The 42,438-nt window shown below is 71.4% G+C and carries 37 protein-coding genes; 25 read left to right on the forward strand and 12 right to left on the reverse strand.

What is annotated here, in order from left to right:
* Both VH914_08205 and VH914_08210 read right to left on the reverse strand, forming a co-directional pair.
* Window positions 1–275, reverse strand: a 275-nt coding sequence (locus VH914_08205; GenBank protein HEX4491168.1) for an aminotransferase class IV, incomplete at its 3' end; no start/stop codon positions are given.
* 15 nt (window positions 276–290) lie between these two features.
* Window positions 291–1,538, reverse strand: coding sequence for an anthranilate synthase component I family protein (locus tag VH914_08210; GenBank protein ID HEX4491169.1), 1,248 nt, complete (start codon window positions 1,536–1,538; stop codon window positions 291–293).
* 74 nt (window positions 1,539–1,612) lie between these two features.
* On the opposite strand from VH914_08210, the gene VH914_08215 reads away from it, so the two are divergent.
* From VH914_08215 to VH914_08255, 9 genes are all read left to right on the forward strand, one after another.
* Entirely contained in the window at window positions 1,613–2,755 is a 1,143-nt protein-coding gene (locus VH914_08215; GenBank protein HEX4491170.1) for an acyl-CoA dehydrogenase family protein, read from the forward strand.
* 126 nt (window positions 2,756–2,881) lie between these two features.
* A complete protein-coding gene (locus VH914_08220; GenBank protein ID HEX4491171.1) occupies window positions 2,882–4,375 on the forward strand; it encodes an LCP family protein in 1,494 nt (497 codons plus the stop codon).
* Window positions 4,376–4,505: 130 nt separating this feature from the next.
* Window positions 4,506–5,798 carry a UDP-glucose/GDP-mannose dehydrogenase family protein gene (locus tag VH914_08225; GenBank protein ID HEX4491172.1) on the forward strand — a complete coding sequence of 431 codons (1,293 nt, stop codon included), beginning with the start codon at window positions 4,506–4,508 and terminating at the stop codon, window positions 5,796–5,798.
* On the forward strand, window positions 5,798–6,745 hold the full coding sequence (locus tag VH914_08230; GenBank protein HEX4491173.1) for a UDP-glucuronic acid decarboxylase family protein: 948 nt from the start codon (window positions 5,798–5,800) through the stop codon (window positions 6,743–6,745). Before VH914_08225 ends, VH914_08230 begins: the two co-directional genes overlap by 1 nt.
* A gap of 174 nt (window positions 6,746–6,919) precedes the next feature.
* Complete coding sequence (locus VH914_08235; GenBank protein ID HEX4491174.1) at window positions 6,920–7,624, forward strand: glycosyltransferase family 2 protein; 705 nt, start codon at window positions 6,920–6,922, stop codon at window positions 7,622–7,624.
* Window positions 7,611–8,516, forward strand: a complete 906-nt coding sequence (locus VH914_08240; protein ID HEX4491175.1) for a glycosyltransferase family 2 protein — start codon at window positions 7,611–7,613, stop codon at window positions 8,514–8,516. Before VH914_08235 ends, VH914_08240 begins: the two co-directional genes overlap by 14 nt.
* Window positions 8,517–8,529: 13 nt before the next feature.
* On the forward strand, window positions 8,530–9,324 hold the full coding sequence (locus VH914_08245; protein HEX4491176.1) for a hypothetical protein: 795 nt from the start codon (window positions 8,530–8,532) through the stop codon (window positions 9,322–9,324).
* Window positions 9,321–10,406 carry an NDP-sugar synthase gene (locus tag VH914_08250; GenBank protein ID HEX4491177.1) on the forward strand — a complete coding sequence of 362 codons (1,086 nt, stop codon included), beginning with the start codon at window positions 9,321–9,323 and terminating at the stop codon, window positions 10,404–10,406. The genes VH914_08245 and VH914_08250 overlap by 4 nt, the downstream gene beginning before the upstream one ends.
* Before the next feature lie 55 nt (window positions 10,407–10,461).
* On the forward strand, window positions 10,462–11,418 hold the full coding sequence (locus VH914_08255; GenBank protein ID HEX4491178.1) for an NAD-dependent epimerase/dehydratase family protein: 957 nt from the start codon (window positions 10,462–10,464) through the stop codon (window positions 11,416–11,418).
* A 28-nt stretch (window positions 11,419–11,446) separates the two neighbouring features.
* Here VH914_08255 and VH914_08260 read toward each other — a convergent pair whose 3' ends face one another.
* From VH914_08260 to VH914_08280, 5 genes are read right to left on the reverse strand one after another with little or no spacing between them, the layout of a single operon-like run.
* Window positions 11,447–12,400, reverse strand: coding sequence for an endonuclease/exonuclease/phosphatase family protein (locus tag VH914_08260; GenBank protein ID HEX4491179.1), 954 nt, complete (start codon window positions 12,398–12,400; stop codon window positions 11,447–11,449).
* Window positions 12,397–13,008 carry a nitroreductase family protein gene (locus tag VH914_08265; protein HEX4491180.1) on the reverse strand — a complete coding sequence of 204 codons (612 nt, stop codon included), beginning with the start codon at window positions 13,006–13,008 and terminating at the stop codon, window positions 12,397–12,399. The genes VH914_08260 and VH914_08265 overlap by 4 nt, the downstream gene beginning before the upstream one ends.
* On the reverse strand, window positions 13,005–13,718 hold the full coding sequence (gene cofE / locus VH914_08270) for a coenzyme F420-0:L-glutamate ligase (protein ID HEX4491181.1): 714 nt from the start codon (window positions 13,716–13,718) through the stop codon (window positions 13,005–13,007). Before cofE ends, VH914_08265 begins: the two co-directional genes overlap by 4 nt.
* Entirely contained in the window at window positions 13,703–14,668 is a 966-nt protein-coding gene (gene cofD / locus VH914_08275; GenBank protein HEX4491182.1) for a 2-phospho-L-lactate transferase, read from the reverse strand. The genes cofE and cofD overlap by 16 nt, the downstream gene beginning before the upstream one ends.
* Window positions 14,669–14,702: 34 nt before the next feature.
* On the reverse strand, window positions 14,703–14,987 hold the full coding sequence (locus tag VH914_08280) for a hypothetical protein (protein HEX4491183.1): 285 nt from the start codon (window positions 14,985–14,987) through the stop codon (window positions 14,703–14,705).
* A 152-nt stretch (window positions 14,988–15,139) separates the two neighbouring features.
* Here VH914_08280 and VH914_08285 point away from each other — a divergent pair, with 152 nt between their 5' ends.
* Genes VH914_08285 through VH914_08295 form a run of 3 tightly spaced genes read left to right on the forward strand, consistent with a single transcriptional unit; the run spans window position 15,140 to window position 20,536 of the window.
* Window positions 15,140–18,328, forward strand: coding sequence for a glycosyltransferase (locus VH914_08285; protein HEX4491184.1), 3,189 nt, complete (start codon window positions 15,140–15,142; stop codon window positions 18,326–18,328).
* Window positions 18,325–20,076, forward strand: a complete 1,752-nt coding sequence (locus VH914_08290) for a DUF5719 family protein (GenBank protein ID HEX4491185.1) — start codon at window positions 18,325–18,327, stop codon at window positions 20,074–20,076. Before VH914_08285 ends, VH914_08290 begins: the two co-directional genes overlap by 4 nt.
* 7 nt (window positions 20,077–20,083) lie before the next feature.
* Complete coding sequence (locus VH914_08295; GenBank protein HEX4491186.1) at window positions 20,084–20,536, forward strand: hypothetical protein; 453 nt, start codon at window positions 20,084–20,086, stop codon at window positions 20,534–20,536.
* Between the two features lie 39 nt (window positions 20,537–20,575).
* Here the strand turns inward: VH914_08295 and ftsH are convergent, their stop codons facing one another.
* Window positions 20,576–22,621 (reverse strand): ATP-dependent zinc metalloprotease FtsH, encoded by a 2,046-nt coding sequence (ftsH, locus tag VH914_08300; GenBank protein ID HEX4491187.1) that lies wholly within the window; start codon window positions 22,619–22,621, stop codon window positions 20,576–20,578.
* Between the two features lie 247 nt (window positions 22,622–22,868).
* Here ftsH and VH914_08305 point away from each other — a divergent pair, with 247 nt between their 5' ends.
* The 6 genes from VH914_08305 to VH914_08330 all read left to right on the forward strand — a co-directional run bounded on the left by VH914_08305 (window position 22,869) and on the right by VH914_08330 (window position 29,430).
* On the forward strand, window positions 22,869–23,597 hold the full coding sequence (locus tag VH914_08305) for a CPBP family intramembrane glutamic endopeptidase (protein HEX4491188.1): 729 nt from the start codon (window positions 22,869–22,871) through the stop codon (window positions 23,595–23,597).
* An 87-nt stretch (window positions 23,598–23,684) separates the two neighbouring features.
* Window positions 23,685–23,822, forward strand: coding sequence for a hypothetical protein (locus VH914_08310; GenBank protein HEX4491189.1), 138 nt, complete (start codon window positions 23,685–23,687; stop codon window positions 23,820–23,822).
* A gap of 37 nt (window positions 23,823–23,859) precedes the next feature.
* Complete coding sequence (locus VH914_08315; GenBank protein HEX4491190.1) at window positions 23,860–26,700, forward strand: hypothetical protein; 2,841 nt, start codon at window positions 23,860–23,862, stop codon at window positions 26,698–26,700.
* 52 nt (window positions 26,701–26,752) lie between these two features.
* On the forward strand, window positions 26,753–28,093 hold the full coding sequence (locus VH914_08320) for a phosphomannomutase/phosphoglucomutase (protein HEX4491191.1): 1,341 nt from the start codon (window positions 26,753–26,755) through the stop codon (window positions 28,091–28,093).
* A gap of 31 nt (window positions 28,094–28,124) precedes the next feature.
* On the forward strand, window positions 28,125–28,361 hold the full coding sequence (locus VH914_08325; protein HEX4491192.1) for a Trm112 family protein: 237 nt from the start codon (window positions 28,125–28,127) through the stop codon (window positions 28,359–28,361).
* Window positions 28,362–28,371: 10 nt separating this feature from the next.
* On the forward strand, window positions 28,372–29,430 hold the full coding sequence (locus VH914_08330; GenBank protein HEX4491193.1) for a bifunctional phosphoglucose/phosphomannose isomerase: 1,059 nt from the start codon (window positions 28,372–28,374) through the stop codon (window positions 29,428–29,430).
* Window positions 29,431–29,542: 112 nt separating this feature from the next.
* Here the strand turns inward: VH914_08330 and VH914_08335 are convergent, their stop codons facing one another.
* On the reverse strand, window positions 29,543–31,129 hold the full coding sequence (locus VH914_08335) for a hypothetical protein (protein HEX4491194.1): 1,587 nt from the start codon (window positions 31,127–31,129) through the stop codon (window positions 29,543–29,545).
* A gap of 199 nt (window positions 31,130–31,328) precedes the next feature.
* On the opposite strand from VH914_08335, the gene ahcY reads away from it, so the two are divergent.
* Window positions 31,329–32,807 carry an adenosylhomocysteinase gene (ahcY, locus tag VH914_08340; GenBank protein ID HEX4491195.1) on the forward strand — a complete coding sequence of 493 codons (1,479 nt, stop codon included), beginning with the start codon at window positions 31,329–31,331 and terminating at the stop codon, window positions 32,805–32,807.
* A gap of 5 nt (window positions 32,808–32,812) precedes the next feature.
* Window positions 32,813–33,652: an SDR family NAD(P)-dependent oxidoreductase gene (locus VH914_08345; protein ID HEX4491196.1), complete on the forward strand. Its 840-nt coding sequence runs from the start codon at window positions 32,813–32,815 to the stop codon at window positions 33,650–33,652.
* A gap of 94 nt (window positions 33,653–33,746) precedes the next feature.
* Here VH914_08345 and VH914_08350 read toward each other — a convergent pair whose 3' ends face one another.
* Genes VH914_08350 through VH914_08360 form a run of 3 tightly spaced genes read right to left on the reverse strand, consistent with a single transcriptional unit; the run spans window position 33,747 to window position 36,885 of the window.
* Window positions 33,747–34,865, reverse strand: coding sequence for a glycosyltransferase (locus tag VH914_08350; protein ID HEX4491197.1), 1,119 nt, complete (start codon window positions 34,863–34,865; stop codon window positions 33,747–33,749).
* On the reverse strand, window positions 34,862–35,500 hold the full coding sequence (locus tag VH914_08355) for a PIG-L family deacetylase (GenBank protein ID HEX4491198.1): 639 nt from the start codon (window positions 35,498–35,500) through the stop codon (window positions 34,862–34,864). The genes VH914_08350 and VH914_08355 overlap by 4 nt, the downstream gene beginning before the upstream one ends.
* A complete protein-coding gene (locus VH914_08360) occupies window positions 35,497–36,885 on the reverse strand; it encodes an FAD-dependent oxidoreductase (protein ID HEX4491199.1) in 1,389 nt (462 codons plus the stop codon). Before VH914_08360 ends, VH914_08355 begins: the two co-directional genes overlap by 4 nt.
* A gap of 184 nt (window positions 36,886–37,069) precedes the next feature.
* Here VH914_08360 and VH914_08365 point away from each other — a divergent pair, with 184 nt between their 5' ends.
* The 5 genes from VH914_08365 to VH914_08385 all read left to right on the forward strand — a co-directional run.
* Window positions 37,070–37,738, forward strand: a complete 669-nt coding sequence (locus VH914_08365; GenBank protein ID HEX4491200.1) for a phosphoribosyltransferase family protein — start codon at window positions 37,070–37,072, stop codon at window positions 37,736–37,738.
* 165 nt (window positions 37,739–37,903) lie between these two features.
* Window positions 37,904–38,290: a ribosome-associated translation inhibitor RaiA gene (gene raiA, locus VH914_08370; protein ID HEX4491201.1), complete on the forward strand. Its 387-nt coding sequence runs from the start codon at window positions 37,904–37,906 to the stop codon at window positions 38,288–38,290.
* Window positions 38,291–38,304: 14 nt separating this feature from the next.
* The gene (locus tag VH914_08375; GenBank protein ID HEX4491202.1) at window positions 38,305–38,970 is read left to right on the forward strand and encodes a response regulator transcription factor; all 666 of its coding nucleotides are present in this window, start codon (window positions 38,305–38,307) and stop codon (window positions 38,968–38,970) included.
* Window positions 38,971–39,036: 66 nt separating this feature from the next.
* Window positions 39,037–41,814, forward strand: coding sequence for a preprotein translocase subunit SecA (gene secA / locus VH914_08380; GenBank protein ID HEX4491203.1), 2,778 nt, complete (start codon window positions 39,037–39,039; stop codon window positions 41,812–41,814).
* 18 nt (window positions 41,815–41,832) lie between these two features.
* Window positions 41,833–42,438, forward strand: a 606-nt coding sequence (locus tag VH914_08385) for a PCRF domain-containing protein (GenBank protein HEX4491204.1), incomplete at its 3' end; no start/stop codon positions are given.

A 42,438-nucleotide genomic window follows, 5' to 3' on the forward strand; every position in this document is an offset into this window, starting at 1 on the left:
GCGGTGACCGTGAGCCGCAGGCGCGCCTCGCGCAGGTCGTTCGCGGTGAGCACCGCGTCGGCCGCGGCGCGCAGGTCGCCCGTCGACGGCAGCGAGATGCCGAGTCCGGCGGCCGAGTGCGCGAGCCGTTCGAGGTGACGGCGCCAGGCAAACGGCACGCCGCCGTACACGCGCAGCGTCTCGAAGACGCCGTCGCCGACGACGAGACCGCGGTCGAGCGGCGAGAGCCGCGCCGCGCCGGCCTCGACGAGCTCGCCGTCGACCCAGACGATCACGCGATCACGAATCGCTCAGGGTCGCGCCGACGTCGGTGCGACCGACGCGCCGTCGGGACCCGCGGCTGCGAGCAGTCGCGCCGCCTTCAGCTCGGTCTCCGCCCACTCGCTCCGGGCATCGGAGTCGGCCACGATCCCGCCGCCGACGCCGAGGTCGGTGTGGCCGCCGCTGATCGTGAACGTGCGGATCGCGACCGCGAGCTCCGCGGCGCGCTCGTCGACGTCGATCCATCCGATCGCGCCGCAGTACACGCCGCGCCGAACCGGCTCGAGGTCCTCGATCGCCTGCATCACGCGCGGCTTCGGCGCGCCGGTGATCGACGCGGGCGGGAAGGTCGCGTGGATCAGGTCGGCGAGCCCGACCGACTCGCGCCGGCGCCCCTCGATCGTGCTCACGAGGTGGAACAGGCCCGGGTGCTCCTCGAGCGCGGCGAGCTCGAGCGTGCGCACGGAGCCCGGCTCGCACACGCGCCCGAGGTCGTTGCGCGCGAGATCGACGATCATCACGTGCTCGGCGCGGTCCTTCGTGCTGCCGAGCAGCGCCGCGCGATCCGCGTGCGTGCCCTTGATCGGTCGCGTCGTCACGCGCGTGCCGCGCAGTGAGAGGAACAGCTCGGGTGACGCGCACACGACCGCCGGGCAGTACGGCGCTTCGCGACCGAACGTCATCAGCGCGAGGTGCGGCGCGGGGTTCTGCCGGTCGAGCGCGAGGTAGAGCGCGCGCGGATCCGCGGCGCGCGGTGTCGAGAGTCGGCGCGTGAGGTTCACCTGGTAGCACTCGCCCGCGTCGAGCAGACCGTGGATCGACTTCACGCCCTCGACGTACGCGACGCGGTCGAGGCTCGACGTCCAGTGCTCGAGGCCGACCGGTTGCGTTCGCAGCTCCGAGCGGCGCGCATTCCACAGTGCGCGCTCGAGGCACAGCCGCGCGAGCCCGGTGCCTTCGACGACCGGCTCCTCGCCGGGCGTGAAGCGCACGCACGCGTCGTAGCGCGCGAGCGCGAGGTCGGGGATGGCGCGATCGGCCGCGGCCCAGGGCACGACCCGCTCGACCGCCCGGCCGAGGTCGTAGGCGAGGAAGCCGGCCCACCAGCCGCCTTCGCGCTCGATGGCGTCGAGCGCACGGAAGCCGTCGACCCCGTGGGCGACCCGCACGTGGGCGGGCTCGGCGGCGACGATCGTGCTCGCGCCGTCCCGGACGACCGCAACACCCGCCTCGAGCGACAGCTGCTCGAGCAGGGCAGGTACCGACAGCGCCTGCACCCACGGAGTTTACCGGCCGCACTCGCGGGCGTTCGCCGCTCGCGCGCTCCCGCCGGAACGCCACAATGGCGACCATGAACTACGACCTCTCAGAGGAGCAGGAACAGTTCCGGAAGGTCGTGCGCGACTTCGCCGAGTCGGAGATCGCGCCGCACGCCGCGCAGTGGGACCGCGACGAGGTGTTTCCGGTCGACACCGTGCTCGCCATGGGGGAGCTCGGTCTCTTCGGACTGCCGTTCCCGGCCGAGTACGGCGGCTCCGACAGCGACTTCCTCACGTACTGCCTCGCGATCGAGGAGATCGCGCGCGTCGACTCGTCGATGGCGATCACGCTCGAAGCCGGCGTCAGCCTCGGCGCGACCCCGTTCTTCCTGTCGGGTACCGAAGCGCAGAAGCAGGAGTACCTCGTGCCGATGGTGGCGGGCCGTGTGCTCGGTGCCTTCGGTCTCACCGAGGCCGAAGCGGGCTCGGACGCCGGCGCGACGCGCACGAAGGCGACGCTCGACGGCGACGAGTGGGTCGTCGACGGCAGCAAGACGTTCATCACGAACTCGGGTACGGCGATCACGAAGTGCGTGACGATCACCGCGCGCACGGGCCCCGACGAGATCTCGAACATCGTGGTCGACGCGGGCGCGCCCGGCTTCGAGGTCGCGCCGCCGTACCGGAAGCTCGGCTGGCACGCGAGCGACACGCACGAGCTCAACTTCAGCGAGTGCCGCGTTCCCGCGGACCATCTGCTCGGTGCGCGCGGCCGCGGCTTCCAGACGTTCCTCGCGATCCTCGACGGCGGTCGCGTCGCGATCGCCGCGCTCGCGGTCGGCCTCGCGCAGGCATGTCTCGACGCGTCGCTCGCGTACGCGCGCGAGCGCCAGGCGTTCGGCGGACCGATCGGCCGCTTCCAGTCGATCGCGTTCAAGTGCAGCGACATGGCGCTCGCCGTCGAGAACGCGCGCAACCTCACGTACAAGGCCGCGTGGCTGCGCGATCAGGGTCGGCCGCACCGTCAGGCCGCGGCGATGGCGAAGCTCTACTCGAGCGAGGTCGCGGTGAGCGCGACGCGCGACGCGGTGCAGATCCACGGCGGCTACGGCTTCATGGAGGATTCGCCGGTGAGTCGCCTGTACCGCGACGCGAAGATCCTCGAGATCGGCGAAGGCACGAGTGAGATCCAGCGCCTGGTGCTGGCCCGGGGCCTCGACCTGCCCGTGGAGTAGTAGCGCTCGCGCCGGAACGGGCGGTTCGCGGACCGCCCGACTCGCTCCCATCGCGCGTCGCGGAGCGGCGAGCGCAGCGAGCGTGACCATGGAGATGGCGGCCTCGGCCACTACGCTCGACGCGCTGTGGCCCCCCTCCGAGCAGAGTCGCTGCGGTCGCAGTGGCATGCGTTCGCCGCCCGCTTCGTCACCGCCCTCCTCGTCGTGTCGGTCATCACCGCGGGCGGCATCGGCTACGCGTACTGGTTCGCGAACGACCAGATCGTGAACCACACGAAGTCGGTCGTGATCGACAAGAAGGTGCTGCCGGACGTCAAGCCCACGCAGCCCGCGAACTATCTCATCGTCGGTTCGGACAGCCGCGCGTTCGTGAACGACCCGATCGCGCAGGAGCACTTCGGCGACCCGAAGTACCAGACCGGCCAGCGGTCGGACACGATCATGGTCGCCCACATCGATCCGAAGGCGCCGAACAAAGGCTTCCTGCTCTCGATCCCACGCGACCTCTGGGTGAACATCCCGGGCCACGGTCAGCAGCGGATCAACGCGGCGTACAACTTCGGCCCGACGACGTTGATCCAGACGATCGAGCAGAACTTCGACGTCACGATCAACCACTATCTCGAGGTCGGCTTCGCGACCTTCGCGCAGATGGTGGACGCGATCGGCTCGGTGCACATCTTCTTCCCGACCCCCGCGTTCGACAAGTACACCGGTCTGTACATCAAGAACCCGGGGTGCGTCGCGCTGAACGGTCTCGAAGCGCTCGAGTACGTGCGCTCGCGCCACTACAAGTACCCCACCGCGTCGCACGGTGGTTCCGACCCGAACAACTGGTACGAGGAGCCCGACTCCGACTTCGGGCGCATCCGCCGCCAGCAGTACTTCATCCGCTCGCTCGCGCAGGAGGCGATCAGCAAGGGCGCGCGCAACCCGTTCACCGCCAAGGCGTTGCTCCAGAAGACGGTGCCGAACCTCGTGCGTGACAGCGGCATGGGTCTGAACGACTTCCTCTCGCTCGTGCGCGCGTTCCGCAGCGTGGACCCGACGGCGGTGGTGATGGACACGCTCCCGGTCACCGAGGGTCATGTCGACGGCAACGACGTGCTCTTCATCGATCAGGCGAAGGCGGCGCCGTACCTGCAGCAGCTGCGGACCTTCATCTCGCAGACGAAGCCGGCCAAGGTGCCCGACATCGCGCCGAACGACATCACGGTCCAGGTTCTGAACGGCTCGGGCGTGAAAGGCATCGCGGGGGCGACGAAGACGGCGCTCACCGGCTTCGGTTTCGCCGACGGTGGCGCCGCCGGTGACGCCGACCGGAGCGACTACGCGCAGACCGAGGTGCGCTACGTGCCCGGCGCGCTCGGCAAGGCCCAGGTCGTCGCGTCGTATCTGGGCGTCGGCAAGCTCGTGGCGCTCCCGAGCGCGAGCAGCGCGTCGGCCCAGGTGCTCGTGGTGCTCGGCCGGGACTTCAACATCCAGGCGGTGTCCAAGCCGGGCTCGCACCCGACCGTCGTCTCCTCGACGAGCAGCACGCTGCCCGCGAACCCCGGCTCGACGCCGGGCCTCACCACGCCGACCACCGTCGCCGGAAAGCCCCAGGTCGGCTGCGGCTGACGAGGCCCCGACAGGGATACGAAAGGGCCTCCTAGACTCAGCCCGCATCCCCGTGGCCGCACCGGGTTCGACTTGCGTCGGGGGGCGCGGGTGCCGATGAGTCCACCGTGAACTCTGCAAGGAGCCGGGCGTGAAGGTCGCCGTCATCGGAGCGGGTTATGTCGGCCTGACGACCGCCGCCTGCCTGGCCTCGCTGGGCCACGACGTCGCCTGTGCCGACATCGACGTGGACCGGGTGAAGCGGCTCAACGCCGGCGACATCCCGATCCGTGAGGAAGGTCTGCCGCAGCTCGTCGGCGCGGGGCTCGCGGCGCGCCGGCTCTCGTTCGTCGTCGGGGCCGCGAAGGCGGTCGGCGGCGCGGAGCTCGTCTTCCTCTGCGTGCCGACGCCCCAGGGCGATGACGGCGCGGCCGACCTCTCGTACGTCGAGACCGCGGCGCGCGAGATCGCGCCCGCGCTCGCGTCGGGCGCGTGCGTCGTGAACAAGTCGACGATGCCCGTCGGCTCGACGCGGCGCGTGCAGCAGATCCTCGGCGAGTCCGGTGCCGCGCTCGACCGCGTGACCGTCGCCTCGAACCCCGAGTTCCTGCGCGAGGGCGCGGCGGTCCGCGACTTCCTGAACCCCGACCGCATCGTGATCGGCTGCGACGACCCCGCGGCCGCGGTGCGCATCTCCGACCTCTACCGCGCGGTCCGCGCGCCGGTGCTCGTCACCGACCCCGCGTCCGCGGAGATGATCAAGTACGCGTCCAACGCGTTCCTCGCCACGAAGATCTCGTTCATCAACGCGATCGCGAACCTCTGCGAGTCGGTCGACGCCGACGTGCGCGAGGTCGCGCTCGGCATGGGCTACGACAAGCGCATCGGCTTCGAGTTCCTGCACCCCGGTCCGGGCTACGGCGGGTCGTGCTTCCCGAAGGACACCGCCGCGCTCATGTACACCGCGACGCAGGCGGGCTACGACTTCGGTCTGCTCGAAGGTGTGCAAGAGGTCAACCGCGCGCAGCACGAGCGCATGGTGTCGAAGATCGTGCACGCGGCCGGCGGCGACGTCGACGGGCTGCGCGTCGCGGTCTGGGGCCTCACGTTCAAGGCCGACACCGACGACATGCGCGACTCACCGGCACTCGTGATCGCGCGCCGGCTCGTCGAGCTCGGCGCGAAGGTGCGCGGCTACGACCCCGCCGTCGACACGGGCACCGATCGCATGCCCGCGGGCATCGAGGTCTGCGCGGACGCCTTCGAAGTGTGCGATGGTGCGCACGTGCTCGCCGTGCTGACCGAATGGGACGAGTTCCGCTGGCTCGATTTCGACCGCGTGCGCTCGACCATGGCGTCGCCCGCGATCGTCGACACCCGCAATCTGCTCGACCCCGCCGCGCTGCGACGCCGCGGATTCGTGTACACCGGGGTCGGGCGCTGATGGCGCGGATCGTCGTGACCGGCGGTGCGGGTTTCGTCGGATCGCACCTCTGCGACACGCTGATCGAACGGGGCGACGAGGTCGTCTGCCTCGACAACTTCATCACCGGCCGGCGCGAGAACGTCGCCCACCTGGAAGACGAGCGGCGCTTCGAGCTCGTCGAGTGCGACGTGTCGGTCGACATGCCCGTGTCCGGGCGCGTCGACGCGGTGATGCACTTCGCGAGCTGCGCGAGTCCCTTCGAGTACCTCGCGCATCCGTTCGAGACGCTCGACGCGGGATCGCTCGGCACGCGCCGCGCGCTCGAGCTCACGCGCGCGAACGACGCGCGCCTGCTGCTCGCGTCGACGAGCGAGGTCTACGGCGAGCCGCAGGTGCACCCGCAGGTCGAGTCGTACTGGGGCAACGTCAACCCGATCGGTCCCCGCTCGGTGTACGACGAGGCGAAGCGCTTCGCGGAGACGCTCACGATGGCGTATCACCGCGAGCTCGGGCTCGACATCGGCATCGTGCGCATCTTCAACACGTACGGGCCGCGGCTGCGCTCCGCCGACGGCCGCGTCGTGTCGAACTTCCTCGTGCAGGCGATGGAGGGCCGGCCGCTCACGATCTACGGCGACGGCAGCCAGACCCGTTCGTACTGCTTCGTCGAGGACGAAGTGCGCGGCATCCTCGCGCTGCTCGACTCGGACGTGGTCGGACCGGTGAACATCGGCAATCCCGACGAGTTCACGGTGTCGGAGCTCGCGCGACTCGTGCTCGAGCTGACCGGGTCGGCGTCCGAGATCGTGCACGAGCCGTTGCCGGTCGACGACCCAACGCGACGTCGTCCCGACATCACGCTCGCGCGCGAAGCGCTCGGTTGGGAGCCGGCGATCCCGCTGCGGATCGGGCTCGAGCGCACCTACGAGTGGTACCAGAAGGAACGCGCGCGGAAAGGCATATGAGCAGTTCGCGCCTGCATCGCGAGCTGACCACGACTACGCGCTAGACATCGTCCCGGTGAGCAGCCCGGGGCCGGCAACAGCAGAAGCGGTGCCGCCACGACGGGCGAGTCGCTTCGCGGCTCGTCCGTGCCGGCGACTGAGGCGCCAGGAGCGGCGAGCGCAGCGAGTGCGACCGTGAGCATCGCGTACAAGAAGCTCTCGGTCATCGTGCCGGTGCTGAACGAGCGAAACACGGTCGCCGAGATCGTGCGCCGCATGCGCGCCGTCGAGCTGCCCGCGGGACTCGACCGCGAGATCGTCATCGTCGACGACGGCAGCACCGACGGCAGCGTCGACGTGTTGCACCAGCTGAACGACAGCACGGTGCGCGTCGTCACGCACGGCACGAACCGCGGCAAGGGCGCGGCGGTGCGCACCGGCTTCGCGCACAGCAGCGGCGACCTCGTGCTCATCCAGGACGCCGACCTCGAGTACGACCCCGAGGACTGGCCGAAGCTGCTCGCGCCGGTGCTGCGCGGCAAGGCCGTCGTCGTGTACGGCTCGCGCTTCACGGGCGAGCGCCGCAACATGTTGTTCCTGCACTGGGTCGGGAACCGCTTCCTGTCGCTCGTGACGAACGTGCTCTACAACACGACGCTCTCCGACATGGAGACCTGTTACAAGCTCATCGACCGCTCGGTGCTCGAGGGTCTCGAGCTGAAGGCCGACCGCTTCGACATCGAGCCCGAGATCACCGCGAAGATTCTCAAGCGCCGCATCCGCATCTACGAGGTGCCGATCTCGTACGCGGGCCGCGAGTTCCACGAAGGCAAGAAGATCGCGTGGCACGACGGATTCGCGGCGCTCTGGATGCTCATCAAGTGTCGTGTCGTCGAGTGAGCCGGCGGCGCGGCTGACGCGCTGGGCCGCCGTCGTCCCCACCTACAACTACGGCGACGTGCTCGAGCCGAGTCTTCGCTCGATGGTCGCGGAGACGAGCGCGGGTCCGCCCGACCTCGTCGTCGTCGACAACGCGTCGACGGACGGATCGACCGACCGGCTGCGCGTCGCGATGCCCGAGGTGCGCCTGCTGCCGGCACCGGGCAACGTCGGCTACGCGCGCGCGGCGAACCTCGGCATCGCCGCCACCGACGCGCCGATCGTCGCGGTGCTGAACGGCGACCTCGAGCTGCATGCGGGAGTCGCCGCGGCGATGCTCGCGGCGTTCGCCGCCGACGCGCGTCTCGGCGCGGTCGGTCCGCGAATGCTGAACCTCGACGGCTCGGTCTATCCGTCGGCGCGCTCCGACCCGGGCCTGTTCGTCGCGCTCGGGCACGCCGCGCTCGGGCTCGTGTGGAAGACGAACCCGTGGACCCGTCGCTACCGCCAGCTCGACGTCGACCCGACGGAGTCGCGCGACGTCGACTGGATCTCGGGCGCGGCGATGTGGCTGCGCCGCGAGGCGCTCGACGACGTCGGCGGATGGGACGAGCGCTACTTCATGTACATGGAGGACTTCGACCTGTGCCTGCGCCTGCGCCGGGCCGGGTGGCACGTCCGCTACGAGCCGGCCGGCGAGGTGGTGCACGTCCAGGGCGCGAGCACCTCGAAGCGCCCGTACCGGATGATCGCCGAGCACCACCGCTCGGTCTGGCGGTTCGCGACGCGCCGCTACCGCGGCTGGCGGCGGATCCTGCTCGTGCCGCTCGCGCCCGTGCTGCTCGTTCGGTGCATCGCCGCGATGGCCCAACACGCCTGGGGCCGGCCGAGCATGCCGAAGGTCACCGGCTAGCCTGCCTCCGGTCATGGGGAAGTCGTCTCGCAACAAGCGCCGCACGTATCAGAGCCCGAAAAAGGCTCGGGCCGGCAACAACACCCTCTGGTACTCGCTGGCGTTCGTCATCGTGGTGGGCGGTGTGCTCGCCGTCGCGTTGAGCCGCTCGACCACCACGAGCAACGTCGGGCCGACATTGAACGACCACTGGCACGCCGCGCTCGGCGTCGACGACTGCGGCACGTGGGTGCCGAACTGGGCGTGGCCGCCCGGCAACGTCTCGTCGGCATCGGCGGTCGGCGCGGGCGCGCCGGCGCGCGCCGGCTCGGGCGGCCTGCTGTACGCCGGTCTCCACAGCCACGGTGACGGGCTCATCCACATGGAGCCTTCGGGCACCGAGGACGAGGGCAAGAACGCGACCCTCGGCCGCTACTTCAAGTACGGCGGCTGGAAGCTCGGTCAGACCTCGATCGACTTCGTGAACGTGAACGAGAAGAACGGCACCAAGTGCGACGGCAAGCCGGGCGTGCTGCGCTGGGCCGTCAACGGCAAGGAGAAGCAGGGCAACCCTGCCGACTACAAGCTCTTCGACGGGGACGCGGTGGAGCTCGTGTTCACGACCGCCGACGCCAAGATGCCGCCCAAGACCCAGATCCCGTCGTACGCCGCGCTCCAGGACATCCTCGGCCAGACGAATCCGACCGAGCCCGTGCCGAGCTCGCCCGGCGCGACGCAACCCGGCGTCACCTCGCCGGGCCAGACGTCGCCCACCACCAGCGCGTCCACGGCGACGACGACGGGGGCAACGACCACCTCGACGCCATGAAAGCGGTCGTCCTCGTGGGGGGCGAAGGCACGCGCCTGCGGCCGCTCACGTTCACGACGCCGAAGTCGCTGCTGCCGATCGCGAACCAGCCGTTCCTCGAACGGCAGCTCGCGTGGCTGGAGTCGCACGGTGTCGACGAGGTCGTGCTGTCGCTCGGCTACCTGCCCGACGCGTTCACCGTCCACTTCCCCGAGGGGCGCTGCGGGGGCATTCGTCTGACGTACGCGGTGGAGCCGAAGCCGCTCGGCACCGCGGGCGGGATCCGCTTCGCGGCCGACGGCATCGACGACGTCTTCATCGTCTGCAACGGCGACATCCTCACCGACTTCGATCTCTCCGCGATGCTGCGTTTCCACGAGACGAGCGCCGCGCAGGCGACGATCGCGCTGACGCAGGTCGACGATCCGTCGGCGTTCGGTGTCGTGCCGACGCGTGACGACGGCGAGGTCGTCGGCTTCATCGAGAAGCCACCGCGTGATCTCGCACCGACGAACTGGATCAACGCGGGCATCTACATCCTCGAGCCCGGGCTCATGGAACGCATCCCGAAGCGCGTGAACGTGTCGATCGAGCGCGAGACCTTCCCGCGCATGGTCGAGACCCGCAACTGCCTCTACGCGTGGAACGGCGCGGGCTACTGGCTCGACATGGGGACGCCCGCGAAGTACCTCCAGGCTCACGCCGACCTGCTCGCGGGCACGGTCGGCGCGCTGCCCGCCCCGGGCGCGGTCGAAGGGCCTGCGGGTGTCTGGACGCAGGGCATCGCCGACGTCGACCCCGAGGCCCGCCTCACCGGTCCGGTCCTCGTCGGTCCGGGTGCCCGCATCGAGGCCGGCGCGTCGGTCACGGCCTCGGCCGTCGGTGCCGGCGCCGTGGTCGGAGCCGGGGCCCGGGTGGAACGCTCCGTGGTCTTCGCCGGCGCCCAGGTCTCGGAGCGCGCGATCGTCACCGATTCGGTCCTCGGAGCCGACGCGATCCTCAAGCCCGAGGTCGTGCTGACCGACGTGACCTTGATCGGCGCGGGCGTGCACATCGCGGCCGGCACCCGGATCTCGGGTGGTCGCGTGCCGCCCGCCGAGTAGGCACGAGGACACAATTGCGGGCCCGCCGGACGCGGGCGGGAGTGAGAGGCACGACATGGCGAACAAGGCGCTCGTCACCGGGGGCGCGGGGTTCATCGGCTCGACGCTGGTGGACCGTCTGCTTGCGGAGGGCTGGTCGGTCGACGCGGTCGACGACCTCTCGACCGGGCGGCTCGGCAACCTCGCCGACGCGCGTGCGGTCGGCGATCGCCGGTTCTCGTTCCACCGCATGGACGTCCGCTCGACCGGCCTGCGCGACGTGATCACGCGCGCCGACCCCGACGTGATCTTCCACCTCGCGGCGCAGATCGACGTGCGCGTGTCGGTTGCGGATCCGATCCTCGATGCCGAGGTGAACATCCTCGGCTCGCTCAACGTGCTCGAGTCCGCGGTCGCGGCGAAGGTGAAGAAAGTCGTGTTCGCGTCGTCGGGCGGCACGATCTACGGCACGCCCGACCAGATCCCGACGCCCGAGACCGCGCCGCAGCTGCCCGAGTCTCCCTACGGCGTCGCGAAGAGGGTCGTCGGCGACTACCTCCGCTTCTACCGCGAGGCACGCGGTCTCGAGTTCACCGCGCTCGCACTCGCGAACGTGTACGGACCGCGCCAGGATCCCCACGGTGAGGCCGGCGTCGTCGCGATCTTCGCGGGGAAGCTGCTGCAGAGCGAGACGTCGATCATCTTCGGCGACGGGCTGCAGACGCGCGACTTCGTCTTCGTCGACGACGTCGTCGACGCGTTCGTGCGCGCGTCCGACAAGGGCGGCGGGCTGCTCCTGAACATCGGTACCGGTGTCGAGACGAACGTCGTCCAGCTCTACCAGGCGATGGCGCGCCTCGCGAAGGTGAAGCGCAAGCCGCGCCACGAGCCCGCGCGGCTCGGCGAGCTCGAACGGTCGGCGCTCGACCCCGGCCGCGCCGAGATCCACCTCGGCTGGAAGCCGTGGACGTCGCTCGACGGAGGCCTGGGCCGCACGCTCGAGCACTTCCGCGCGCTCGCCGCCACCGCCTGAGCCGCGTTTCCCGGCTGCGCCGGCCGACTCACGGGCACGGCCCGATCGTGGCCTGCACGGCGTTGTGATCCGAGCCGCGGGGATGGAAGCGCTGCGCGTGTGCCGCGCACCACGTGCGATCGACGATCACGTGGTCGATCCGGAGCGCGAGCAGGTCGAAGGGGAACGGCCGGAACGTCGATCCGGCCCAGCTCGCGCGCATCGCATCGCGCCGGTGCGCGACGAGATGCGCGTACGTCGACGTGCGGTCGGAGACGTTGAGGTCGCCGGCGACGACGACGGGGAGCGCGCTCGCGGCGGTCAGCGCCCGCACCGCGTTCACGGCGCGCGCCTGCCTCGCGAAGCTGAAGTGACCCGGCAGCAGCGGGATGCCGAGGCCCGGTCGCGGCAGGTGCACCGCGATGAGCAGGAACGGCGTCGGCGCCATCACCTCCACGACGACGGCCTGACCGCTCACCGACCCGGCGGCGCGTCGTCGCAGCTCGAACCGCGACGCGACGTACTCGGAGTAGCCGTCGCGATGCGGCGGCGAGCTCAGGTGATGCTCGAACGCGCCGGTGAGCGCGGCCTCGCTGCGGGTCGTGCCCTCGGACACGACGACGACGTCGGGACGGCGTGCGATCAGGTCGCGCGCCGCGGCGGCGGGCGTCGCGTTCTGGAAGTGGAGGTTCGCGGCGACGATCGTCACGGGATCGCGCGGCGCGGCGGTGCGGTCGGGGACGCGCGGCGCGACGACCATCGCGGTGCCGGCCGCGAGCCACGCAACGAGGCTGACGACCGTGAGCGCGCGGCTCCGGCGTACGAGCGCGCCCAAGTGCCCGACGACGACGAGCGCGTAGATCGCCGGCCCGACGATCGCGAGGATCTGACCGACGTCGCCGAACCGACGGAACGCGAGCCACACCCACGCGATCGCGACGAGGAGCAGGGCGAGCGCGAACCGCCGCGCGCGCGATCGCGGCGCGGCCTCGCCGTCGCTCATCGGTAGACGCGCAGCTCGTCGAGGGGGATCGGTGGGCGTGCGCGCCCGACGTACGCGGGATCAGGGCGACCGACGAGCACGAGCGCGTGCGCGAGCCAGTCCGGCGGTAGGGCGAGCGCGTCGCGCGCGACGTCGGGACAGAAGATCGGCGCCGCGACCCAGCACGACGCGAAGCCGCGGTCGGTCGCCGCGAGCATGAGGTTCTCGACCGCGGCGCCGAGTGACAGCAGCGCCATGCCGTGCTCGGCGCGGCGGCGGGACTCGTCGGGATAGCGGTCGAGGCCGTTCTCGGTCAGGCACCCGAGCAGCGCGGCCGGCGCGGCCGCGAGCCGCTCGATGGACGCGTCGACGAGCTCGTCGACGCGCGGGCGGTCGACGCCGTCGCGGTCGAGGTCGGCGCGCCACCGCGTGCCCATCGCGACCGCGAGATCGCGGCGCGCGGGTTCGGTGTCGAGGACGACCCAGCGCCACGGGCGCGAGTGGTGCGGCGCCGGTGCGATGCACGCGGCGGTGACCATCGCGTCGAGGTCTGCTCGCGAGACCGCATCGGGCAGGAAGGCGCGGATCGAACGGCGGGCCTCGAGCCACGCCGGGAGCACGGCCGTCATCGGAACAGGTCCTCCGACGGCGCGCGCACGAGGTCGCGGTAGGAACCGGCGCGGAACCACGTCGCGTCCAGACCGCGCACGATCGCAACGGGAACGCCGGATGCCTTGCCCATCACGAGCTCGGCCGCGCCCGCGATCTCGTCGGCGATCGCGACCTCGGTGACGTGCAGGACGCGGCCGAGCGCGTCGGGCGTCTCACGCAGGTCGACCACCGCGGCGATGCCCGACACCCCGATCGCGACATCGGTCAGCCCGGTGCGCCACGCGCGCCCGAACGTGTCGGACACGATCACCGCGACCTCGACGCCGGTGCGCGCCCGCAGCGCGTCGCGTACGTGCTTCGCGGACCGATCGGGCTCGACGGGCAGGAGCGCCGCCGTGCCCGACTCCATGTTCGACAGGTCGATGCCCGCGTTCGCGCACACGAAGCCGTGGCGCGTCTCGCTGATGATCAGGTCGCCGCGCCGGCGCACGATGCGCACCGACTCGGACTCGACGAGCGCGCGCCGTGCCGCGAGGTCTTCGGGATCGAGCGGGACGATCCGCCCTTCGGCCTTCGACACGACCTTCTGCGTGACGACGAGGCAATCACCGGACTCGATCGGCGTTCCCTGCCCACGCGCCGCCTCGGCGATGAGCACCGCGAGCTCGTCGCCGGGCCGGATCTCGCCGATGCCCTCGATCGGCAGGATCGTCAGCGCGTGGGGCACGGATCGCGATCGGGATCGATGGCGTCGAGCGCGCGCCGCGCGAGCGCGGCGGCAATGTCGGGGGTGTGCATCACGGTGTCGGCGACGACGGCGCGCACGCCCGCGGTCTCGACCTCGGAAGCGCGGTCGGCGTCGACGGTGTCGATCACGAGCGTCGAGCAGAACGGCGCGTAGACGCGCGCGACGCCCGCGCACGACACGTCGATGCCGAGCGGCGCCATCAGACGGTCCGCGGGACCGCGCACCGGCGCGCCGCCGACGATCGGGGAGACGCCGACGACGCGATCGCGCCGTGCGATCAGCGCGTCGCGGATCCCGGGCACCGCGAGGATCGGTCCGATGGACACGACCGGATTCGAGGGGCACAGCACGATCGTGTCGGCGGCGGCGATCGCGTCGAGCACGCCGGGCGCCGGGCGGGCGGTGTCGGCACCCTCGTAACGCACCGAGACGACGGGCGGTTCGGTGCGCTCGCGCACGAACCACTCCTCGAGGTGCAGCTCCTCGTGCGTGCCGTCGGCCCGGCGCACGGTGATGCGGGTGCGTACGGGGTCGTCGCTCATCGGCACCAGGCGCAACTTCAGTTCCCACGCGGCCACGATCTCCGCGGTCACCGTCGACAGCGGCGCGCCCTCGTTGCGGCGGCGGGTGCGGTAGAGGTGCGTCGCGAGATCGCGGTCACCGAGTCGGAACCACACCGGCTCGCCGTAGCGCGCGAGCGCGTCGAGGCAGGCGAACGTCTCGCCTTCGAGGCCCCAGCCCAGCTCGCGGTTCGACGCGCCCGCGAGGGTGTAGGTGACCGAGTCGAGGTCGGGGGAGACGTGCAACCCGTGGAACTCGTCGTCGTCGCCGGTGTTGCCGACGACCACGATCTCCTCGGGTGGCACCGCGCGCACGAGGCCCGCGAGGAAGCGGGCGCCGCCGACGCCACCGGCCAGGCTGATGATCACGCGGGGGAGCGTACGAGCCCCCGTCGGTGTGGGGCTACGCGGCGCGGGTGATGACGGTCTGGACCCGCAGGGCCTGCTCGACGACCTGATCGACGACGGGCTCGATCCGACCCCGCACCGACTGCGCGATCCCGTCGACGGTCTGCTGGAGGCTCTCGATGCGGGCCCGGCCGTCGCGCGCCCGGGCGTTCAGGCAACCGCCCGAGTCGGTGATGCGCTGCTGCAGGTCGCGGCGGCGCACCTGCGCCTGCTGGAAGCCGAGCACGGCGATCCCGATCGTCACGTAGCCGGTGTCGGTGAGGGTCTTGCGCAGGTCCATGGGTCCACTCTCCCGGAGGGTCGGGGCGGCCGTCAACCAACGGCCCGCCAAACGAAGTGCTCGCGAGCCTATACAGGTTGCTAGCAGCTGCAAGCACTTGTGCGCAGGTGAACAAGGTCCGGGATGGGGCGATTGGTAACCTCGCCGAAGTCATGGACACGGAGCCGGCCGATTCGCGTCCGAGTCCTGCACGCACGGTGGGCGCGTGGCTCGATGTCGCCGAACCCCCCATCGAACCGCCGGGTCCGCCCGCGGCCGAGGTCGTCCTCGACCTCGACGCGCTCGACGACCTCGGCGACGACGGGCGCTCCCAGCCCGCGCCGGCTATGCCCCCGGTGGTCGCGGTCGTGGTCACCGACGGCGGAGCCGGGCTCGAGGCCACCCTCGGCTCGCTCGCCGACCAGGAGTACCCGTCGCTCTCGACGCTGGTGATCGACCGGGGCGCGGAGACCGATCCCACCGGCCGGGTCGCGGGCGTCTACCCCCATGCCTTCGTGCGCAGGCTCGAGGAGCCCCGCTCGTTCACCGAGGCCTGCAACGTCGCCTTCGCCAGCGTCGAGGGTTCCCCGTTCTTCCTCGTGTGCCGGGACGACATCGTGCTCGAGCCGGGCACCGTGCGGGTGCTCGTCGAAGAGGCGTATCGCAGCAACGCCGCGATCGTCGGGCCCAAGGTCGTCGAGCTCGACCGGCCCGACGTGCTCCTCGAGGTCGGCCTCTCGGTCGACCGCTACGGCGTCGTGTTCTCCGGCATCGAGCCCGGCGAAGTCGACCAGGAGCAGCACGACGCGGTGCGCGACGTGTTCTGTGTGTCGGACGCGCTGATGCTCCTGCGCGCCGACCTCGTCTCCGAGCTCGGTGGCTTCGACGCGCGCTCGGAGCCCGGCTCCTCCGACCTCGATCTCTGCTGGCGCGCTCGTGTCATCGGCGCGCGCGTGGTCGTCGCGCCCGACGCGCGCGTGCGCCGCCAACCGACGGGCGGGCACCGGCGCGCGCGTCTCGCGAGCGTCGTGCGCGACGCGAACCGGGCGCGCATCCGCGTGCTCACCAAGTGCACCGCGCGCGGCGCGCTCCTCTGGGTGTTGCCGCTCGCGTTCCTCCTCGACGCGGGCGAAGCGGTCGGACTCGTGCTCGGACGCCACTTCGCGCGCGCGCGGTCGCTCATGTCCGGATGGTGGTCCGCGTTGCGCGAGCTGCCGGTGACGCTCGCGGATCGACGGCCGTTGCAAGCGCGGCGCGACGTCGGCGAGCACGAGCTGCGGCGACTCATGGTGCGTGGCAGCTCGCGTGTTCGCACCGCGGTGATCCTGCGGCTGCACGGGCGGCGCACCGGCCTCGACGAGGTCGAGACGCGCACGCGCAGTGCCGTCGGCGCGGCGCGCGACACGTTGCGCGGCGCGGCCGGGATCGCTTGGGTCGCGGTGCTTGCGGTCGTGCTGATCGGATCGCGCAACCTGATCGCCAGCGGCGTGCCGTCGGTGGCCGGCTTCGCAGCCTGGCCCCACCTCGGATCGCTGCTCCGCACCTATCACTCGACCTGGCGCGTGACCGGCCTCGGTTCCGCCTCGCCGGCGAGCCCGTCGTTCGGTGTGATGAGCGTTGCGACCGCGGTGCTGCTCGGTCACGCCGCGCTCGCGCGCACGCTGTTCGTCGTCGGCGCGGTGCCGCTCGGCGGTTATGGCGTCTACCGCGCGCTGCGCCCGGCCGCGACGTCGCCGCTGCCCGCGATCGCCGCGCTCGTCGCGTACGTGGGCAATCCGCTGCCGCGCAACCTCCTCGGCTCGGGACAGCTCGGTCCGCTCGTACTGTTCGCGCTCGCGCCGTTCATCCTCTCGGCGGTTGCGCGGGCCGTGGGAAACCACTGGTCGACGGCGGAGCCCGACGACCGTTGGCGCTGGTCGCGCGTCGCGGCGCTCGCCGCGCTGGTCGCGATCGTCACCGCGTTCTGGCCGCCGGCGTTGTTGTTCGCGCTCGTGATCGGCGCGGTCGCGCTCGTCGGCGCGCCCGTGCTCGGCGGACTGCGCGCCGCGGGACGCGTCGCGGCGGCGACCGCCGCGGGCACGCTCGGCGCGCTCGTCCTGCTCGTGCCCTGGCCACTCGTGCTCCTGCACGCCGACGGTCCGGCGCTCGGACTCTTGCCGCGCGCGCCGCTGCCGCTCGGCGATGTGCTGCGCTTCCACACCGGCGCGGCGGGCGCGGGCCTGCTGCCGTGGGGGCTGCTCGTCGCCGCCGCGCTCCCGCTCATCACCGCGACCGGCGAGCGTCTGGTCTGGGCCGGCCGCGCGTGGTTGCTCGTCGCCGCGTCCTTCACGCTCGCGTGGTTGCCGAGCCGGTTGTCGCCGTCGTTGGCGGTCCCGTCGGCGGGTGGCGTGCTCGTCGCGGCCGCGCTCGGGCTCGCCATCGCGGTCGGCATCGGGGTCGCGGCCTTCGTCGACGAGTTGCGCACGCTCGAGTTCGGCTGGCGCCAGGTCGGCGCGATGCTCGCCGTCCTCGGGTTGCTCGCGCCGGTGCCGGGCGCGCTCGGCGACGCGCTCGGAGGGTCGTGGCGCCTGCCTCGTAGCGACTGGAGCGGGCAACTCACGTGGATGGCGCAGCCCGGGCCCGCGGCGACGTTCCGCGTGCTGTGGGTCGGCGCCCCCGCGATCCTCCCGCTCGACGGCGCGGTGACCCACGGGCTCGGCTACGGCCTCAGCCGCAACGGTCCGCCCGACGCGCGCGCGTTGTGGCCCGCACCCGGTGGCCACGCGGGCGCGGTCGAGCGCGACGCGGTCTCGCTGCTCGCGACCGCGCACACCGCGCGGCTCGGTCACGTGCTCGCGCCGCTGGGCGTGCGCTACATCGCGGTGATCGACCGCGCCGCCCCCGACTCGCACCACGTGCACCGCTTGCCCGCAGGGCTGACGACGACGCTCGGCGAGCAGCTCGATCTCTCGATGCGCCAGGCGGAACCGGGCCTCACGCTGTACGAGAACGCGGCGTGGATGCCGACGCGCGCGATCACGTCGGCGCTGCCGACCGGTGGCAACCCGACCGCCGACGCGCTCGCATCGAGCGTCACCGCGCGGCCGCTGACGGCGGACCGCGCGCCGACCTCGGGCACGGTGTTCGTGTCCGAAGCACACGACTCGCGCTGGCGCGCGACGCAGGGCGGCCACGCGCTGTCGGACTCGACCGCGTTCGGGTGGGCGAACGCATATCCGCTGAGCGGCTCCGGCGCGGTGCACGTGCGCTTCCACGGTGGCTCGGCGCGCACGCTCGCGCTGCTGCTGCAGCTCCTCTTGTGGCTCGCGCTCGCGGTGTTCCTCGTGGTCATCCGGCGGCGCGCCGCGAAGGCCGCGACATGACGCGCGCTCGCCGTCTCCCGCTCGCGGTGCTGCTCGTCGGGTTGCTCGTCGTCGCGATCGCCGCCGGCGACCGTCACACCGCGACCGTCGGTGTGCGCGAGTCGCGCCTCGCGGCGACGATGCCGGCGGCCGACGCGCGTTCGAGCGCGTGGTACTGCTCGGGCGGTCCCGGCGGCTCGGGTCCGAGCCCGGACCGCGTCACGATCTCGAACGCCGGCGGTGTCGCGGTGCCGGTCGCGGTCGACGTGATGGTGTCGGGCGGCGCGGTGCGCGAGCAGCTCGTGAACGTCGCCGCGCGCGCGAGTCGCACGCTCACGGTGTCGAGCCTCTCGCGTGATCCAACGGCCGCGCTCGTCGTGCAACCGCTGGGCCCGAGCGTCGTGGTGGCGCAGGGCTGGGCTGCGAACGGCGACGTCGCCTCGGCGCCGTGCGCGACGCGCTCCGCGTCGACGTGGTTCTTCGCCGGGGGAACCAGCACCACGGGCGCGCAGGAGTGGCTCTCGCTGCTCGACCCGTACCCGGTCGACGCGGTCGTCGACGTGCAGGCGTACACCGAGAACGGTTTGCGCGCGCCGAGCTCCCTGCAGGATCTCGTGGTCCACGCGCACTCACGGGTGTCGGTGCGCATCGATCCCCTCGTCGCGCAGCAGCACCTCGTCGCGCTCCAGGTCCACGCGCGCAATGGTCAGCGAGTCGTGGCGACGACCGCGGTCGTGCGGCCGAAGACCGGCGGAGCGGCCGGTGTCGACGCGTCGCTGTCGCTCGGCGCGACGGAGCTCGCGCGTACGTGGTGGTTCGCCGACAACCGCGATCGTCCCGGCGCGAGCGAGCAGCTCGTGCTCGCGAATCCCGGTGAGGCCGACGCAACCGTCCGCGTCGAGCTCGTGTCGGACCTCTCGGCCGTCATCCAAGCGCGCGCCGTGACGGTGCCGGCCGGTACCGCCGCGGCCGTCGACTACTCCGGCGCGGCCAAGGCGAACGCGAACTACACGCTGTCGTTGCACTCGTCGATTCCGATCGTGGCCGAGACGCGCGCGACGTTCGACCGCGCACGCGCGCCGCTCGCGGGCAGCGTGACCGAGCTCGGCACCACTGCGGCCGCGCACGAGTGGTGGTTCGCGGGTGGGCCGTTCACCGCGACCGGTCTCGGCGGTGCCGAACCGCACGTGCCGATCGGCTACGACGCGCTCATGGTGATGAAGCCGACGACGGCCGCGGCGCGCCTCACGACGATCGCGAACATCCTGCACAACGACGGCCACGTGCGCCGCACGTTCGTGATCACGCAGGCGGCGGCGCTCAAGTCGTTCACCACGGCGAACCGCGACAACCCCGCGCTCGTGTCGGGCGCCACCGCGAGCAAGGTCTCGCCGGCCTTTGCGATCGACCTCGAGGACGACGCCGCGAGCGGCTGGCTCCGTCAGCGTTTCGTCGACGATCAGAACGTTGCGGGATTCGTGTTCGCACAGAGCGCCAAGCCCCAAGTCGTCGACGACATCGTCGTGCTGAATCCCGGTCGCCACGCGGCGCGCGTCTCGGTGGTCGCGAGCGCGGCGGGCGGCGGGCTCACTGCGGCGGGCATGACGGGCGTGATCGTCGCGCCGGGGCGCATGATCGTGATCTCGCTCGTCGGGCTCGCGAAGCCGAGCGGCGCGGCCGTCGTCTCCGCGTCGCAGCCGGTCGTCGCGGAGCGGTTCGTCGCGTTGCCCGGTGGCGCGACCCGCTCGCCCGGCGTGCCGTCGCCGTGAGCGCGCGTTGATCCTGCGGATCGTCCTCGCGGCGGTACTGGTCGCGATCGCGATCGTCGTCGCGTGGCGCCTGCGCGCGCAACCGGCCGCGGAGCCCGTGCAGCCACCCGGCGACATCCCGCGTCAGCTCCACCGCGCCGACTTCACGCGTCCGGACGCGCCGTGGCTCGTCGTGCTGTTCGCGTCGGCGACCTGCGAGAGCTGCGCGACGATGGCGACCAAGGTCGCGGTGCTCGAGAGCACGGACGTCGCGGTCGCGACTGCGGAGTACCCGAGCGCGCGCGACATCCACGAGCGCTACCGCGTCGAGTCGGTGCCGCTCGTCGTCGTCGCCGATTCCGAGGGCGTGACGCGCGGCGCCTTCCTCGGTCCGACGTCTGCGACCGACCTGTGGGCCGCGCTCGCGGAGCTCCGCTCGCCGGGCACCACCCCCGAGCCGAAGCTCGGGAAGCTCGACTGAAACGTCACGCGGCGAGCGGAGCGAGTGCGACCGGAAAGCTCAGTCTCCGGACGCGGGGGTGAAGGGCGGGCGCGAGGGCGGCGGCGGGGGAGGCGGCGGGGCACCGTGAGGCGCGCCGTTGCCGTTCGGCAGCGGCTCGGTCGAGGTTGCGGCCGCCGCCGGCGCGGCCTCGGAGACCACCGGGGCCGGCATCGGGTTGGGCGTCACCGTGCCGGGCTGGATCGGCTTGCGTTCGCCGCCGGCCTTGAAGCCCATCGCGTCGTCGGCGAGCCGCGTGATCTCGTCGCCGTCGAGGGTTTCCCGCTCGAGCAGGTTCTTCGCGATCGCGTCGAGCGCGGGCCGGAACTTCGTGAGCGTCGCGCGCGTACGGTCCTCCTGCTCGCGCAGGATGGACTCGACCTCCTCGTCGATGACGCGCGCGGTCTCGTCCGAGTAGTCGCGCGTGTGCATGAGATCGTCGCCGAGGAACACCGCGCCCTGCGAGCCCCATGCCATCGGTCCGATGCGGCTGCTCATGCCCCACTCGCGCACCATCTTGCGGGCGATCTCGGTGGCGCGCACGAGGTCGTTCTGCGCGCCGGTCGACACGTTGTCGAACACGACGTCCTCGGCGACGCGCCCGCCGAGCATCACCGCGAGCATGTCCTCGATGTAGCGCTTGTTGTACGCGTGCTGCTCCTCGATCGGCAGCTGCTGCGTCATGCCGAGCGCCATGCCCGTCGGCAGGATCGTGACCTTGTGGACGGGGTCGGCGTCGTCGAGCACGTAGGCGCAGAGCGCGTGGCCGCCCTCGTGGTACGCGGTGAGCTGCTTCTCCTCCGCGCTCATGAGGATCGACGGCCGCTTGAGTCCCATGAGGATCCGGTCGCGCGCCTCGTCGAAGTCGACCTTGTGCACCTCTTGCGCGCCGCGCCGCACCGCGAAGAGCGCGGCCTCGTTCACGAGGTTCGCGAGGTCGGCACCGCTCATGCCGGGCGTGCCCCGAGCGACGATGTCGGCGTTGACGTCGGGCGCCATCTTCTTGTCGCGGAAGTGCACCTCGAGGATCTCGCGCCGCTCCACCTGCGTCGGCAGCGGCACCATGATCTGACGGTCGAAGCGACCCGGCCGCAGCAGCGCGGGGTCGAGCACGTCGGGACGGTTCGTCGCGGCCATCATGACGACGCCTTCGGTCGTCTCGAAGCCGTCCATCTCCGCGAGCATCTGGTTGAGCGTCTGCTCGCGCTCGTCGTGACCGCCGCCGAGCCCTGCGCCGCGCTTGCGACCGATGGAGTCGATCTCGTCGACGAAGATGATCGCGGGGGCCTGCTTGCGCGCGGTGTTGAACAGATCGCGTACGCGCGCCGCGCCGACGCCGACGAACATCTCCATGAAGTCGGAGCCGGTCACCGAGATGAACGGCACGCCCGCCTCACCGGCGACCGCGCGCGCGATGAGCGTCTTGCCGGTGCCCGGAGGGCCGACGAGCAGCACGCCCTTCGGGATGCGCGCGCCGATGTCGCGGAACTTGCCCGGCATCTTCAGGAAGTCGACGACTTCCTTGATCTCCTCTTTCACCGGCCCGTAGCCGGCGACATCGGCGAACGTCGTCTTCGGTTTCTCGGTGTTGTAGACCTTCGCGCGCGACCGGCCGATGTTCATGACCGCGCCCATCTGGCCCTGCGCGCGGCGACTCATCCAGACGAAGAAGCCGATGATCAGGACGACCGGCAGCAACAGCGTCAGGATCGAGCCGAGGATGTTCGAGCCGTGACTCTTGTAGTCGCGTCCGACGTTGTGGGCGGTCAGCAGCGCGATGTCGGCGTCGGGCATCGAGTTCTGCGGCCCGGTCGTCGAGAAGGTCGTCTTCCCGTCGAGGTCGTCGCCCTTCTTGAACTCGCCCGTGATGTGCCCGCTCGAGCTGTCGTACTTGATGCTCTCGACGTGGCCGGCCTTCACCTGCGACAGGAACTGGGAGTAGTCGACGCTCGCCGACGACGACCCGCCCTTCGGGACGGCCTGGTAGAAGATGAGCGCGGTCACGACCAGGCCGAGCACGACCCACGGCAGCCAGCGCGAGCGCGGGCTCGGCGCGCGGGGCGGCATCGGGGGGCGCGGCGGACGACCGGGCGGCTCCGGCGGGCGCCAGCGGTCGTTTGAGTCGCTCAACAGATCTCCAAATGGGACGCGAGTTCTCTCATGCTACGGCGCGTCACGTGGTGGTTCCGGCCCCGGCCCCAACCGAAGCTGAGAACGGGTGATTCCTCGGTAACCTCCGCCGATGGGGTCGTCGCCTCCACCGCCCCCTCCGTCGTTCCCGCCGGTCCCTCCGCCACCGCCGTCGCCGCCGGCCGTGCCGGGCCCACCGCCTCGGCGCGCGACGTTGCGGTGGGGTCTCGGCGACGCGGTCCTCGCGTTCGTGCTCGCGATCGTGGGCGCGATCGTCGTCACCCAGATCGTCATCGGCGTCACCGGCACGCAGCGGCTCTCCGACGGGAGCTATCCGGAGACCGCGGCGATCATCGGCGCGACGGTCGCGGGACAGTACGGCGCCTGGTTCTTGTGGATGCTGCTCGTCAGCAAGCGCAAGGGGATCGGCACGCTGCGCGCCGACTTCGGCTTCGTCGTCGATGTCGCGCACGACTGGTCGATGATCGCGATCGGGTTCGGCTTCGAGATCGCGGCGGGCATCGTGCTGTTCCCGATCACGAATCTCCTCAAGAAGACGCCGCAACAAGTGGTGCACGACCTCGACACTGCGCACGGAGCGAAGCTCGTCATCCTCGTCGTCACCGCGCTCGTCGTCGCGCCGGTGGTCGAGGAGCTCTTCTTCCGCGGTCTGTTGCTGCGCGCGCTGCAGCGGCGGGTGTCGGCGCCGATCGCCGTCGCGATCGCGGCGCTCGCGTTCGGCCTCACGCACGTGCTGTTCGACTTCGGGTCGGGGGCGGTGATGCCGGCCCTCGTCGCGCTCGGCCTCGTGTCCGGCTACTTCGCGGTCCGGACCGGAAACCTGTCCCGGTCGATCCTGCTCCACGCCGGATTCAACCTGGTGGCGGTGCTCGCAGTGCTCACGAACCACTGAAAGACCACCGATCGCGGCCGATGAGGTTCCGTGGCGAGCGGAGCAGGTGCCCCGGTGGTCTGCGCGGTGTGCGGACACGGTGAGACGGTGTCCATCCGGATGCGGGTGGGCGGCGAGGAGATCACGTTCCGGCGCTGCGCCCGCTGCGAGGCCAACGCGTGGGAGGGCGAAGCGGGGCGATTGAGCCTCGATCGCGTCCTCGAGCTCGCGCGCTCGTCACGCTGAACCGGTTTCGCGCGCGCCGTTTGGCAAGCTGGGGGCGATGGACGTCGCGCCGGGGGTCTCGACACGCGACGCCGCGCCGCTCGACGAACCGCGTGAGTCGTCCCTCGCCGCGCGCGTCGCGACGATCTCGCGGCGCGATCGCGAGCGTGATCGCTACGACGAGTCGGACCCGCCGCGCTTCGCGATCGAGGAGATCATCGGGTTCGCGGTGCTCGTCACCTGCGTCGGCGTCATCCTCGCCGCGCTGCACCCGAACCTCATCTTCCTGAACACCACGCCGGCGGGCGGCGACATGGGTGCGCACGTCTGGTGGCCCGCGTTCCTGCGCGACCACTGGTTCAACCACTTCCGTCTCGCGGGCTGGGCCCCCGACTGGTACGCGGGCTTCCCGGTCGGGCAGTTCTACTTCCCGCTTCCGGCGATCCTCATCGACCTGCTCGCGATCGTGATGCCGTACAACGTCGCGTTCAAGGTCATCACAGTCAGCGGATCGCTGCTGCTTCCGATCGCGGCGTACCAGTTCGGGCGCGCGCTGAAGTTCCCGTGGCCCGCGCCGCCACTCTTCGCGATCGCGGTGCTGAAGTACGTCTTCGAGACGCGGCACGGCGCGCTCAGCGCGGGTGACGACGCGTGGACGATCTACGGCGGCAACCTCGCGAGCACGCTCGCGGGCGAGTTCTCGTACGTGCTCGGGATGGCGCTCGGCCTCTTCTTCCTCGCGTCGCTCGCGCGTGCGCTCGAGACCCGCAAGCGGCTCTGGATCCCCGCGGTTCTGCTCGCTGCGACCGTCCTCTGCCACATCGTCATCGCGGTGTTCGCCGTGGTCGGCGGGCTCGCGGTCTGGCTCACGCGCCGGCCGCTGAAGACGTGGAAGCCCGCGGCGCTGATCGGAGCGGTCGGCGCGCTCGTGACCGCGGTGTGGTCGGTGCCGTTGCTCGTCGACACCCCGTACACGCAGAGCATGCGCTACGAGAAGGTGACGTCGTTCGCGATCCATCTCTTCGGATTCCGCGCCGATCAGCACCACCCGCTGATGCCGCGCCCGTGGTGGATGTGGCTCCTCGTCGCGGTCGCGGTGCTCGCGGCGGGGTGGTGGCGGCGGACGTCGACGCTCGTGCTCGTCGCGATGGCGGTCGCGTTCGGACTCTTCTTCCGCTTCTGGCCCGAGCACAGCGTGTGGAACACGCGGTACCTGCCGCTCTACTACTTCTCGCTCGCGCTGCTGGCCGCGGTCGGCGCCGCCGAGCTCATCCGCCTCGCGGCGACGATCGGTCAGCGCGCGTACGACTGGATCCGCGAGGGCGACCGGCTCGACGCGCTCGAGCGCGAGGCCGCGGCGGACGCGGACGGGATCGGTCCCGAGCCGGGGGCCGCCGGGCCGGAGTTCGATCCCGCGCAGCACGCGTGGCGGCGACGCCTCGTCGGTGTCGTGACGCTCATGGCGATGCTCACCGCGGTCACCGTGCCCACGGTGTGGTGGATCGTCGACCACGAAGGGGTCGCGCCGGGCTGGGCGACGTGGAACTACGAGGGCTACCAGCGCAAGACGCCGGTCACGGGTCCGCACGCGAACGAGACCGGCGCGTCGTGGCGCGAGCTGCAATCGATCATGACGACGATGAACAAGCTCCCGCCCGGGCGCGCGCTGTGGGAGCCGTCGAACGACATCAACAACTACGGCACCACCCTCGCGCTCGAGCTGCTGCCGTACTTCACGCACGGCCGCATCGGCTCGATGGAGGGCCTCTACTTCGAGTCGTCGGCGACGACCGACTTCCACTTCATGACCGTGAGCGAGCTCACCGCGACCGGCTCGGCGTCGAATCCGGTGCGCGGTCTCGTGTACAACGACATCTCGGACTTCAACCAGGGCGTCGAGCACCTGCGGATGCTCGGTGTCCGCTACTACATGGCCGAGTCGTCGCAGGCGAAGACTCTCGCCGCGAAGAGCACGGGCCTGAAGCTCGTCGCGCGCGTGCCCGACCTCGACGGCGTCGCGCCGATGGGCTGGCAGATCTACGAGGTGAAGGGTTGGAACCTCGCGCAGGCGTTGACGGACGAGCCGGTCGTCGTCGCGACGCACGGCGGGCCGTCGTCGAAATGCTTCGGCACCGCGGCACCGCCGAAGGGCACGCGCGATCCCGAGCTCGACGCGTGGGAGTGCAGCGCCGCGCCGTGGTGGAACACCGGCGACCTCTCGCGTCCGTTCGCGGCATCCGGTCCCGCGCACTGGGCACGCGCCAAGAGCGTCGCCGCCGCGCAGAAGCTGCCGCCGCGGCCCCTGCCGAAGGTGACCGTCGGTCCCGTGCACGAGGGCGTGAGCTCGATCTCGTTCCATGTGTCGCGCACGGGCGTGCCGATCGAGGTGAAGACGTCGTTCTTCCCGAACTGGAAGGCGCACGGCGCGAGCGGTCCGTGGCGGCTCGCGCCGAACCTGATGGTCGTGATCCCGACCAGCCACGACGTGAAGCTCACCTACGGCGAGACGACCGGTGATCGCGCGGGCCGGCTGCTCACGCTCGCGGGCCTCGCCGGTGTCGTCGGTCTCGCGCGCTACCGGCCGGCCGAGCCCGCGCCGCCCGAGCAGCCCGCCCCACCCGCGCCGCGCGGCTGGGTCGAGCCGACGGTGGAGGAGACCGCGCCGGCCGACTTGCCCGCGCCGGGCGTCCCACTCGCGCCGCCGGTACCCGCCGCCGCGACCGACGAAGGCGAAGCCGAAGCCGAGGACACGGACGGCAACGGCGACGGTGACGGCGAGGAAACGGGCGATCCGCCCGACGCGGACGGTGACGATCCCGGCGCCGAATCGGTGGCGCAACCGGACCGTGACACGGCGCGTGACGCGGGGACGGATCCGGAAACCCCGGCGCTACCATGACCCGTCCCTGATTCCGGGGGAACCCGTCAGTGGAGGAACGGCACCGGTGTCGCTGGACGCGATCTTCAAGGCCTACGACATTCGCGGCCTGTACCCGGACGAGATCGACGAGGCCATCGCCCGCCGGGTCGGCAACGCATTCGCCCGCTTCACCGGCGCGCCGCGCGTGCTCGTCGCGCGCGACATGCGCCCGTCGTCGATCCCGCTGTCGGAGGCCTTCGCCGAGGGTGTGACCCTCGCCGGCGCCGACGTCACCGCGCTCGGCCTCGCGTCGACCGACCTCGCGTACTTCGCGGCCGGGAAGCTCGACGCGCCGGCCGCCATGTTCACCGCCAGCCACAACCCGGCCCAGTACAACGGCATCAAGCTCTGCCGCGCGGGCGCCGCGCCGATCGGCGAGGAGACCGGCCTGCGGCAGATCCGCGACACGGTCGAGAGCGGCGTCGTCGAACGGGCCGAGATCAGCGGCACCGTCGACTCGCTCGACCTGCTCGACGAGTTCGGCGAGCACGTCCGCTCGTTCGTCGACATCTCGGCGCTGAAGCCGTTGCGGGTCGTCGCCGACACCGCCAACGGGATGGGTGGTCTCGTCGTGCCGCACGTCTTCGAGGGCCTGCCCTTCGACGTGCGCTTCCTGTTCCAGGAGCTCGACGGCACGTTCCCGAACCACCCCGCGGACCCGATCCAGGCCGAGAACCTCAAGGACCTCCAGCGCGCCGTCCTCGACGCGGGCGCCGACGTCGGCCTCGCGTTCGACGGCGACGCCGACCGCGTCTTCCTCGTCGACGACCAGGGCCAGCCGGTGTCGGGATCCACGACGACCGCGATCATCGCCAAGGGCATCCTGTCCCGGCATCCCGGCGAGACGGTCGTGCACAACCTCATCTGCTCGAAGGCCGTGCCCGAGGTCATCCGCGAGAACGGCGGCGTGCCCGTGCGCACGCGCGTCGGCCACTCGTTCATCAAGCAGGTCATGGCCGAGACCGGCGCGATCTTCGGCGGCGAGCACTCGGCGCACTACTACTTCCGCGACAACTGGCGGGCCGACTCCGGCTCGATCGCCGCGCTGATGGTGCTCGAGCAGCTGAGCCTCACGGGCCAGAGGCTCTCCGAGCTCCGGCGCCCGTTCGAGCGCTACTCGCAGTCGGGTGAGATCAACAGCCGCGTCGACGACCCGGCCGCGGTGATCGAACGGGTCGCGGCCGCGTATCGCGACGCCGACACCGACCGCCTCGACGGCCTGACCGTCGACCTCGGCGACTGGTGGTTCAACCTGCGGCCGAGCAACACCGAACCGCTGCTGCGGCTGAACCTCGAAGCGGCCGACGCCGACTCGTGCCAGGCTCGCACCGCCGAGGTGCTCGCGCTCGTGCGCGGCGCGGCCGACGCGTAGCGCACATCGCCGTCCCGACGAAGGAGTCCCCGTGGCGCTCGACCCCAAGCTGCTCGAGATCCTTGCCTGCCCCGACGACAAGGGTCCGCTCCTCTATTTCACGGACGAGCAGTCGCTCTACAACCCGCGGCTGAAGCGGCGCTACGAAGTCCAGGACGACATCCCGAACATGCTCGTCGACGAGTCGGAGACGGTGAGCGACGCCGAGCACGAGCGCCTGGTCGCGAAGGCGCAGGCCGACGGCATCCGTCCGACCTTCGAGGCCTAGGACCCGACCCATGGCTACCGATTCCATCGGCTTCCTCGACGCGGTCGCGGGCCTCCCCGAGCAACTCGCGCTCGCCGCGCAGACCAGCACCGGCACGATCACGGCCGCGGTCGCCGACGGCCGCCTGCCTGCGCTCGACGCGATCGACAACGTCGTCATCCTCGGCATGGGCGGCTCGGGCATCTCCGGCGACGTGCTCGCGTCGGTCGCGAACTCGACCCTGCCGGTGCCGGTCACGGTCTTGAAGCAGTACCGCGCGCCGAAGTTCGTCGGTCCCCGCACGCTCGCCTTCGCGGTCTCGTACTCCGGCGGCACCGAGGAGACCGCGTCGATGGCGGAGGGCGTGCTCGAGAAGGGCGCGCAGCTCGTCGTCGTCTCCAAGGGCGGTGAGCTCGGTGCGCTCGCGGAGCGCGCGGGCGTGCTGCGCGTCCCGTGTCCGGAAGGCTTCCTGCCGCGCGCCGCGCTGGGTGCGTTGATCGCGCCGTTGTTCCTCGCGCTCGAGGGCGTCGGCATGCTGCCCGACGCGACCGCGTGGATCGCCGACGCGCAGACGCAGCTGGCGTTGCGGCGCGACCGCTGCGCGCCCACCGTCGAGGGCGCGGCGAACCCGGCGCGCGAGATCGCGCGCAAGATCGGTCGCACGATCCCGTTGATCTACGGTGGCGGCGCGCTCGGCGCGGTGGCCGCGATGCGCTGGAAGTGCGACATCAACGAGAACGCCAAGGCGCCCGCGTTCTGGAACACGCACCCCGAGCTCGACCACAACGAGATCTGCGCGTGGGGCCAGAACGGCGACGTCACCCGCCAGCTCCTCACCGTCGTCGAGCTGCGCCACGGCTTCGAGCACGAACGGCTCGAGCCCCGCTTCGCGGTCGTGCGCGAGCTCATGCGCGAGGCCGTGCACGAGATCCTCGAGGTGCGGGCCGAGGGTCACGGCCGGCTCGCGCAGCTGCTCGACCTCATGTACGTCGGCGACTGGGTGTCGTGCTACCTCGCGCTCGACAACGACGTCGACCCCGGCCCCATCGACGCCATCTTCACGCTCAAGGACCACCTCGCGACTCTTTAGGGTCGGGCTCGCAAGCTTCGCCCTCCTCGACGCGGGATGGGAGTGAGCGAGGCCGCGCTGCTCGCTCCGCTCACGCGCTCACACGGTCACGTCTGTGAGCCCGACCGGAAGTTCATGAGCTGTCGACGTCGCAGGGGGTGCCGCGCATCGCCTGGGTGACGTCGACGTCGCCGCGCGGCAGACCGTGCAGCTGGATCCAGCCGTCGGCGGTCGACGTCGTGCAGCCGCTGCCGTCGATCGCCCAGTGCGGCGACGCGTGGATGCGAACGGTCACGGTGCCCGGCCCGCTGACGTGCACGGTGAAGCGGTCGGGTCCCATCGAGACGAGCTTGCCGGGACCGTCGACGAGGCCGTGGAAGCCGTCGACCTTCCAGAGCCGCCAGTGCGCGTCGTGCCACACCGGCGTGAGGTACGAGAGGCCGTGCGCGAGCAGCTGCGCCTCGACCTTCGACGACGGGTCGAGCTGCGTGTCCGGCAGCGCCACGTACTCGACGCCGTTGGCGGCGAGCCAGCGGCGGTAACTCGACGCAGTGAGCGTGCCGTCGTAGAACCGCGCCGCGTACGCGTGGTCGAGCTGTCGCTCCCAGCCGCGCGCGAGCGCGTACTCGGGCGCGACGTACGCGGACTCCCAGTGCCGGTACGTCGCCGCGATCTCGAGCCGGCCGAAGCCGTGCGGCATCTCGTCGAGGACGTGGAGCAGGGGCGCGTAGTACGCGCGACTCGTCGACGGATCGGCGTGCGCGAACGCGATCGAGTCGACCGCGGGGATCCACTGCCAGAGCAGCATCGGCACCGCGAGCGCGAAGACGAGCGCGCGTCGCTTGTCCCAGAGGACCGCGGCGAGCAACGGGCCGGCGGCGTACTGGTTCAGCCGACTCACGTTCCCGCCGAGCGGAGTCGCGACGAAGAACGCGCCGATGACCACGAGCCCGTAGATCGCCGCGCCCCACCGGAGCGCCGCGAAGCGCTTCGGAACCATGAACAGCACGAGGCCGCAGACGAACAGGTCGCAGGCGAAGTCCCACAGCGGGTACGGCTGCGCGCCCGGGGACGGGAAGAGGAGCGAGATCACCGCGATCGGTGCGACCGCGCAGACGGCGATCGACCACGCGGCGACGCGTTCGGTGCGGCGCGCGCAGCCCCACGCGACCGCGGCGACCGCGAGGAACAGCGCGGCGACGGGGCTCGCGAGCGCGCACAGCACACCGCAGAGCGCGCCGACGATCGGCCGGTGGCGCTGGAGCGCGAGCACCGCACCGAGGGCGAACGTCACGCCGAGTCCGAAGGTGACGCGGCCGACGGCGAGGTTCGTGACCGTGCTCGTCGCGAACCACAGCGACGCGAACCGCGCCGACGTTCCGAAGGCGCGGCGGGTCAGGAGATGGAAGAGGAATGCGGAGCACGCGCCGCTGACCGCGGCGAGGCCCATGGGCGAGAGCGCGGCCGCGAGCGCGGGCGAGACGACGGAGTAGTCGAGCGTCGGCGTGCCGCCGAACCACTGGCTGTTCCAGAGCACGAAGCCGTAGCGGCGGAAGAGCTCGACGCGGAAGAGCTGCGCCGGGAGGTCGGAGCCCCGCCAGCCGAGCACGATCGCGCCCACGGCGAGCGCGCCCGCGAGCAACGCGGCGAGGAGGGCGCCGGGAACCTCGCTGGATCCGCGCCGCCGCCGCGAACCGAGCGTGATGAGACCCGCGCTCACGGCTGGAAGGGAGAAGTCCGCATGGCGCTCCTGCGACGCTAGCCGGGGAGCCGGATCAAAGAGTCTCGATTGCCTGGGGTACGATCCCGGGGCATTTGGTCGGGCCGAGCATTTCGGCTGTCACCCGGTGATCCGGGCCGACTCCCACGCATGTGGCGCGTCGGTCCTCGCCGCGCCCTCTGGCGAAGGAGCCGTACCCGTGACCACCACCGCGAAACCGAGCGCGACCCGTCCGTCGCTCGTCCGCGACCGCGACTTCAAGGTCGCCGACCTCTCGCTCCACCAGTTCGGTCGCAAGGAGATCGACCTGGCCGAGCACGAGATGCCGGGCCTCATGGCGCTGCGCGAGAAGTACGTCGACGAGCAACCGCTCGCCGGCGCGCGCATCACCGGCTCGCTGCACATGACGATCCAGACCGCGGTGCTCATCGAGACGCTCGTGCACCTCGGCGCCGAGGTCCGCTGGGCGTCCTGCAACATCTTCTCGACACAGGACCACGCGGCCGCCGCGATCGCGGTCGGTCCCGACGGCACCCCGGACGATCCTCGCGGGGTGCCCGTGTTCGCGTGGAAGGGCGAGACGCTCGAGGAGTACTGGTGGTGCACCGAGCAGGCGCTGCGCTGGCCCGACGGTGGACCGAACATGATCCTCGACGACGGCGGTGACGCGACGCTCGCGGTGCACCGCGGTGTCGATTTCGAGAAGGCGGGCAAGGTTCCGAAGCCCGGCCCCGACGACTCCGAGGAGTACGGCTTCGTGCTCGGGATGCTCGAGCGCGTCCTGAAGGCCGACCCGAAGTGCTGGACCACGATGGCCGGCGAGCTACTCGGCGTCACCGAGGAGACGACGACCGGCGTCCACCGCCTGTACCAGATGATGGACGCGGGCTCGCTGCTGTTCCCCGCGATCAACGTGAACGACTCGGTCACGAAGTCGAAGTTCGACAACCTCTACGGCTGCCGCCACTCGCTCGTCGACGGCATCTGCCGCGCGACCGACGTGATGCTCGCGGGCAAGGTCGCGGTCGTGTGCGGCTACGGCGACGTCGGCAAGGGTTGCGCGCAGTCGCTACGCGGGCAGGGCGCGCGCGTCATGGTCACCGAGATCGACCCCATCTGCGCGCTGCAGGCCGCGATGGAGGGCTACCAGGTCGTCACGCTCGACGACGTCGTCGAGAGCGCCGACCTGTTCGTCACCGCGACCGGCAACCTCGGCATCATCAGCGCGGCCGACATGGCGCGCATGAAGCACAACGCGATCGTCGGGAACATCGGTCACTTCGACAACGAGATCGACATGGCCGGCCTGCAGAAGCTGAAGGGCGTCGAGCGGGTCAACATCAAGCCCCAGGTCGACGAGTGGGTCTTCCCCGACGGGCACTCGATCATCGTGCTCGCCGAGGGTCGGCTGCTGAACCTCGGGTGCGCGACCGGTCACCCGAGCTTCGTGATGTCGAACAGCTTCAGCAATCAGGTGATCGCGCAGATCGAGCTCTTCACGCACCGCGACTTCTACGAGCGACGCGTCTACACGCTTCCGAAGCATCTCGACGAGGAAGTGGCGCGGCTGCATCTCGACAAGCTCGGTGTGAGGCTCACGCAGCTCTCGCCGACACAGGCCGAGTACCTCGGCGTGCCGGTCGAGGGTCCGTTCAAGCCCGACCACTACCGGTACTGATCGGCGTGGAGGAACTTGCCGACCGCGTCGCGGTCGTCACCGGGGGTGCGAGCGGGATCGGACTCGCGCTCGCTCGCACCTTCGCGTCGGAGGGCATGCGCGTCGTGCTCGGCGACGTCGAGGCCCCCGCGCTCGAAGCGGCGGTGAAGGAGCTCGACGACGGCGGCGCGACCGTCATCGGCGTGCCGACCGACGTGAGCGATCCGGAGCAGGTCGAGGCGCTCGCGCGCGCCGCGGAGCAGGAGTTCGGCGCGATCCACATCGCCTGCAACAACGCGGGCGTCGGCGCGGGCGGGCTGTCGTGGCAAGCGCCGCTCGAGACGTGGCAGTGGGTGATCGGTGTGAACCTGTGGGGCGTCGTGCACGGCGTGCGCACGTTCGTGCCGCGCATCATCGAGCAGGACGCGGGCCACGTCGTGAACACCGCGTCGGTCGCGGGCCTCGTCGCCGCGCCGTTCATGGGTCCGTACAACGCGTCGAAGCACGCGGTCGTCGCGATCTCGGAGACGCTGCACCACGAGCTGGGGATGATGGCGCCGCACGTGAAGGTGTCGGTGCTGTGCCCCGGTTGGGTGAACACGCGCATCGGCGAGAGCGAGCGCAACCGGCCGTCGGCGCACGCGGTCGAGCGCAGCAGTGAGGAGTCGGTGATGCAGGAGGCCCTGCGGGGCTTCCTCGCCGGCGGGCTCGATCCGATGGTCGTGGCCGGGCGCGTCCTCGACGCAGTCCGCACCGACCGGTTCTGGGTGCTCACGCACGACGACGACGACTCGTGGATGGCGGCGATCCGCGCCCGCGGTCAGTCGGTCTCGGACCGCACCAACCCCGTCTTCGGAATGCTGTGATCTCGGGTCGGGCTCGCAAGCTTCGCCCTCCTCGACGCCTCGGTCGCCGGCTCGGGCGAGCCGCGTAGCGACCCGCCCGTTCTCGCGGGAACGGTCAGCTGCGGGCGAGGATCAGGCCGGCGCGTTCGGCTTCCTCCGCGACGACCGTTTGCATGCGCGTGGCGAAGCGGTGCTCGGCGAACGCGTCGGCGTGCGCGCGCAGGACGTTCGCGTCCCAGTCGCGTGCCGCGAACCGCGTGATCGCGTCGGCGATCGCGTCGGGAGTCGGCGTCTCGAAGTAGAGACCGGTCGTGCCGTCGCGGACGGTGTCGAGGTATCCGCCGTACCGCAGTGCGAGCGTCGGCTTCCCGAACGCCGCGGCCTCGACCGGCGTGAGGCCGAAATCCTCGTATGCGGGCGCGACGAGCGTCGCGCACTCGCGGTAGAGCCAGCGCAGCTCGGGATCGGTGATGGTTCCCAGCACGCGCACGTTCGGCGGCGCGGTGCGTTCGATCTCGACGCGCTGCGGACCTTCGCCGACGACGACGAGGCGCGCGTCCGGACGCACCGCGAACGCGTCGACGGCCGCGCGCACGTTCTTGTACTCGACGAGGCGCGAGACGCAGAGCGCGAACCCCGGTGTCAGCCCCGCGACCGGCCGGGTCTCGCCGTCGATGCTCAATGCCGGCGGCGGATGGAGCACCTCGGCTTCGATGCCGTACGTGTCGCGTACGCGCTGCCGGATCACCGACGAGTTCACGAGGTAGCGCGCCGCGCTCGCGGCCGCGCGCCGGTCCCAGCGCCGGAGCGGCGGCCCGAGCGCGCCGAGCACCGCGCGCGTCAGGCGGGCGTCGGGCGCCACGTAGTCGTCGGCGAGGTAGAGCCAGTGCGCGGGGTTGTGGCAGTACACGACCTTGCGCGCGTTCGTGCGCGCGCCATGGGCCCAGCCGCTCGAGCTGCACACGACGATGTCGGCGTCGATCTGTGCGCGCGAGAACGAGGGTGCGAGGAAGGGGAGCGCGAGGCGGTGCCGGCGGCGGAGGGGCGTGACGCGGTTGATGGGGAGCGGCCGGATGTCGAGCTCCGCGAGCTCGGGGAACGTCGCGTCGGGTTCGTAGAACGCCGTGTGCACCGGAGCGCCCGGGAACGCGCGTGCGAGTGCGAGCACGACGCGTTCGGCGCCTCCGAACTGCGTGAGGTAGTCGTGGACGATCGCGACGCGAGCCGTGGTCACGGACCGCGCTCGACGAGGCGAACGACCTCGAACGCCTCGACGTATCCGTCGCGGTGGCAGCCCGTGAGGCTCCAGCGCCGAGCGTTGACGCGCACGAACTCTTCGGACACTGCGACCTTGCCGAGCTGGCTCTCGTACAGCGAGAGCAGCTCGCACTTGCGGTCGATCGACGCGTCGATGTCGACGAAGAAGCTCGGCGCGAACTGCTCGGTCGAGTGCGACTCGTAGGCGAGCACCTCGTCGACGCGCCGGAACGCGGCGCGTGCGGCGCGTCCGAGGTGGCGGTGGTCCTGGTGCGAGTCGCGGTGGCAGGGCACGAGCACGCGCGCCGGCCGGTGCTCCGCGGCGATCGCTTCGAGGCTCGCGATCACGTCCGCGATCGCTCCGAGCTCGCCGTCGGCGAGCCCGAGCACGTGCAGCTCGGCGCCGAAGCTCGCAGCCACCTTCTCGGCCTCGACGATCCGGTCCGCGCCGGCGGGCCGGCTGCGGCCACCGTCGGTCGCGACCACGAGGACGAGCCGGTAGCGGTGGGCCCAGCGCAGCAGCGAGCCCGCGCAGCCGATCTCGATGTCGTCGGGGTGTGCGCCGACGGCGACGAGGGTCGGGAACTCGCCCGCGCGCCGCGCGGCGGTCATGCGGTCGCCGGCGCGCGGTCGAGCACGAACACGGTCTCGGGCTCGTCGCACGCGATGCGACCCGCGGCCTCGTAGCCCTGCATGAACGCGTGATCCTGGTTCGAGATCTCGTAACGCCACCCGCCGAAGCGGCCGCGGCTGTAGATGTCGAGCGCCTCGAGGGTCGCGTGCACGTCGGGGAGCACCTCGCGCCGACCGAGGAACGGCGTGGGGTATCCGTGCTCGAGCCGGGTCGACCACACGTGCTCGATCCGGCCCCCACCCCATCCGTCGAGCAGGTGCTGCGCGTGGGCGACGACGTCGGCGACGACGCGTGCGCCGTCGATCGGGCGCGCCGGCGACTCGCTCACCTCGCAGAGCAGTGACCACGTGTGCGCGTCGTCGGGCACCATCCCGGGCGAGTAGTTCGACAGCACGCTCGCGCGGTGGAACGGGATCGCGGTGTCGGGGAAGTAGAGCCACCGCTTGCTTGCGAGCGCGTCGGGAACGGCGCCGTCGATGCCGAGGCCCACGACGTTCGTCGAGGAGTGCACGAGGCGCGGGCCGAGAGTGCCGAGCGCGCGCCGCGTGCCGTTCTCGACGAGCATCGCGAGGAGGCGATCGAGCGGGAGCGCGGAGATCAGCGCGTCGTAGGTGAGGCGCGCCCCCGACGCGAGGTGCACCGTGCGCGCGTCGGGGTCGATCGCGACGACGGTCGCGCCGAACGCGAAGCGGTCGAGTCCGACCGCGCTCGCCGCGCGCTCCCAGATCTCGCCGGTACCGCCTTCCGGATAGGGGAACGACTCGTCCTCGCGCGCCTGCACGGCGACGTCACGCTCGCCGTCGTCGTCGCCCGCGCGCGGATCGCGTCCGTCGATCGTCGGCACGTTCGCGGCCGCGCCGCCGCTGCGGTGCGTGACCCAGTCGCGGTCGAGGGTGTCGGTCGCGTACGCCCACATCTTGAAGTTGAACGGACGGAAGAACACGTCGGCGAGGCCGGGCCCGAACTGCTCGAGGATCCACGAGTCGAAGGTCTCGTCGGCGGCGGGTGTCCGCGTCGCGAGACCGTCGAGGCAGCGGTCGCGATCGGTCTCGGGCAGCAGGTCGACGTGCTGTTGGAACGGTGTGGGCACGAACCGATCGCCGTGCCACACCGAACCGGCGCGGTCGATGCGCGCGCGGCGCGCCGACGGCACGACTTCCTCGACCATGCGGTCGAACGCCGCGGCGTGCGAATAGATGACGTGGCCGCCGAGGTCCCAGCGGTAGCCGGCGTCGTCGACGACGGTGCCCGCGAGCCCGCCGGTGCGCGCCGACGCTTCGAGCACGAGCCAGTCGGGAGCCTGCGACCCGAGCGCGCGGAGCCGCCAGGCCGCGCCGATGCCCGTCGGCCCGGCCCCGAGCACCAGTACCGGGACGTGCCCATCGCATCCTGCCAACGCCGCGTCGGCGTCCGTCCCCACGAGCCCTCGCCCCCATTGCGATCTCGACGCGCTCCTTCGCCTGATCCGGACGGTACCGGTGTGCGGCCGGGACGACAAACGCGTCGCGATCTCGGTGGTTGTCGCACCTCCCACGTAGGTTCGGCGCGTGCCACGCGATCCGACCGGCCTCGCGGAACCGACGACCCGGGTCCTCGGCGCGCTCGTGCGCGCCGCGCTTCCCGCTCGGTGCCCGGGATGCGGCCGGCGGGCCGAGCCGATGTGCGCGGCGTGCGCGGCGGGGCTGCGCGCGGCGCCGCGGCTCGCCGTGCCGCCCGGGCTCGCCGCGTGCGTCGCGCCGTTCGCTTACGAGGGCGTGGCGCGCGAGCTGGTCGCGCGGGTGAAGTATCGGAACCAGCGGGCGGCGCTGCCGTGGCTCGCCGGCGCGATGGCGGACGCGCTGGCGACGCGGACCCGGGTCCCGCCCGACGCCGTCGTCACGTGGGCCCCGGCGAGCGCGTCCCGCCGGCGGGCGCGCGGGTTCGATCACGGCGAGCTGCTCGCCCGCGCGGTGGGGGACCGGCTCGGGCTGCCGGTCGCCGGGCTCCTCCTCCGGGCCCCCGGTCCGGCCCAGACCGGTCGGGCACGGGCCGAGCGCCGGCCGGGCCCGGGGCTCCGGGCGACCCCGGCGGCGAACCGGCTCGGGTCGGTCGTCGTGGTCGACGACGTCCTCACGACCGGCGCCACCCTGGCGGCGGCCGCGGCCGCCCTGCGCCGGGCCGGGGTGGGCCGGGTCCTGGCCGTCACCGCCGCCGCGACCCCGCCGCCGGCTTGGTGATGGTCGATCCGCCCGAACGGGCGGATCGCGCCGTGGGCCGCGGCGCCGGGCCGTCCGATCCGGGACCGACGCCGGCGGTCGGTGGGGCTGGTCCAGACCCCTGCCTATACTCCCGCGCATGACCGGAGCGGGCGCGGGTCGCGTGACCGCGCCGACCGTGAGGGCGTGACGGTGGTCGACATCGTCGTCAACGCCCGGCACACCGAGGTCTCTCCGCAGCTGCGTGAGACGGCTCGTAAGAAGGTCGCGCAGCTCGAGCGGTTCGCGAGCGACGCCCGCCGGATCGAAGTCGAGTTCTCCGACGTCGCCAGCCGCAGCCCGGCCGACGCCCACACCTGCGAGATCCTCGTCCACCTCAAGGGCGAGCTCGTGAAGGGGGTCGCGTCCGCTTCGGAGCATCCGGCCGCGCTCGACCTCGCGTTCGACAAGGTCCGGCAGCAGATGCGCAAGCGACACGAGCGACGCAGCGGCGGGCTGGCCGCGGCCCGCCGCCGATCGGCGTCCGCCGCGGGCTCGAACGGGTCGGCGCCCGAGCCCGGCGAGTCGGACTGAACGAGCAGGTCGGCATGGAGGCCGTCGGACCCGGGATCGGTGTGCGCGTGCTGCTCGTCGACGAGCACGCGCTCTTCCGCGAGGGGCTCGCGCTCGCGCTCGCCGGTGTCGACGACATCGAGGTCGTGGGCGAGGCCGCCGACGGCAACGACGCGCTGGACGCGGTGACGACCCTGACACCCGACGTCGTCGTGATGGACGTGCGCATGCCCGACGACACCGGTCCCGCGGTGATCGCGCGTCTGCGCACCGCGAGTCCGGAGACGAAGGTTCTCGTGTTGACGGGATCGCAGGACGAGGGCGACCTCGTCGACGCGATCCGCTGCGGTGCGACCGGGTATCTCCTGCGCGACGCGTCCGTCGACGAGGTGGCCGACGCGATCCGCTCGGTCGCACAGGGCATGGGTGTCGTGGCGCCGTTGATGACGACGAAGCTGCTCGAGCAGTTCGGCGCGTTGCTCGGCGACCTTCCCGACTGGCGCCGCCCCCAGCTCACGGGTCGCGAGCTCGACGTGTTGCGCCTGGTGGTGAAGGGATTGCCGAACCGCGAGATCGCGACCGAGCTGTTCATCTCGCAGAACACGGTCAAGAACCACGTGCGCAGCATCCTCGAGAAGCTGCGCGTGCGTTCGAAGGCGGACGCGGCCGCGGTCGCGACCCGCGAGGGCCTGCTCGCCTGACACCCTGCTCGCCCGACCTCGGGCGGGTCCGGCTCGGGGAAACCCGCCGGTAGAGTGCATGCCCGCATGAGTCTCTTCCAGAAGGTTCTCCACGCCGGCGAGGGCAAGAAGCTCAAGATCGTCCAATCGGTCGTTCCCGCCGTCGCCGCGCACGAGGCCGAGATGGAACGCCGCTCGGACGACGAGCTGCGCACGCTCACGGGCGAGTACAAGAGCCGCCTGGAGCAGGGCGAAGACCTCGACGACCTGCTGCCCGAGGCCTTCGCGACCGTGCGCGAGGCCGGCCGGCGCGTCCTCGGTCAGCGTCACTACGACGTGCAGGTCATGGGCGGCGCCGCGCTGCACTTCGGCTGGATCGCCGAGCAGAAGACGGGTGAGGGCAAGACGCTCGTCTCGACGCTCCCCGCGTATCTCAACGCGCTGACCGGGCGCGGGGTGCACCTCGTCACGACGAACGACTACCTGGCGCGTCGCGACGCGCAGTGGATGGGCCGGGTCCACCGCTTCCTCGGGCTCGACGTCGGCGTCGTGTACCCGAACGACGACCCGCCCGACGAGAAGCGCAAGCACTACGCCGCCGACATCACGTACGGCACGAACAACGAGTTCGGTTTCGACTACCTGCGCGACAACATGTGCGAGACGCGTGAGCAACAGGTGCAGCGCGGGCACTACTTCGCGATCGTCGACGAGGTCGACTCGATCCTCATCGACGAAGCGCGCACGCCGCTGATCATCTCGGGCCAGGTCGCCGAGGCCGCCGAGATGTACTACCAGTTCGCTCGCATCGTGCGCGGTCTGCAGCGCGATCGCGACTACGAGGTCGACGAGGCGAAGCGCACCGTCGTCCCGACTGCGGAGGGCATCCAGCGCGTCGAGGACGCGCTGTCGATCGCGAACCTCTACGACGACTTCAACCAGAACTATGTGCACCAGCTCCAGGCCGCGCTGCGCGGCAAGGAGCTGTTCCACCGCGACGACGACTACATCGTCGCCGACGGTGAAGTGAAGATCGTCGACGAGTTCACCGGCCGCATCCTCGAAGGCCGGCGCTGGAGCGAAGGTCTGCACCAGGCGGTCGAGGCGAAGGAGGGCGTGCGGATCAAAGAGGAGAACCAGACCCTCGCGACCGTGACCCTGCAGAACTACTTCCGCCTCTACGAGAAGCTCTCGGGCATGACCGGCACGGCGTACACGGAGGCCGGCGAGTTCGCGCACACCTACGACATGTCGGTGGTGCAGATCCCCACGAACCGGCCGATGGTCCGCGCCGACCAGGGCGACCTCATCTACAAGACCGAGGACGCGAAGTACGAGGCGGTCGTCACCGACCTGAGCGGGCGTCACGAGACCGGCCAGCCGGTGCTCGTCGGCACGATCTCGGTCGAGCAGTCCGAGAAGCTCTCACGGCTGCTCGAGAAGAAGGGCGTTCCGCACCATGTGCTGAACGCGAAGCAGCACGAGCGCGAGGCGAACGTCATCGCCCAGGCCGGTCAGCTCTACGGCGTGACCGTCGCGACGAACATGGCCGGTCGCGGCGTCGACATCCTGCTCGGCGGGAACCCGGAAGGCCTCGCGCACACGGAGCTGCAGAAGGAAGGGCTCACCGAGGAGGAGGAGCCCGAGAAGTACCAGCAGTTCGTCGAGCGCTTCGCGAGCGAGTGCTCCGCCGAGGGTGACAAGGTGCGCGAGCTCGGCGGCCTGTACGTGCTCGGCACCGAACGGCACGAGAGCCGCCGCATCGACAACCAGCTCCGCGGCCGCGCCGGCCGGCAGGGCGACCCCGGCGAGAGTCGCTTCTACCTCTCGCTGGAAGACGAGCTCATGCGCCTCTTCGCGACCGGGCTCATGAGCCGGGTCATGGACCGTGCCTTCCCGGACGACGTGCCGCTCGAGGCGAAGATGGTCTCGAGGGCGATCGAGCGCGCGCAGCACACCGTCGAGGACCGCAACTTCGAGATCCGCAAGGACGTCCTCAAATACGACGAGGTGATGAACGAGCAGCGCAAGATCATCTACCGGCGCCGCCAGCAGATCCTCGACGGCGAGGACCTGCGCGAAGAGGCGATGGAGGCGGTCTCGGGCGCGGTCGACCGGCTGCTCGACCGCTTCTGCCGTGGTGACTACGCGGAGGAGTGGGACGTCGACGAGCTGCTGGTCGGCCTCGCCGAGTACTTCCCGGTCCGCCTCACGAAGGACGAGCTCGTCGCGACCGAACGCCGGTCGGGGCTCGAAGCGGTCCTGCAGAACGAGGCGGTCGAGCTCTACGAGGAGCGCGAGAAGAGCGTCACGACGCAGTCGGGCAACGACGACGCGTGGCGGGAGATCGAACGGCGCGTGATGCTCGCGATGATCGACCAGGGGTGGCGCGAGCACCTCTACGAGATGGACTACCTGCAGGAGGGCATCAACCTCCGCGCGATGGGTCAGCGCGACCCGCTCTCCGAGTGGCAGCGCGAGGGCTTCGACATGTTCGAGGCGATGATGGGGATCATCGAGGACAACTTCGTCCGGTACATGTTCCACATCGACGTGCAGGTGCTCGAGCAGGACGAACGTCCGCGCACGCCGGTCCGCCGGCTCAGCTACAGCGCACCCGACGAGTCGGCGCAGGGATCCACCGCGATGCAGGCCGCGAGCCAGCCCCGGCCCGGTGAGGACCCGGGTGTCGTGGCCGCCGCGATGAGCGCCGGCGCGGTGCCGTCGCCGATGCAGACGTCCGGCATGCGGGCGTCGGCGCCCGACGCGCCCGTCCAGCCGGTGAAGGTGGAGAAGACGCCGGGTCGCAACGAGCCCTGCTGGTGCGGCAGCGGGAAGAAGTTCAAGCTCTGCCACGGTCGCTGAACCCGGCATCCGAGGATCATGCGCGATTTCACCGAAGAGCTGCGCGAGCTGCGCCGGCGCGTCACCGACGCGCACGCGTACCTGCGCATCGACGACCTGCGCGGCCGGCTCGTGCACCTGGAGACCGACGCGAGCCGTCCCGACCTCTGGGACGATCCCGAGAAGGCGCGCCTCGTCACGACCGAGATGTCGCGCGTGCGCGCGGATGTCGAGCTCGTCGACGGGCTCGACGCGCGCGTCTCTGATCTCGAGACGCTGTTCGAGCTCGGGCGTGAAGAGAGCGACGACTCCGTCGAGGACGAGATCGCGCAGGGCGCGCGCGGACTCGCAGGCGAGCTCGACCAGCTCGAGCTGCGCGCGCTGTTCACCGGTGATCACGACGAGCGCGACGCGATCTGCGAGATCCACTCCGGCGCGGGCGGCACCGACGCGCAGGACTGGGCGCAGATGGTGTTGCGCATGATCCGGCGCTGGGCCGAGACCAAGGGCTTCGAGGTCGAGGTCGACGAGATCAACGAGGGCCAAGAAGCCGGGATCACGTCGGCGACCTTCATCGTGAAGGGGCGTTACGCGTACGGCATGCTCGAAGGCGAGCGCGGGGTCCACCGGCTCATCCGGATCTCG

The organism is Acidimicrobiia bacterium (genome assembly GCA_036271555.1).
Lineage (GTDB): Bacteria > Actinomycetota > Acidimicrobiia > IMCC26256 > PALSA-610 > DATBAK01.

What these genes read in the sequence shown, in the direction of transcription:
- VH914_08215 (HEX4491170.1), top strand. Translation starts at nt 1,613, where the DNA reads ATGAACTACGACCTCTCAGAGGAGCAGGAACAGTTCCGGAAGGTCGTG.
- VH914_08230 (HEX4491173.1), top strand. Translation starts at nt 5,798, where the DNA reads ATGGCGCGGATCGTCGTGACCGGCGGTGCGGGTTTCGTCGGATCGCAC.
- VH914_08245 (HEX4491176.1), top strand. Translation starts at nt 8,530, where the DNA reads ATGGGGAAGTCGTCTCGCAACAAGCGCCGCACGTATCAGAGCCCGAAA.
- VH914_08250 (HEX4491177.1), top strand. Translation starts at nt 9,321, where the DNA reads ATGAAAGCGGTCGTCCTCGTGGGGGGCGAAGGCACGCGCCTGCGGCCG.
- VH914_08255 (HEX4491178.1), top strand. Translation starts at nt 10,462, where the DNA reads ATGGCGAACAAGGCGCTCGTCACCGGGGGCGCGGGGTTCATCGGCTCG.
- VH914_08260 (HEX4491179.1), bottom strand. Translation starts at nt 12,400, where the DNA reads ATGAGCGACGGCGAGGCCGCGCCGCGATCGCGCGCGCGGCGGTTCGCG.
- VH914_08265 (HEX4491180.1), bottom strand. Translation starts at nt 13,008, where the DNA reads ATGACGGCCGTGCTCCCGGCGTGGCTCGAGGCCCGCCGTTCGATCCGC.
- VH914_08280 (HEX4491183.1), bottom strand. Translation starts at nt 14,987, where the DNA reads ATGGACCTGCGCAAGACCCTCACCGACACCGGCTACGTGACGATCGGG.
- VH914_08285 (HEX4491184.1), top strand. Translation starts at nt 15,140, where the DNA reads ATGGACACGGAGCCGGCCGATTCGCGTCCGAGTCCTGCACGCACGGTG.
- VH914_08290 (HEX4491185.1), top strand. Translation starts at nt 18,325, where the DNA reads ATGACGCGCGCTCGCCGTCTCCCGCTCGCGGTGCTGCTCGTCGGGTTG.
- ftsH (HEX4491187.1), bottom strand. Translation starts at nt 22,621, where the DNA reads ATGCCGCCCCGCGCGCCGAGCCCGCGCTCGCGCTGGCTGCCGTGGGTC.
- VH914_08315 (HEX4491190.1), top strand. Translation starts at nt 23,860, where the DNA reads ATGGACGTCGCGCCGGGGGTCTCGACACGCGACGCCGCGCCGCTCGAC.
- VH914_08330 (HEX4491193.1), top strand. Translation starts at nt 28,372, where the DNA reads ATGGCTACCGATTCCATCGGCTTCCTCGACGCGGTCGCGGGCCTCCCC.
- VH914_08355 (HEX4491198.1), bottom strand. Translation starts at nt 35,500, where the DNA reads ATGACCGCCGCGCGGCGCGCGGGCGAGTTCCCGACCCTCGTCGCCGTC.
- VH914_08375 (HEX4491202.1), top strand. Translation starts at nt 38,305, where the DNA reads ATGGAGGCCGTCGGACCCGGGATCGGTGTGCGCGTGCTGCTCGTCGAC.
- secA (HEX4491203.1), top strand. Translation starts at nt 39,037, where the DNA reads ATGAGTCTCTTCCAGAAGGTTCTCCACGCCGGCGAGGGCAAGAAGCTC.